We start from the raw sequence: 57,671 nt of genomic DNA, 5'->3' as shown, positions 1-57,671 counted from the left end.
CGAGCGGTTGACGCTGGAGGTGACCGAATCCGTGCTGCTCGACGATGTCGACGCCTCGCTGGCCGCGCTGGAGGCGCTGAACCGGATCAAGGTCTGCACGACGCTGGACGATTTCGGTACCGGCTATTCCTCGCTCAGCTACCTGACCCAGTTCCCGTTCCAGACGCTGAAGATCGACCGGTCGTTCATCACCGACCTGGAACGCAGCCCCGCGTCGATCGCGATCGTGCAGACCGTGGTCGATCTGGCGGCCAAGCTGGGCATGCGCACCATCGCCGAGGGGGTGGAGACGCAGGCGCAGATGGATCAGCTGCGCCGCACCCGTTGCGATGCGGTACAGGGTTTCCTACTGGCGGAGCCGATGCCGGCGAACATGGTGGAGGCCATGTTCGCCGGTGACAACCCGAGCTAGTCGGGAGGCCGAGCTAGTGAATTGGCCGGATCAGCCGGCCTTCTCCAGCAGGCGGGTCTGTGCGCCGATCAGGCGGCGCATCAGTTTCAGGTCGCCTTCGCTCAGGCGCAGGGCGGCATCGGCCCACAGGTCGACCACCGCCTCAAGCTCGGCCAGGGTCAGCGGATTGACCGCGCGCGACGCTTCATAGATCGCGCAGTGCGCGCTGTGGCGCCGGCGATTGTGGCGGATATAGTCCTCCACCACGCGCCGCCCTTCGCCGGGCTCCGCAAGGCCGTGGACGAGGCCCATGTCGTACAGCTCCTCCGCGCTGTAGGTGCGACCGCTCAGGATCATCTGTTCGGCACGTGCCGCACCCAGCCGACGCGACAGGAAGCAGTGCGCCCCCATGCCGGGGAACAGCCCGAACAGCGTTTCGGGCAGGCCGAAGCTGGCGCCGCGCTCGGCGATGACGACGTTGAACGACAGCAGCGCCTCGAACCCGCCGCCCAGCGCATCGCCCTGGACCAGCCCGATGGTGACGATGGGGCGTTCTAGCCCCAGCATGTTGCGGTGGAGGATCGCGACGCAGGCCCGGCCATAGCGGACCAGTGCCGCCCGGTCGCCGGCCCGGATATGCTGCGAAAACAGGTCCAAGTCGCCGCCCAGCGAGAATATGCCGGGAAAGCTGGAGCCGAGCACCAGATAGCGGATCCGCATCGCCCCGGTGATGCTGGCCCGGACGATGTCGTCCTGCCAGCGGGCGAATTCCCCGAGCAGGTCGGGATTGAAGCTGGGCCGGGTGCGCGGGCGCATATAGGTCCACAGCGTGTCCAGATCGGGATCATGGCTAACGTCCAGTTGCGCGAGGCGGAACAGCGGCGCGGGGTCGGCCGCGGGGCGGGTGTGCAGGCCGGCCGCGACGGAGGGATCGTGGATGGTCATGGGTTTTCCTCTGGAAGCGCAGCGTGATGCTGCCGCCTGAGGATAGATCGGCGATGCACTGCGCGGGAATTCGCCTGAACCGCACCAAAGGGGCAAATTGTCCGGGTGACACAGGGGGTTGATACCGGTAGGCGGCGCATGTGCAGGTCGTCCGGCATCTTCTGGCGCAACGCCGTCTGGCCGTGCTGATCTGCGCGGCGGCGTTGCTGATGAAGCTGCTGATCCCGGCCGGATATATGATCGGCAGCGATCACGGCCGCCTGTCCATCATCCTGTGTCCCGGTATCGCCGCGCCGGCAGGGGATCCGGTCGCCGCCATGCCGATGCCGGCCATGCACGGCGAGATGGCCGATCACCGCGCGCCGGAAAATCACGGAAAGGCGCGCGATCACGGCAGGGCGGAGATGCCCTGCGCCTTTTCCGGCTTGTCGACCGCCAGCCTGGGCGCGGTCGATCCCGTGCAACTCGCCGCGCTCATCGCCTTCGTCATGGCGATCGGGTTGGCGGGGGTGTTGCTGCCCATGCCGTCGGGGCCCGCCTATCTTCGGCCGCCCTTGCGAGGACCACCGCTCCACCTTTGACCGCTCGCGTTTCGGCCTGGCCGCTGCGCGTGTTTGTTCTGCGGCCCGGCGGCGTGAGCGTCGGGCCGGTCAAAGGCATCGATCATGACCAGACCAGTTTTCGGGGCGGCGCTTGCCGTGCCTTGCCTCCTGCTGACGACCATGGCGGGCGCGCAGGCGCGCGATCCTTCGACATCGGCTGTGCGGGGCGATGCGACGCCGGCGTCGACCATCGTCGTGACCGGGCAGCGCGACCCGCTGAAGCTGGACGACCGCGCGCAGGCGGGAAGCCGTCTGGGCCTGTCGATCCGCGAGACGCCGGCCAGCATCGAGATACTGACCCAGGACGAATTGCAGATCCGCGGCCTGCGCACCGCGCGCGAGGCGTTCAACGACGTGGTGGGGGCGATTGCGGGCAATGTGCCAGGCAATCCCGCGGTGGTGACCTTGCGCGGCTTTGCCGGCAACACGGTGTCGATCCTGCAGGACGGGGTGCGCGTATCGGCCTCCACCGTCGTCCAGCGCGACACCAATATCTGGCATTACGACCGGGTGGAGGTGCTGAAAGGCCCGGCCTCCGTTCTGTATGGCGAAGGGGCGCTGGCCGGCGTCATCAACAAGGTGACGCGCAAGCCCGTGGCGGGGGAGCGGCATGTCGACATGCTGGTAAGTGCGGGCAGCTTCGGCACCGTGTTCGCCGCCGGTGGCGTCAACCTGCCGGTGTCGCCCGAGCTCGCGGTGCGGGCGGATGCCAGCTATCAGCGGTCGGACAGCCTGTACGATGTCGACAATAACGACAGTTTTTCGGCCGGGCTGACCGCCAGTGCGCTGTGGCGCCCCGGTGATCGCCTGTCGCTCCTGGTCGCGGTGGAGCATTTCGAGGACCGCTACGACGCCACCTATCAGGGATTGCCGCTGATCCCGGCGGCCTTTGCGCTGCGGCCGACCGATGCGGTGCACTCGAACCGCGGACTGGTTGCCGACCGGGCCCTGCGCCGGCGCAACTACAACCCGCTAGGCGCCTATTCGGGCAGCGACGAGACGACGCTGCGCACCCGGCTGGACTGGCAGGTGGCAGGCGGCTGGACGCTGGCGATCGATTTGACCGGCTATACCGCCGAGCGCGCGTTCCTGCTGGCGGACAATCAGGTGTTCCGGGCGCCGAGCGCCGGCTTTCCGAACGGCAGCTTCATCCAGAGCTATCAGGATTTCCGACACGACCACCGCTTCTGGAACGCGCGCGGGGTGATCGGCCATGACGGGCCGGTTGGGGGCTTGCGCAATCGCTTCAGCCTGGGGGTAGAGCATAACGACACCGATTTCAGCAGCCTGCGCCGGCAGGCGCCGGCGAGCGCGCTGCCCGCGTTCGATGTCCGCCGCCCGGCGGTGGTGCCGCGCCCGACCTCGCCCGCGATCTTCACCAGCGGCGACGTCACGTTCGACTCGCGGCTGAAACAGACCTCCGTCTTTGCGGAGGATGCGCTGAACCTGACGAACACATGGCTGCTGGTGGGCGGCGTGCGCTGGGATCACATGGCGCTCGACCGCGCGACGATCCAGAATGTCGGCGGGGCGGTGGACCGCAACAGCCCGACCTTCGACCCGGTATCCTGGCGCGCGGGCACGACCTGGGACGTGGTGCCGGGGGTCACGCTCTACGGGCAATATACCACCGCGGTGTCGCCCGTATCCTCGATCCTGCTGACGTCGGTGGGGAATAGCCGGTTTCGGTTGACCAGGGGGCGCGCGTATGAGGCGGGGTTCAAGGCGAGCGGGTGGAGCGGCCGGGCGAGCGTGACCGGGGCGGCGTACCGTATCGAGCAGCGGGACATATTGACGCGCGATCCGAGCGATCCGGCGCGGTCCGTGCAAGGCGGTCGCCAGTCGTCGCAAGGCGTGGAGTTGAGCGCGGTGGTGATGCCGGCCAGGGGGATGCGGCTGGCGGGGGGAGCGTCTTATGTCGAGGCGCGGTACGATGCGCTGTCCGAAGTGGTGGGCGGGGTGCGCGTCGACCGGAGCGGCAACCGGCCGGTCAACGTGCCTGCCACCACCCTCAACGCCTCCGCGCTCTATACCACCCGGGGCGGGGTGACGCTGGGCGGGTTCGTGCGCCATGCCGGGGCGTTCTTCGCCGATACCGCGAACACCATCCAGGTGGCGGGGCATGCGGTGGTCGATGCCAGCCTGTCCCTGCCCGTCACGGCGCAGGCGACGCTTACGCTGCGCGGACGCAACCTGACCGATGCGTTCTACGGCGAATATTCCGGCTACCCCAGCACCAACGTCTATATCGGCGCACCGCGATCGTTCGAGGTCGCGCTGGCGGCGCGGTTCTGATGCGCCTGTTCGCACGGCGCCTGCACCTGTGGCTGGGTCTAACGCTGGGCGGGCTGTTTGCGCTGCTCGGTCTGACGGGGTCGGCGCTGGTCTTCTACACAGGGATCGACGCCGCGCTGCACCCGGCAGTGCAGGTGGAGCGCGGCGCGCCCGCGCCCGGTGGGCGGTCGCCGGTATGGGACGTCGCACTGGCGACGGGGATGCAGAGCCGGCATCATCCCGGCGGCAAATGGACGTTCGAGGTGACGGGCGAGGGCGGGCCGATCGCGGCGCGCTATTATCCCGCCCCCGGCCATCACGGCGACCGCGAGATGATCTGGTTTTCCGCCGACGGCAAACGGATCGTGCGCGCCGAGCCCTGGGGCGGTTACCTGATGAGCTGGCTGTACCAGCTTCACATGCAGTTGCTGGCCGGCGAATTCGGGCACCAACTGGTCGGCTGGTCCGGCGTGGCGATGCTGGCACTGCTGGTCACCGGCATCTGGGCATGGTGGCCGCGGGGCGAATGGCGCAAGGCACTGGCGTTCAAGCGCCAAGCCGCGCCGATCCGCCGGTTGCGCGACCTGCACAAGCTGGCGGGCCTGTGGAGCATGGCGTTGCTGTTCGTGCTGGTCGCGACCGGGGTGCTGCTCGCCCTGCCCGGCGTTGCCCAGGCGGTGTTCGCGCCCGCCGACATTCCCGCGCCCCATGGCGCCGCCACCGGGGCGCAGCGGATCCCGGTCGTCCGTGCGCTGGCGGTGGCGCAGCGGGCGCTGCCCGACGGACGGCTGACCTTCTTCGACGTGCCGATGACGCCCGAGGCCCCGCTGCGGATGCGCTTCCAGGTGCCGGGCGATCCGCATCCGCGCTTTCCCGGCAGCTATGTGTTCGTCGATCAGGGAACCGGCGCGGTGCTGGCGGTCCATGACGTGCGGCGGGGCGGGCGGGGCACGAGGCTGGCGGCCTGGATCCGAACCCTGCATGACGGCACAGTCGGAGGGGTGGCGACGCGTATCCTGGCGGTGGTGCTGGGGCTGGTGCCGGCCATGCTGTTCGCCACCGGAGTCCTTCACTGGCTGCGTCGGCGCCGGGCGCATACAAGGCCTTGATGTCGATCAACTGTTTTCAGCGCCCCGGCTTTGCGCTAGATCGGCGCCGCTTTGTCGGACCATCGCACCATAGTACCGGAATCGAGCGTCGCCGAGCGTAACCGGCCGGGTTTCCTGACAGGCGGAGGCGCGTGTGCGCGGCTGATCGAGCAACGGGACTGGTCGCGCACGCCGCTCGGGCCGATCGAGAACTGGGACCAGGCGCTGCGCACCGCGACGGCGATCCTGCTGCGCTCGCCGGTGCCGATCGTGATGCTGTGGGGCGCCGCCGGGGTGATGCTCTACAACGATGCCTATTCGGTCTTCGCCGGGGCACGCCATCCCGAGCTGCTCGGCTCCAACGTGCGCGAGGGATGGGCCGAGGTCGCCGACTTCAACGACCATGTGATGAAGGTCGGGCTGGCCGGGGGCACGCTGCATTATCACGACCAGGAACTGACGCTGTACCGCCATGGCCGCCCCGAGCAGGTGTGGATGGACCTGGATTATTCCCCCGTCCTCGACAGCGAAGGCGTGCCGGCCGGGGTGATCTGCTTCCTGGCGGAGACGACGGCGCGCGTGGAGGGGGAGCGGCGCACCGCCTTCCTGCTGGCGCTGTCCGATGCGCTTCGCCCGCTCGACACACGCGCCGCGATCACCAGCATGGCCTCGAAACGGCTGGGGGAATGGCTGGGCGCCAGCCGGGTGTTCTATGCCGAGATCGCCGACGGGCACATGACGGTGGAGCGCGACTATTTCCGCGACGTGCCCACCATTGTCGGCCATCATTCGCTGGAGGCGTTCGGGCCGGACCTGCTCGGCGCATACCGGGCAGGGGTGCCGGTCGTCTCCTACGACGTGCCGGGCGATCCGCGGCTGAACGACGAGGCGCGCGGCGGGCTCGCCGATCGGCGGGTGGGCGCGTTCATCGACGTCATCCTGTTCAACGAAAGCCGGTGGGTCGGCATCCTGGCGGTGCAGTCCGCCACCCCGCGCAACTGGACCGCGGCGGAGGAAAGCCTGGTCCAGGAGGTCGGCGAGCGGGTGAAGTCCGCGGTCGAGCGGGCGCGTGCCGCCGAAGACTTGCGCACGCTCAACGAAACGCTGGAAGAACAGGTGACGGCGCGGTCGGCGGAGCGCGACCGGCTGTGGTACCTGTCGCAGGACATGCTGGCGCGCGCCGATTATGCGGGCATGATGTCCGCGGTCAGCCCGGCCTGGTCGCGGATGCTCGGCTGGAGCGAGGCGGAGCTGCTGGATCGCGGCTATGCCAGCTTCATGCATCCCGAGGATGCGCCCCCGACGCTGGCGGCGATCGCGCACATGGCCGAGACGCGGCAGCCGACCCGGTTCGAAAACCGGATCGCGACGCGCGGTGGCGGCTGGAAACATATCGAATGGACGGTTTCGCCCGAGACGGACGGGGTGAACTTCGTCGCGGTCGGCCGCGACCTGAGCGATGCCAAGGCGCGGGAGGCCGCGCTGGCGGCGGCGCAGGAAGCCCTGCGGCAGAGCCAGAAGATGGAGGCGATGGGCAGCCTGACCGGGGGCGTCGCGCATGATTTCAACAATCTGCTGACCCCGATCATCGGCTCGCTCGACATGCTGATGCGCAAAGGGGTGGGCAGCGAGCGCGAACGCCGCCTGATCGAGGGCGCGCTGCAATCGGCCGAGCGTGCCAAGACCCTGGTCCAGCGCCTGCTGGCGTTCGCCCGCCGCCAGCCGCTGCAGCCGGTGGCGGTCGACGTGGCCCGGATCGTGGACAGCATGGCCGGGCTGATCGGATCGACGCTGGGGCCGACCATCGCCGTCGAGACCGCGCTGGCACCCGACCTGCCGCCAGCGCGCGCCGACCTGAACCAGCTTGAGATGGCGCTCCTGAACCTGGCGGTGAACGCGCGCGATGCGATGCCCGATGGCGGACGGCTGACCATCGCCGCTGCCCGCGAGAGCGTGCGCAAGGGCGACGGGCGCGACGTTCCGCCGGGCCATTATGTCCGGTTGGGCGTCGCCGATACCGGTTCCGGCATGGATGCCGAAACGGTGAAGCGCGCGATCGAGCCGTTCTTTTCCACCAAGGGGATCGGCAAGGGCACCGGCCTTGGCCTGTCGATGGTGCATGGCCTGACCGCGCAGCTGGGCGGCGGGCTGACGATCGACAGTGCGGTCGGCGCGGGTACGACGATCAGCCTGTGGCTGCCGATCAGCGCCACCGCGGTCAGCGACGACGAGCCGCTGCCCGAGGCCGCGCCGGCCTTGCAGGCGGTGGGCACAGCACTGCTGGTCGACGACGAGGATCTGGTGCGGATGAGCACCGCCGCGATGCTCGCCGATTTCAGCTATGCGGTGGTGGAGGCGACGTCGGCGGAAGAGGCGCTGCGGCTGCTGTCCGCCGGGCTGGAGCCCGATATCCTGGTCACCGACCATCTGATGCAGGGGATGAGCGGGGCCGAGCTGGCCCGCCTGTTGAAGACGACGCATCCGGAGCTGCCGGTGCTGATCGTATCGGGCTATGCCGAGGAAGACGGCATCGATGCCGATATGCCGCGGCTGACCAAGCCGTTCCGCCATGCGGATCTGGCCGCCAGCCTGGCGGCGCTGTCGGTGCCTGCCCGGATCGGGTGAGGCGACCGGCGCCGCGATGCGCCGATCGATGACGACGGTGTGTTTTCGCCGATCCCGGTTGCCGTAGAACAAGGCCGGGCAGGGTAGCAAAGCGCGTGGCATGCATGGGCGTGCGGGCGCGGCTGTCTCTTTTCACCGATCGAACCGCGTGATTGACGGGGGCGACAGGGTTGTCGTGATTCGATTGTCAGGCCGCCAAGGAATTGCCGCGGGCAAAGCCATTGGGCCGGTGCGCGACATCTTTCCGGCGCCTTTCATGTACGTAATCGTACATTGCGAGAAAAGTTGTGCGAAGATGCGTCGATTTACCCCTCACCTGCGTATCTGCTCTGTCGGAAGGCCACAGGGAAGGCGCTACTTCGACGATCCGGTCTGCCATAGTTGATATCGAAGTTCGGCTCCGCCCGTCGCAAGCATCGAAGATTATCTTTAACGTACATGTTGAGTATAGGGTTGTCTGGAACAGTTCACGCTCTGCGGGAAAGCCGCGGAGCTATTGCTGTTTGGCAAACCTGCGATTTGTAAGTTTTTGTAAATCTGGGTTAGATGCTCTTGCAAAGTTGAAATTTGCCATGTTACGCACGTGATCACAAGGATAAGTGACTAGGAGATGCGTAATGGGCAATCAGATCGATCCGATAATTGATGCGCTCGAATCGCGTGCTGAAAGGCGCAATGACCGTCGCGCTTTCTTCACGGCTGCATTGGGCGCGGCGGCGGTAGGCACGGCCTTCGCCTATTCCGATCCGGCAAAAGCGCAGGCGGCGGTCACCGATGCCGACATATTGAACTTCGCGCTGAACCTCGAATATCTGGAAGCGCAATTCTACCTCTACGCGGTAAACGGCACAGGTCTTCCGGCGGCGTTGACCGCGGCCGGGTCGGGCACGGCGGGGGGAACGGTCACGGGCGGTGCCCGCGTCGATTTCACCAGCGACCCGAATGTTGGTGCCTATGCGCGCGAGATCGCCGCGGACGAGCAGGCCCATGTCCAGTTCCTGCGCACCGCATTGGGAAGTGCGGCGGTGGCGATGCCCAACATCAACATTTCCGGTGCCGCCAATGGTCCGTTCACCGCGGCGGCCCGGGCCGCAGGCGTCGTGGGCGCCACCGAAACCTTCGACCCCTATGCCAATCCGAACAACTTCCTGTTGGGCGCCTTCATCTTCGAGGATGTCGGAGTGACCGCCTACAAGGGCGCGGCACCGCTCATCACCAACAAGACGTTTCTGGAGGCCGCGGCCGGTATCCTTGCGGTCGAGGCGTATCATGCGGCGATCGTGCGCACGACGCTCTACGCCAAGGGCATTCCGGCGCTGATCGATGCGACCGAGCGGATCTCGAACGCCCGCGACGCGCTGGACGGCAGCCCGGCCGAAGACCGGATCCGTGGCATCGGTCCGGACAGCGATCAGGGCATCGCACCGTCGGGCAGCGGCAACACGCTGACCTCCAACATCGCGCCGCTGAACGTCAACGGGCTGGCATATAGCCGGACGCCCGGTCAGGTCCTGAACATCGTCTATCTGAACGCGGCCACCACCACCATGGGCGGGTTCTTCCCCAATGGCGTGACCGGCAGCATCCGATCGACCACGTGAGCGTCCCGCCACGTCCAGATGCCCTGACCTATCCTTTCATCCGGGATGACTCTCATGATTGATCATCGCAAAGCGCTCGATATCCTCGCCGCAGCCGACGCGCGTCGCGCCGCCCGGCGACAGTTCCTCAAGGTTGCCGGCGGCAGCACCCTTGCCCTTGGCGGCGCGACCCTCTTGTCCGGCTGCTTCGATTCCGAGGGCGACGATGCCCCGATGCCGACGCCCACCCCCACCCCGGCGCCGCCCGCGGTTACCGACAGCGACATCCTGAACCTGGCGCTGAACCTCGAATATCTGGAAGCGCAATATTATCTGTTCGCGGTCAACGGCACCGGCCTTCCCGCCAGCCAGACCGCCAGCGGCACGGGCGCGGCGGGTGGCACCGTCACCGGCGGCGCGCAGGTGAACTTCACCGGCGACCCGCTGATCGGCGCCTATGCCCGCGAAATCGCGGCGGACGAGGCGGCGCACGTCGCCTTTCTGCGCACCGCGCTCGGGTCGGCGGCGATCGCCATGCCCAACATCAACATATCGGGCGATGCCAGCGGCGCCTTCACTGCGGCCGCGCGGGCGGCGGGCGTGGTCGGGGCTACCGAAACGTTCAACCCTTATGCCAACCCCAACAACTTCCTGCTGGGTGCCTATCTGTTCGAGGATGTCGGGGTCACCGCCTACAAGGGTGCGGCGCCGCTGTTGACGAGCAAGGTGTTCCTGGAGGCGGCGGCCGGCATCCTGGCGGCAGAGGCCTATCATGCCGGTCTGGTGCGGACCGTGCTGTACGCGCGCGGCGTCGGCACCGCGGCGCTGCTGACGGCGAGCAGCCGCATCTCGGACGCGCGCGACGCGCTCGACCAGGGTGGCGATACCGATCAGGGGCTCACCACCGCGGCCGGGGCCGCCAACATCGTTCCGGCCGACGAGAACGCGATCGCCTATAGCCGCAACAGCCGTCAGGTGCACAACATCGTCTATCTGAACACCAACGGCGCGAACCTGAACGGGGGCGGCTTCTTCCCCAACGGGACCAACAACCCCAATCCGACGCTTCGCGTGGGACTGCCCTGATCCTCACGGCCAAGCGATGATCGGGAGGGGGCCCATGTGCCCCCTCCCATGCAGCGATTGAAGGGAGTAGATGATGAAACTGACGGGTTTTCTTGGCGCCGCGACGGCGCTCGTGATCGCCGCGCCGGCGATGGCGCAGGATGCGGACCGGGGGTTCAACGGCATCTATGTCGGCGCCGCCGGTGGCTATGACGTGCAGCCGAACGATGTCGGCTCCGGCGTTTTGTTCGACCGGAACCTGGACGGGCAATATGGCGACGTGGTCCGCACCGGATCGGGCGCCAATGCCTTCTCGCCGGGCTTCTGCAATGGCCAGGCGCGCAACCAGCTTAGCCCAGCCGCGGGCGGCAGCTGCGCCAACGACAAGGACGACTGGGCCTATTATGGGCGGATCGGTGCCGATGCGCAGCGCGGGCGCATCGTGGTCGGCATCGTCGGTGAGTTCGGCACGACCAACATCACCGACGGCGTTTCGGCCTTTTCCAGCACCCCGGCGAGCTATGTGTTCAACCGCGGCATCGACTGGGAGGCCGGCATCCGGGGGCGCGTCGGCTTCACCCCCAACGACACCACGCTGTTCTACGGCACCTTCGGTCCCGGTTACGCCCGGATCGACCGCGCCTTCGGATCGACCAACACGACCAACACCTTCACCGGCAGCGGCAAGCGCAACCAGTTCGGTATCCAGGGTGGCGGCGGCATCGAGCAGCGCATCGGCCAGCACCTGTCGATCGGGCTGGAATATGTCTACCACCAGTATCAGGACAATGATTACGTCGTCCGCGCGACCGGCGCGGCCGGGACGCCGTTCACCAATGCGGCCAATGGCGGCAGCACGTCGGGAACCGACTTCATCCGCACCGACGACAAGTTCCGGTGGCACTCGATGCGGGCCACGGTGGGCTTCCGCTTCTGACGGACGATCTGGGCCCGCCTCGGGTGGGCCCAGATCGCGCCTATCCCTTCACGCTGCCGCCGAGCAGCCCGGTCATGTAGTGACGTTGCAACGCCAGGAAGATCGCCAGCACGGGCAGCGTCGTCACCACCGCGGCGGCCATCATCAGCTCCCCCTCCGCGGCATGTTCGCGCCCGATCGCGGCGACCGCGACGGGCAGCGTGTATTTATGTTGGTCCGACAGGACGATCAGCGGCCATAGAAAATCGTTCCAACTTGCCAGGAACAGGAACATCGCCAGCGTGACCACGATCGGCGACAGGAGCGGCAGCACGATCGAGGCGAAGATGCGCGCCTCGCTCGCGCCGTCCAGCCGCGCGGCGTCGATCATCTCGTCGGGAATGCCGAGCGCCGCCTGCCGGACGAACAGGATGGCGAAGACGCCGGCCAGGCTGGGCAGGATCACGCCGGCATAGCTGTTGACCAGCCCCACCTCCTTCAGGATCAGGAACAGCGGCAGCATCGCCACCTGCCCCGGCACGATCAGGCTGATCACCAGCAGGCGGAGCAACCGGGCGCGACCGGCAAAGCGCAGCTTCGCAAAGGCATAGCCCGCCGGCACGGTCAGCAGCAGCGCCAGCAGCGTGGCGAGCGCGGCGATGCCCAGACTGTTCCACAAGGCCGGCAGCACCCGGTAGTCGAACCACGCGCCGTCGATCAGCCGGCGGACGAGCAGCTCGTGATAATTCTCCCACGACCAGCGGCTTGGCCAGAAGGGCGGGGGCGACCGGCTCGCCTCCCCACGCGGCATGAAGGATACGGTGACCATCCAGCCGAGCGGGAGCAGGGTGAGCGCGGCCAGCACCGCGACCAGCGCATTGGCGACGAGGCCGCGCAGCATCCGGGGGCGCATCACAGCCACTCGTAACGCCGGCCAATGCGCGCCTGCACCGCGGTGAGGGCCAAGATCAGCACGAACAGGATCAGCGCCACCGCGCTTGCCTGCCCCAGATTCCACCATTTGAAGCCTTCGTCGAACATGAAGTAGAGTACCGTGACCGTGCTTTGCGATGGCCCCCCTTGCGTCATCACATAGGGCTCGGCGAAAAGTTGCAGGAACCCCGCCACGCTCATCACCGCGGCGAGCAGCAGCGTCGGGCCGATCGCGGGCAGGGTGACGTGGCGGAAGCGCGCCCAGCGCGAGGCTCCGTCGAGCCGTGCCGCCTCCATCAGTTCGTGGGGCACCGCGGACAAGGCGGCGGTGAACACGATCATGTTGTAGCCAAAGATCTTCCACGTCACGAACAACAGGATCGCCGGGATCGACAGGCTTGGGTTCCCCAACCAGTCGACTGGCGCGATGCCGAGCAGGGCAAGACCCCGGTTGAGCAGGCCGAAGCGGGTGTTCAGCAGGAACTGCCACACCGTGGCGGTCGCGACCACGCTGGTCACATAGGGCGCGAACAAGGCGACGCGCCACAACGGCTTCCACCGTACCGTGGCATCGTTCAGCAGCAGCGCGGCGAGAAGCGAGGTGCCGATCGCCATCGGCACGCCGATCGCGGCGAACAGCGCGGTATTGCCCAGCGCGCGCCAGAAAAGCGGCGTGGACAGAAGCGTCGAGAAGTTGCCCCATCCGACGAACCGCAGATTGGCCCAGTCGGCAAGCGCATAGACGCTGTAGTCCGTGACGCTGAGCGCCAGGGCCAGCGCGGTCGGCACCACCAGCACCAGCAGGATGATCGCCAGCACGGGCGCGACGAACGCCCAGGCGGTGCGCGACTGGCGCGTCATGCGATCCGCCCCGCCGCGACCAGTTGCCGGCGCTTGGCAAGGATCGCATCGGCGCGCGCATTCATCGTCGCGGTCGCCTCGCGCATGGTCAACTGGCCGCGTATCAGTCGCTCGGCGACCAGTTGCACCTCGATGCGGATGCGTTCCCATTCGACGATGTCGGGGGCATGGGCGGGATACTGCATCTGGTCGCGAAAGGGGGCGAGGACCGGCGCCTGCATCTGCGGCGCGGCCCAGGCCGCCATTCGCGCGGGCAGGCTGCCGATCAGGCGCTGGAACTCCAGCTCGGCGGGAATGCCGGTCATGTGGCGGACCAGTGCCCAGGCATCGGCCGCGCGCGTCGTCTCGGCGGAGACCGCCAGACTGGCGCTGATCCCGCTTGCCGCACCCGCGCCGTGGGGGCCGGGCATGCGCGCGACGCCCCAGCGATCCTCCGCCATTTCGCTGCGCCGGCGCCGCAGGTCGAGCAGCATCGCGGGCGAGCGCGGATAGACGGCGAAGCGCCCTTGCGCGAATGCGGCAAAGGGGTCCTGCAACTCGGTGGAGAGCATGGTGGGGGCCAGCCGGTCGTCATACAGCGATTTGTAGAAGGACAGGGCCTCGACGAACGCGGGTGCGGCGAAATCGCCGCGGGTGTTTTGGTCGCGCAAGGCCCTGGCACCGGTCTGCCCGGCAAAGGTGAACAGCGCGTCCCACCAATTGAGCGGCATCAGGAACACCCACTCGTCCGGCCGACGCCGTTTCAGCGCCATTCCCATCGCGCGCCATCCCGCCCAGTCGGGCGGCGGCGCGGCATAGCCCGCGCCCGCCAGCAGATCGCGGGCAAAGAATTGCGCTTGCGGCGCGACCGACCATGGCACTGCATAGTCATCCCCCCGGTAGCGACCCGCCGCGCGCGTCGAGGGGAAGACGCCGGCCAGCAACGCCGGGTCCGGCACAGCCGCAAGCGCGCCGACCAACGCGAACTCACCCACCCAGCCGGCGGGCAGCATCAGCACGTCGGGCATCGCCATGCCCGCCTGCGCGGTGAGCAGCTTTTCGTGCGCGGCGGTCCAGGGCAGCGACTGCACCTCCACCGGGATGCCGGTCGCGCGGGTGAAGGCGGGCATCAGGTGCGGTGCATAATCGCCCTCATAGCTCATCGCCCAGAAGCGCAGCGCCCGCGGGTCCCGGCCGGGCGCGCAGGCGGCCAGCGCGGTGGCGCCGGCGAGCATCGTGCGCCGGGTTATGCCCGCGGCCTGCCCGGCCGGGCGCACGATGAAGGGGTTACCCATGTTATTTTAGTGGCACGTCCAAAGCGCCGGGGCCAGCGTGCAACCAATTGGCCGGTCGCTATTTATCATGGAACAAAACAGAACAAATCGTTCAGGGTGCGATTGAGGGGGACATATACCGATGCCGATGCCGATGCCGACATTCTCGCGCCACGCCCTTCTTGCGGGTGTGGCTGTTTTCGTGGCCGTGCCCGCCGCTGCACAGCAGCAGGCCGATCCGGCTACGCCGGACAGCGCGGCCGAGGCGCCTGCCGCCGATATCGTCGTCACCGGATCGCGCATCCAGCGCCCCGATTACGAGGCGCCCAACCCGATCGTGTCGTTCGATGCCGCGCGTATCCAACAATCGGGCAACACCAACGTCACCAGCTTCCTGCAACGCGTGCCGGCGCTCACCAATTCGCTGGACAGCACGCGCACCGCCGGCAACGCGCAGGCGGACGGCGCGCTGGGTCAGGTCGGGCTCAACCTGCTCGACCTGCGCGGGCTGGGGCCGGAGCGGACGCTGGTGCTGGTCAACGGCCGCCGCCATGTCGCGGGCCAGCCCGATACCGCCGCGGTGGACATCAACGCGATCCCCACCGACCTGATCGAGCGGGTCGACGTGCTGACCGGTGCGGCCTCGGCCATCTACGGCGCGGACGGGGTGTCGGGGGTGGTCAACTTCATCCTGCGCCGCGATTTCGACGGGGTCGCCGCGCGCGGGCAGGTGGGGATTTCGGAACGCGGCGACGCGGGCAACCGGTTTGCGTCGGTGATCGTCGGGCGCAACTTCGCGGACAATCGGGCGAACCTGACCGCGGCCTACGAATATTATGGCGAGGACCCGCTCGCCAATGACGATCGCGATTTCCTGAGGGGGGCGAACCGCGCGAACTTCGTCAATCTGAACGGCTATGACCCGACCCGGCCGGGCAGCTACCAGTCGGGGCCGGTGCGCGACCTGCGCTACCCGGACAGTTCCACCTATGGCATCGTCGATATCGGCGGCGTCCGCTACCGCGGCGACGGCGCGATCTATACGCCGGGCGTGCGGCTGGACAATGACGGCTATTCGACGGGTGGGGACGACACGCCGGTCGCGGGCTATATCGGCGACATCTTTCCCCGGACGGAGCGCCATGCCTTCAACCTGCTCGGCCGGTTCGATGCGTCGGACGCGTTCAAGCTGAGCGTGGAGGGCAAGTTCGTCCAGACCGAGGTGACGACCTTTGCCGGCTATGGCGGCAACTATCCCGCCACCATCGCGCTCGACAATCCGTTCGTTCCGGCCACGATCCTCGCGGCCGCCAATGCCGCCGGGCTGGGCTCGATCGACATCAGCCGCAACAATTTCGATATTCCCCGCCGCGGCGAGCGGGACCGGCGCCGCACCTGGCGCGGGGTGGTGGATGCGGCCGGCGCGATCAGCGAGCATGCCGCCTACGACATATCCTATACCTATGGCCGCACCGACCTGCGCGCGACGAAGCTGAACGACCGGCTGGCAACGCAGTTCACCCAGGCGCTGGACGCCGTTCGCGATCCCGCCACGGGGGCGATCGTCTGCCGCTCCGCCGCGGCGCGGGCGGCGGGCTGCGTGCCCGTCAACACCTTTGGCGCGAACACGGTGAACCCGGCGTCGTTCGATTACTACCTGTTCGATCCGGTCAGCGATGCGCGGATCGAACAGCATGTGGTGAACGCAGCCCTGACCGGTGATTTCGGGCAGTTCTTCACCCTGCCCGGCGGGCCGGTGCAGTTTGCGGTGGGCGGCGAATACCGCCGTGAATCCAGCCGCTTCCGCCCTGCGCAGGAACTGGTCGACAACATCTTCTACCAATATGACGAATATGTCATCCCGACGCCGTCCAGCGGCCGGTTCGACGTGTGGGAGGCGTTTGGCGAGCTGAACGTGCCGCTGTTGAAGGACATGCCCTTTGCCCATCTGTTGTCGGTGGGCGCGGCCGGGCGCTATTCAGACTATTCGACGGTGGGCAACACGCGCGCCTATCAGTTCAACGGCATCTGGGCACCGGTCGAGGATATCAGTATCCGCGGATCCTATGGCCGGTCGGTACGCGCGCCCAATATCGCTGAGATATTCCGTCCGCGCACCGGCGCCAGCGACTTCGTCAGCGATCCCTGTTATGTCGGCAATCGCGATCAGGGTACGCAGTTCCGCGATGCGAATTGCCGTGCGTTGGTCGCCGCGGCGGGGGGCGACCCGGCGACCTTCATCGCCGCCAACAATCCCGACGCCAACGTCAACATTCCGGGCGTCCGGCAGGGCAATGCGGACCTGCGCGCGGAGGTGGCCCGCACCTGGACGGCGGGCGTCGTGCTGCGCCCGCGCTTCGTGCCGCGCCTGCAGGTCGGGCTGGACTGGTACGATATCCGCCTGCGCGACGCGATCAACACGGCGAGCGCGACCACCGTCGCACAACTGTGCGTCGACCAGCCGACGACCGACAACCCGTTCTGCGAAACGATCAGCCGGGCGAGCGGCAGCGGCTATATCGACGGCTATGTCGTGCAGCCCGAGAATGTCGCCGCCTTCCGCACCGCCGGGCTGGAGTTGAACGTCGCCTATCAGGTGCCGGCCGGTCGCTATGGTGCGTTCGACCTGCGGCTGGTCGGGGGCTATCTCCACCGGCTGGAACAGATCGCGACGCCGGGTGCGGCGATCGAGGATAATCGCGACCGGCCGTTCCGTCCGAAATACAACCTCACCTTCTCGCCCACCTGGACGATCGACGCGCTGACGCTCAGCTACAATCTGCGCTGGCAGAACGGGGTGCGCCGCTTCGCGCGGGTCGTCACCGACGACAATCCCTCCTTCGTCGATCCGCGCTATTTCCGCTTCAAGGAACTGTGGCAGCATGACGTGCAGGTGCAGGTCCGGGCCAATGACGGGCTGGCCTTTTATGCGGGCGTCAACAACCTCGCCGACCAGAAGCCGGATATCGGGTTCGAGACCAATGTGCCGATCTCGCCCGTCGGGCGGTTCCTGTATGCCGGCGCGCGGCTAAATTTCGGGCGCTGAGGGGGCGCGGGCCTTGATCGGTGATGCCGTGCCGCACATACATGGATCATGCACAGCATCGCCGACCTGTTCGCAGTGGACCTGCCACTGCCCGCCTATGACGTCGTCATTCCCTGTTTCAACCGCGCGCATGTTGTCGCCGATGCGGTCGCCAGCGTGTTGGCGCAGGATCATGCCCCGGCGCGCGTGATCGTGGTCGATGACGGATCGAGTGACACCAGCGCGGCGGTGATCCGGGCGCTGGAGGTGGCGCACCGGCCGCGCGTCGTCGCCGCCATCCTGCCGCGCAACGGGGGCGCCTCCAACGCCCGCAACGTCGGCGCCGCGTTGTGCCGGTCGCCGTGGATCGCCTTTCTCGACAGCGACGATGTGTGGCTGCCCGGTGCGGCCGAGGCGCTGATCGCCGGGGGCGCGGAGGCGGACGTGGTGTGCGGGCATTTCTCGCGGGTCGAAGGGGACGGCGAACCCGGTCCCGCCGAATGCGGCTGGTGGGGCGACGACATCCGGGTGGCGCTGCGCCATGGCGGGGTGATCGGGCCGTCCTGGGCGATCGTGCGCCGGGCGACGGTGGAGGCGGTGGGCGGCTTCGATCCGTCCTTCCACAATTGCAACGACTGGGATTTCTATACCCGTGCCGCGGCCGCGGGGGCCCGCTTCGCCCGGATCGATGCGGTGGTGGCCCGGTATCGCACTGTCGCGGGCAGCCGGCTGGTCAACGACACCGCGATCGCCGCCACCAATGCCCGCCGCGTCTTGGCCCACCCCTATCTGTCGACGCTGGAAGACGCCTGAGGCGGGGGCGGGGTCACGCCCCTTCTGCGAAGGGCGCCGCCGACACCGGAATGGCGATGGTGCAATGCACGCCGTACCGGCCCAGCACATAGGTCGTTCGCGCGCGTAGCTGATAGGGCAGGGCGCGTTCGATCAGTTCGCGGCCCTGCCCCGTGCCGGTCGGGGCGGAGGCGGGATCGGGCATGGCGACCCCGCTTTCGCGCCAGTCGATATGCAGCCACGGCTCGCCCGCATCGCCCTCCACGCCCAGCCACCAGCGGATCGCCAGATGGCCGCCCGGCTGATGCAGCGCGCCATATTTGGCGGCATTGGTCGCCAGCTCGTGCAGCGCCATCGTCAGCATCTGCACCGTGCTGGATCGCAGGCGCACGCCCGCCGGCCCGTCCAGCGTCACCCGCTGCGTGCATCCCTCGCCCAGCACGCCCATCGCGCGCAGATCGGCGCGGATCAGCGCGTCGAACGTCACCCGGTCATGCTCGTCCAGCCGGGAGAGCAGGCCCTGCACCCGCGCCAGCGCACCCAGCCGGTCGCCGAACCGCTCGCGGAAATCGGCAAGGTTGGCCGCGCGGCGCATCGTCTTTTCGGCGGTGGAGCGGACCACCGCGATCAGGTTGCGGGTGCGGTGCTGCAACTCGGCGACCAGCACCTGCTGGCGCGCATGCATCGTGCGCAGATCGTCGATGTCGGTGGATGTGCCGAGCCATTCGATGATCGCGCCCGCCTCGTCCCGCACCGGCGCGGCGCGCGTCTGGAACCAGCGATACTCGCCGTCGCGTTGCCGCCTGATGCGATATTCCACCTCGAACCCGCCCTGCAGCAGCGCCTGACTCCATGCCGCGCGTGCCGCGGCCCGGTCCTCCGCATGGACGGCGTCCAGCCAGCCCCAGTCGCAATAGGCATCCGGGCGCTGGCCGCTATATGCGGTCCATTGCGGGCTGGCCCAGGTCCATTCGCCCCCGTCCACCGCGCGCCACACCAGCTGGGGGATACCCTCGACCAGCGTCTTCAGGCGCAACTCCGCTTCCCGCGCTTCGGTGAAGTCGTGGCCGACCCCGCCGATCAGCATCACCGCGCCGCTGTCGTCCAGGATCGGGAAATCGGTATCGCGCAGCCAGCGGATCGCGCCGTCGCCGGGTCGGCAGATGCGATATTCGAACGTTACCGGCACGCCGCGCCGAACCCGCTCGATCGCATCGATGGCGCGGGCCCGGTCCGCAGGGAGGATCAGGTCCAGCCAGCCGCGATAATTGTCCCCCGCCATCGCCGCCTCGCGCGGGAGGCCGTAGATCGTCTCGAACGCCGGCGTCAGATAGCGCCATTGCAGCCCCTGCGCCTCGCGGATCCACAATATGTCGCGCGAGGCGTGGCCGAACTGGCGGAACTGTTCCTCGCTGGCGCGCCGCGCCTCTTCGGCACGCTTGCGCTCCGTGATGTTGCTGAACAGCACCGCGACCCGGTTTTCCTGCCCCTTGAGCGCAAAGATGTTGAGGTCGAAGGTGCGGCCCAACGTCACCTCGGCCTCCTCGACACGCAGCGGCGTGCCGGTGTCCAGCACCTGTCCGTAAAGCTGCGTCCAGCGCGGATTGGGATTGCCGAGCAGCTCGGTGGCGGTCCGGCCGACTGGATAGGGGATCGAGGTGTGGCTCATGAACGCCGGATTGACCTCGATGAAGCGGAAGTCCACCCAGGCGCCCTCGGCGTCCTTCAGCACCTCGACCACGGCATAGGCCTCGTCCATCGACTCGAACAGCGTGCGGTAACGCTCCTCACTCTTGCGCCGGGCCGCATCGATCCGGACGCGCTCGATCGCCCAGTGGACGCGCTCGCCGACCTCGCGGATCATGCCCTCCTCGGCGGGTGTCCACGCGCGCGGGTGGTCGTGCTGCACCGCCAGGATGCCGACGCGCCGGTCGTCGCGGAACAGCGTGAGGTCGACGAACGCCGCGACCTGTCGCGCACGCAGCTGGTCGCGGGCGGCCGCGTTCAGCCGAGGGTCGGCCGCGACATCGCTGACGCTCACCAGTGCGCCCGGCCGATATTCGCCCATGAAGGCGTAGTCGAACGCCGCCATGCTGTGTTCGCCGACGATCGATGGCACGCCGCTGGCATGGTCGCACGTCACCGTCAGCCGGTCGTCGCAGACATCGCCGTAAAACACCCGCGCCACGCCCAGCCGCTCGCCCAGCCGGGCCGTGGCCAGTTGCGCGATCTCGGCAGCGTCGGTCAGCGGGCGCAACGCGTCGGACAGGTTCAGCAGGAAGCTCTGCCGCTGTTCGCGCTCCCGCAGCGCCTGCGAGCGTTCCTCCACCTCGCGTTCCAGCTCCGCCCGGCCGAACGTGGCGGAGGCCAGCGCATGGTTCATCCGGTGTGCGGCGGAGGCGAACCGGCCCAGCCGCTTGAGGATGCGCACATCCTCGCCGTCGAACATGCGCGCCGGGTCGTGCGTGATGATCCACAGCGTGCCGATCGGCCGCTCGCCCGCATGAAAGGGGACAAGCAGCACCTCATGGATCCGCGGCTCCGCCCACGCGGCGGGAAAGGCGCGTTCGGGACGTTCGAACAGCAGCATGGTGTCACGCTGGATCACCACCCCGCACGGGCTGGCATCGACGGGCATGGTGCCGCCACGGAACTGTTCCCACCTGCCGGCCAGCGCCACCCAGCGGAAGCGCCCGGCATTGCCATCCTCGATCAGGCTGATGCCCGCCGAATCCGCCACGCCAAGATCGACCAGCGTTTCGCACAGCTTCTGCAACAGGTTGCCGGGCCGCTCGGTCAGCTCCTCGACCAGGGTGGCAAGGGCCGCCGCCTCCATGGCGTGGTCCGGCGCACGCGTGCCCCGGTGCGCCAGATCATCCGTGATGATGACGTCATCGACGCACAGGGGGAGCGGTTCGCGTGTCATCACAACAGCTTAACGCAGGTCACCGTGCTTTGATGCGTTATTCGCAGGCTATGCTATCAGAGGTATCGTCATATCCGGAGGCAAGAGGGCAGGTTCGTGCATCATCATCACCGTGCCCGACCCGCCAGACCGCGCGCGCTGCCCCCCAGCCGGATGGCGGCGCCCGCCGCGGTGATGGCGGTCCGCCCGCGCTTCTACCGCGCCGGTCGCCTGAGCCCGCTGACCACGCTGGCGATCCGCGGTGCGGCGGTCCTGCTGCTCGTCGGCATCGCGCTGGGCGGGCACTGGCTCGACCGTGCCGGGCTTCGCGACAATATCGACGGCAGCGTCAGCTTCCTCGACATCGTCTATTTCACCGTCATCACGGTCACGACCGTCGGCTATGGCGACATCGTGCCGGTCAGCAATTCGGCGCGGATGTTCGATACCTTCGTCGTCACGCCGATCCGCATCTTCGTGTTCCTCATTTTCCTCGGCAGCGCCTACAGCTTCATGCTCAGGCAAGGATGGGAGCGGTGGCGAATGGGCCTCGTCAGGCGGGAATTGCGCGATCACGTCATCGTGTGCGGCTATGGCCGGTCGGGATCGGCCGCGGTCGGCGAGCTGCTGGAACGCGGTCATGCGCCCGAGCGCATCGTGGTGGTCGATACCGATACCGAACGGCTGCGCATCGCGCAGGAATGGGGCGTCGCCACGGTGGAGGGCGATGCGACGCACAACAAGGTGCTGGAAATCGCCAAGGTGGAGGCGGCGCGCAACGTGATCGTCTGTCCGGGGCGCGACGACACCGCGGTGCTGATCATCCTGACCTGCCGGCGCCTGGCCCCCGATGCCGGGGTCGCGGTGTCGATCGCGGCGATCGAGAACGAGTTGCTGGCGCGCGATGCCGGTGCCAGCATCATCGTCAACCCCGTCAGCTTCGGCGGGCAGCTGCTCGCGCAGTGTACCGCCGGCCCGCACATCGCCGATTATGTCGCCGATCTCGTCACCCGCGGCGGCAAGATCGAACTGCGCGAACGTGCGGTACGGGCAGAGGAAATCGGCCGCTCGCCGCGCGATATGGCGGGCGGCCAGATCGTCCGCATCTATCGCGGCGACCGGGCGATCGGGGTGCTGGAACCCGACGCCGCCCGGCTGGAGGCCGGTGACATGGTGATCGAACTGGTCGAACAACCCGATCCCTCCCCCCGCCGGGCAGAGGGAGGGGAGAGAGACACATAGCCTTACGCCACCGGCACCGGGCCCACGGCGCTCGGCCGCTGTTCGGCAACCTCCGGCTCGCTGGATGCGGGTGCCCCCGAATCGACCCGCGTGATGCGCACCGGCACCGATTTCGCCGCGGGCGTGTTGCTCCGCTTGTCGCGGTGGTCGAGCGGCAGCAACGCGTTGGTTTCCGGATAATAAGCGGCGCAGCATCCGCGGGGCAGGTCATAGGCGACCGCCTTGAACCCGGCCACGCGCCGCTCGATCCCGTCGACCGCAACCGTTTCGAACTGGACCCAGTCGCCCTCCGTCACGCCCAGATCGACCATGTCGTCCTGGTTCAGGAACGCCACCATCCGCTGGCCCGACACCCCGCGATAGCGGTCGTTGTAGGAATAGATGGTCGTGTTGAACTGGTCGTGGCTGCGGATCGTCATCAATTGCAGATGCGGCGCTTCCGGCACGTCGTCATCCTCGTCCATCATGCCGGGAACGAACAGGAAATTGGCCTTGCCCGTGTCCGTTTCCCATACCCGCTCGCGCGCCGGGATCGGCAGGTGGAAGCCGCCCGGCTCCTGGATGCGGGCGTTGTAATCCTCGAAGCCGGGGATCACCTGTGCGATCTTGTCGCGGATCAGGCTGTAATCGGCGATCATCGCGTCCCAGTCCACCGTGCCGCGCCCTGCCACGCTTGCCTTGGCCAGCTCGGCGATAATCCAGGGTTCGGACCGGCATAGCGGGCTGGCGGGCGTCAACTGCCCGGTCGATCCGTGCACCATGGCGAAGCTGTCCTCCACCGTCACCGTCTGCTGCCCACCCGCCTGCATATCGGTTTCCGTCCGGCCGAGCGCCGGCAGGATGTAGGATCGCCGGCCATAAGTCAGGTGGCTGCGGTTCAGCTTGGTCGCGACATAGACGGTCAGGCCGATCGACGGCACCGCCGCGCCGATCCGGTCGGTATCGGGGATCGCGCGAAAGAAATTGCCGCCCATCGCCAGAAACGCATCGACGTCGCCGCGCAGGATCGCCTCGCAGCATTCGGCGGTGTCGTGCCCCCAGGCGCGCGGCGCGGTGAAGTGGAACGCCTCGTCCATCCGCTTCAGGAACGGCTCGGCGGGCGTCTTGTTGATCCCGACGGTGCGGTCGCCCTGCACGTTGGAATGGCCGCGAATGGGGCAGGCGCCGGCGCCCAGCCGGCCCATATTCCCGCGAAGCAGCAACAGGTTGATGATCTGCTGCATGGCATCGCCGCCGCGCCGGTGCTGGGTGATGCCCATGCCCCAGCAGGCGATCACCCGATCCGCCTTCATATACACGTCGGCCGCCTGTTGCAGATGGTCGCGGGTCAGGGCGGTGAACCGCTCGATCGTCGGCCAGTCCAGCCCGCGGACATAATCGGCGAAAGCGTCGAAGCCGTGGGTATGCTCGGCAATGAAGTCCACGTCCAGGATCCGGGGCTCGCCCGCGGCCCGGGCGGCGTCGTCCGCCTCGATCACCAGCTTGGCGATCGCCTGCATCGCGACGATGTCGCCGCCGGTGCGAAGCTGGAAATAGTTGGAACTGATCGTCTGGCCGCGCCCGGTCAGCATCTCGACCGGGCTTTGCGGGTCGGTGAACTTGACGAGCGCGCGTTCCTTGAACGGGTTGAAGGTCAGGATCGGCACGCCGCGCTTGGCCATGTCGTGCAGATAGCCCAGCATTCGCGGCGAATTGGTGCCCGGATTCTGGCCGATGATGAACAATGCGTCGCAGGCGTCCCAATCGTCCAGCGTCACCGTGCCCTTGCCGACGCCGATGCTCTCAGGGAGCGCCATCGTCGTCGTCGCGTGGCACATGTCCGAACAGTCGGGGAAGTTGTTGGTGCCGAGCAGCCGGCCATAGGTCTGCCACAGGAACGCCGCCTCGTTCGAGGTGCGGCCGGAGGTGTAGAGTTCGACGCGGGTGGGGTCGAGCCCGCGGACATGCTCGCCGATCTCGCTGATCGCGGTGCGCCAGTCGACCGCCTCGTACCGGTCGGTATCCGCATTGTAGCGCAGCGGGTGGGTCAGGCGGCCGTGATCCTCCAGCTCATGGTCGCTCCATCCACGCAGCTCGGTCACGCTGTGGGCGGCGAACACGTCCGGGCCGGTGCGCTTGGCAGTCGCCTCCCACGCCACCGCCTTGGCGCCATTCTCGCAATATTCGGCGGTATGCGGCTTTTTGGGATCGGGCCACGCACAGCTCGGGCAGTCGAACCCGCCCGGCTTGTTCATGTTCAGCAGCGCGCGATTGCCCTTCACCAGCACCTTTTGCCGCGCCAGTTGCCGTTCGGTGGCGTTCAGCGCGCCCCATCCGCCGGCGGGCGGCTGTTCGGGGGCGTTCTTGCGGGCATCGACCATCGCGTCACTCCTTCATGAACGATGGGCGGTGGGCGCACCGATCCGCCCACGCCATTACCCAGATCAGGCCCGCCGGATGGCGCGACGAAACGGTCGCTACATCCGCTCGCGCGCGATCTTCTCCAGCACGGTCAGCGGCATGGCCCCCATGGTCAGGATGCGGTGAAACGTCTTGGGGTCCCAGCGCGCACCCGCCTTGCGCTTCGCCTCGTCGCGCAGGCGGGTCCAGACGGTATGCCCGATCTTGTAGCTGCACGCCTGACCGGGCCAGACGGTGTAGCGATCGATCTCCGCCTGGCTGCGCCCGCGTGCGATGCCGGTGGTCGCGATCAGGTAATCGGTCGCCTTCTCGCGGCTCCACCGCTTGGCGTGCATGCCCGAATCGACCACCAGCCGCGTCGCGCGGAACAACAGCGATTGCAGATAGCCGACCTGGCCCAGCGGGTCGCCGTCATACATCCCCATCTCGTCGGCCAGCTGCTCCGCATAGAGCGCCCAACCCTCCGAATAGCCCGAATAGAAGCCGCGCCGGCGGATCAGGGGAATGTCCTCGCTCTCCAGTGCGGACATCACCTGCAGATGATGGCCCGGCACCGCCTCGTGATAGCTGAGCGTGGCGAGGCCGAATTTAGGCCGGTCGAACGTGTCGCGCAGGTTGATGAAGTAGATCGCCGGCCGCGTCCCGTCCAGCGACGCGGACTGGTAATAGCCGCCCGGCGCGCCGGCCTGGATCGCCTCCGGTACGCGGCGCACCTCGACGGGCGCGCGGGGCAGCACCGCGAACTGCTCGGGCAGCCGCCGGGTCATCGCCGCGATCTGGCCGCGCAACTGTTCCAGCAGCGCCTCGCGCCCCGGATCGGTGTTCGGATAGAGTTGATCCGGCCGCTTGTTCAGCGCGACCAGCCGCTCGCCCACGCTGCCCTGGGACATTCCCTGCGCGCGCAGGATGGCGTCGATCCGCGCGCCGATCTCCGCGACCTGGGCCAGCCCCAGCCGGTGGATCTCGTCGCCGGTCAGCTCCGTCGTCGTCGCGGCGCTCGCCGCCGCGGCGTAATAGGCCGCACCATCCGGCAGGCGCCATACACCCGCGTCATGCACCGCCCGCTCGCGCAATCCGGTCACCAGCGCACGCTGCCGGTCGAGGGCGGGGAAGACCCGCTCGCGCATCAGCGCCGCCACGGCGTCGGCGCGCTCGGGCGGCAGGTCGGCGGCCTTCAGCTTGGCCGCCAGATCGCTCACCGGCCCGGTTGCCTCGTGCGCCTTGTCGCGGACCGCGGCCAGTTGCTTCAGCGTCGTGTCCAATATGTAATCGGGGGCGAAGACGCCTTTGGCCGCGTCCTCGCGCTGGCGCTGCGTCTCGGCATCGATGGCGCCGGCAAAGGCCTCGACGCGCGCGACATAGGCGTCGGCATCCGCGGCGTTGTGCACCCGGTGCTGGTTCGCCAGAAAGTCCGGCACGTCGCGGTAAGCGCCGGTCAACTGGCTCAGCACATAGGGCGCATAGCGGCCCGCGTTCGATCCGAACGGGTATCGCTCGCCCGCGATCACCCGGTCCAGGCTATAGGCGACCACGTCGTAATCCAGCTTCGCCGCCTCGCCCAGGGCTGCACGCGGGATCGTGCGGAGCGCCGCCTGCTCGCTGCGCGCCCGCGCGAACGCCCGCGCCTCCCCGGCCCGCGACGCATCGGACAGCCGCGCCTTCAGCCCCGCCCGCGCCCCGGTATCCAGCCCCAGCGACGTCGCCTGCTCCGGACTGTCCTCCAACCGCTCGTAGAAGAACCGGTCCAGCATCTCCCGCAACCGGCCATCCGGACTGCCCCCCGCCCCACGCGCCATACCCGGCCACGCCCCCGCCACAGCGCCCAAACCAACGGATGCAAGAAACTGGCGACGCTGCATGGGCACTCCCGGCGCTGGCAAGGGTGGACCGGCCGCCAAGCGGCAAGTCGTTGGAAGAAGGTCCCTCCTCTATACGCTGGTGGCAGTGATCCGCGACAGCTTTGTGCACGCGGCGATCCGGGCTAAAGGCGCGCCCCTCTTTCCTGCCGGACTATATTTTCATGACCGCTCCCGCCGCCCCCCGCGCCATCGGCCTCGACTTCGGCACGACCAATACCGTTGCCGCACTTGCCGGACCGGACGGGGAAGCACCCTCGCTGGTCCGCCTGGACACGGTGGAAGGGGAGGTGTTCCGCAGCGCGCTCTGCTTCTGGCATGACGAGGATGTGCGCGGCGGGCTGGCGGTGGAGGCGGGGCCGGGGGCGATCCGCGAATATCTCGAATACCCCTCGGACAGCCGCTTCCTGCAATCGTTCAAGTCGACCGCCGCCAGCCGATCCTTCGACACGGCACCGGTGTTCGAGAAGCGGTTCCGGTTCGAGGAACTGGGCCGCCTGTTCCTGGACAAGCTCACGCGCCATGCGGGCGGCGCGCTCGACCGGCTCGATCGTGTCGTGGTCGGGCGGCCGGTGACCTATGCCGGCTCGCGGCCCGACGAGGCCCTTGCGCGGCAGCGTTATGACGCGATGTTCGCCGGCTTCGCGCGCGAGGTGCATTATGTCTATGAGCCTCTGGCCGCCGCGTTCGGCTATGCCGCGCACCTGACCGAGCCGACGACGCTGCTCGTGGCCGATTTCGGGGGCGGGACGAGCGACTTTTCCGTCGTGCGGATCGCGGAGCCCGGGGCGGCGCAACGTTGCGTGCCGCTGGGCCATGCCGGTGTCGGCATCGCCGGCGACCGTTTCGACGCACGCATCGTCGACAAGCTGGTCCTGCCCTTTCTTGGAAAAGGCGGAAAATATCGCTCGTTCGACAAGATCCTCGACATTCCGGGCGGCTATTTCGCCGATCTCGCCGACTGGTCGAAACTCGCCCTGATGCGGAACCGCCGCACACTGGCCGAACTGGAAACTCTGCGCCGCACCGCAATCGATCCGCAGCCGATCAGCCGGATGATCGCCCTCATCGAACACGAACTGGCCTTTCCGCTATATGACGCGGTCGGGCGTCTGAAACGTGCACTGACGCAAGGTCATTCGGCCCATTTTTCCTTTTCTAGTGAAGAGGTTGTGATTGAGGCGGGGGTTTTGCGGGCGGAGTTTGAGGGGTGGATCGCGGCGGATGTCGCGCGGATGGCCGGGGCGGTGGATCGGGCGCTGGCCGAGGCGGGGGTCACGGAAGGCGAGATCGACCGGGTGTTCCTGACCGGCGGCACGTCACTGGTGCCTGCGGTACGCGCGATCTTTACGAAGCGATTCGGGGCGGAGCGGATCGGCACCGGCGGAGAGTTGACCTCGATCGCCGACGGTCTGGCGCTGATCGCCCGGCAGGATGACGTCGCCGCCTGGACGGCATGACCGCAACCGTTTGCGAACGCTAAAATATCTATGCAAAATGCCCCGTTTTACTTACGCATGATAGGGGAACCCCGGATCAGGGAGGATGCGGGGGCTTAACAGGAGCGGGCGATGCTCTCCGCGCATTGCGTATCGACCACGAGCGGCGTGATTCTGGATGTCGATCGCGCTTTCTGCACGCTGGTGCAGCGGAACGAACGCAGCCTGATCGGCGCATCGTACAAGACGATCACGCTCCCCGACGATATCGCGAAAAGCAGCAAGATGCTGCGATCCATGACCGCGCGGGGGGCGCCCAGCACGCTGCAGAAGCGCTATCGGCGCCCGGACGGCACCGTCGCCCATGCCAGCCTGCTGGTGACCATGGCGCGGGAACGCGACCGTTTGCTGGCGACGGTGACGTGGGAGCGTTGCCCGGCCGAGGACGCGTCGCCGTTCGGATTGTGGCGTGCAGCCTTGCGGTTGCAGCGGCTGTACGAAACGCGTCGACAGGAATTCGGCGAGGAACTGTTCGGCGACCATCTCGGCGTCATCCTGCTGGAAGTCTATCTGGCCGAAGCGGAGGGTCGCATCGCGACGCAGGCCACCATTTCGAACGCGGCGAGCGTGAGCGCACCGATGGTGGGGCGCTGGATCAAGGTGTTGTGCCAATATGGCCTGTTGCAGGCCGATCGCGACCTGACCGACGTGATCCACCTGAGCCATGCCGGTCTGATGAAGATCGAGCGCACCCTGCGCGCCTTTGACGGCGAGCCGGCGCGGAACATGATCACGCTGCCGCGCGAAATGTGAGCCGCGACGACAATCCCCAAATTGGCGGAATTTATCCCCGAGTAGCAATGATTTAAGATTCGACCCATATCGAGTTGGCTTGATCTCGAAACGGTTTCCGACCGAGGATGAAGCCAAGCCTGTCATGTCGATGCTGCCGACCCGGTGGATCCGGTCCTTCTGCGCCGCCCCGCTGCGCAACGTTGCGGGCAATACGCTGGCGATCGTCGCGTTCGCGATGATCCCGCTGACCGGGATGATGGGGTCCGCGGTCGACATGGGACGCAGCTATACCGCCAAGGTACGCCTGCAACAGGCCTGCGACGCAGGCGCGCTGGCCGGGCGACGGATCATGGAAGGGGACGTGTTCAACGCCGGCGTCGAGGCGGAAGCGCGCAAGTTCTTCAACTTCAACTTTCCCGCCGCCAGCTTCCAGGTCGCAAGCTTCACCCCGACCGTCACCCATCCCGATGTCGGCGTGATCGGCATGGAGGCAAAGACCGCGGTGCCGACCACGATCATGAAGCTGTTCGGCTATGAGCGGCTGCCCATCTCGGTCAGCTGTACCGCGTCCCAGAATTTTGTGAACACGGACATCGTGCTGGTGCTGGACGTGACCGGATCGATGGCATGGCGGCCGAACGGCAGCGACTGCACGGGATCGTGCGCCTCGTCGGGCGGATCGCGCATCGCCGGGCTGCGCAAGGCGGTGCTGGCGCTGTATGACGAACTGAAGCCGATGCAGGATCAGCTTGAATCGGCGGGCATGCGGCTGCGCTACGGCGTGGTGCCGTTTTCCAGCACGGTGAACGTCGGCAAGTTGATCTATGCGCGCGATCCCAAATTCATCCGTGATCCGGCCAAGTACCGCTACGAGCGATGCGACAGCCGCGGGCAGAATTGCAGCTATCCCACGCACACCGAGAACCATTCGGACGCGTGGTTTCGCGCATGGGCGAGCGATGCGAACACGCAACTGGGGTGCATCGAGGAGCGCGACACCGCCTATATCGCGCCATCCGCGACCTATGCGCCGGATAACGCCTATGATCTCGACATCAACCGGGAACCGTTCTCGGAGGGAACCCGCTGGCCACCCTATGATCCGGATGAGCAGCGAGTTTCACGCAGCACCGCATGCCCGTATCCGGCCCGCCGCCTCGCCGACTGGACGCGCAATGACCTGAGCGACTATGTCGATGACCTGACTCCGGTCGGTGCGACCTATCACGATATCGGCATGATCTGGGGCGGACGGTTGATCTCGTCCGCGGGCATCTTCGGCGATAGCCCGACCACCTACAAGAACCTGCCGGTCAATCGCTATGTCATCTTCATGACCGATGGCCAGATGGACCCGTCGATGACCGCCTACAGCGCTTACGGCATCGAGCGGTACGATGCGCGCGTATCGGGCAGCACGGCCACCAGCGAGACCCGGTTGGGCAACCTGCACGACACACGCTTCTCCATCGCCTGCGACCGGGTGAAGGAGACAGGCGCCAGGATCATCGTCGTCGGCTTTGCCACGTCCCTCGACACCCGCCGCCAGAACTGCGCCAGCGATGGCATGGCGCAGAACGCGACCGACAATCAGGCGCTGATCGACGTGTTCAAGGATATCGGGAAGAAGATCGGCGCGCTGAGGCTTACGCAGTGACGTCGCGCAGGCTGGTTGGCGATGCGCGGGGGGCGACGATCGTGGAGTTCGCGCTGATCGTCATGCCGCTCATGATGATCCTGATGGCGGTGCTGGAGTTCGGGCATACGCTGTATGTGCAGGGGGTGTTGCAGGGCGCGGTGCAGGAGGCGGTGCGGTCGGCGAGCCTGGGGGAGGCGAGCGGGACGGCGGTGGATGCGATCGTCACGCGGCGCGTGAAGTCGCTGGTGCGCGCCACCGACCTGGATTTCGAGCAGAAGGCCTATGACCGTTTCTCCTCGGTCGGCCGGCCGGAAGTGCTGGTGACCGACAATAACAGCAATGGCCGTTACGATCCCGGCGATTGCTGGCTGGATGCGCGGCCCAACGGCATCTACGACCAAGACGCCGGCCGGATCGGGCTGGGTCGCGGAGACGACATACTGGTCTATACGGTGGTGGCCAGCGTGCCGCGGCTGGCCCCGCTGACCGGATCGTTCGGCATATCGCCGACCAAGCGGATCACCGCGCAGACGATGATGCGCAACCAGCCCTATTCCACGCAGGACCCGGTGGCGACCATATGCGGTTGAGTACGCTTTCCCGCGACACGCGCGGCCTGGCGCTGATCGAGTTCGCGCTGTCGCTGCCCGTGCTGCTGGCCCTGGCGCTGACGGGGGTGGAGACGGCCAATTACGTGCTGGCGGTGCAGCGCGTGTCGCAGGTCGCCTCCGTCGTGGCGGATACGGCAGGGCGCGGCGCCAACGCGATCGACGATGCGCAGGTGAACGAGATCATGACCGGTGCGCGAATGATCGGCCAGCGCATCGGACTGGGCGCGAACGGGCGCATCATACTGTCCGACCTGGAGCAGAGCACCAGCAATACGCAGCGCCAATGGATACGCTGGCAGCGCTGTTCGGGCGCCAAGCGGGTCGATTCCAGCTACGGCACGCCGGCCGCGATGACGAACAGCACGATGACGGCGATGGGGCCGGCGGGCAACCAGATCGCGGCGCAGCGCAACACGGCGGTGATGTTCGTCGAGGTGATGTACGACTATCAACCGATCATTGCAGGCGACCTGATCCCGGCAGGCAGCCGGATGATCCGGTCGGTCGCGGCCTATAACGTCCGCCAGCGAACCAGCTATGTGCTCGGCAGCGGAGGGTTGAGCGACAGCCAGAAGGCACTCTGTTCGGTTTACGGGTGATGATGCGTTTTTCCGCGTCGGTGAAGAAGGCGGCATAGACCGAACCACTTCGGGGCATTGCGCGTTGGGGGCCTTTCCGCCCATCCATTGCAGGACCTCCGACATGAGCCAGGCGACCAGCGATTTCTTCGTTCAGCGGCTGAAGGCCTGGGGCGTGACGCGCATCTATGGCTATCCCGGCGATGGTATCAACGGCGTGCTGGGCGCGCTCCAGCGGGTGGAGGGGACCGATAAGGGCATCGAGTTCATCCAGGTTCGCCACGAGGAAATGGCCGCGTTCATGGCAACGGCCCATGCCAAGTTCACCGGCGAACTGGGCGTCTGCCTGTCGACGGGCGGGCCGGGGGCGACACATCTGATCACCGGGCTGTACGATGCAAAGGCCGACCATGTGCCCGTTCTGGCGATCGCAGGACAGGCCGAGACGACGGTGCGGGGCGCCAGTTACCAGCAGGAGTTGAACCTGGACCGCATGTTCGCCGACGTTGCCGACTTCGTGCAGGAGGCGGTGGCGCCTGCGCAACTGCGCCATCTGGTCGACCGGGGCCTGCGCGTGGCGACCGCACGCAACGGCGTGACCGTGCTGATCCTGCCCAAGGACGTGCAGGACATGGCGTGGGAGGAACCGGCGCGCGCACACGGCTTCACCCGGTCCGGCCCCGGCTATACCCGGCCGCGCGTCGTGCCCCATCAGGCCGATCTGGCGCGCGCCGCCGCGGTGCTGAACGAGGGAAAGAAGGTCGCGGTGCTGATCGGCGCGGGCGCGCGCGATGCCGCAAACGAGGTGGTCGCGGTGGCCGAGACGCTGGGCGCGGGCATCGCCAAGGCGTTGCTGGGCAAGGACGTGGTGCCCGACGACATCCCCTTCGTCACCGGCGCGATCGGGCTGCTCGGGACGCAGCCGTCATCGGACATGATCGAGGGATGCGACACGCTGCTGATGATCGGCACGGGCTTTCCCTGGGCGGAGTTCCTGCCGCCCGACGGGCAGGCGCGTGCGGTGCAGATCGACATCGCGCCCGAGATGCTCGGCCTGCGCTACCCCGTCGAGGTCAACCTCCACGGCGACGCGGGGGAGACGTTGCGGGCGCTGATGCCGCTGCTGGAGCGCAAGACGGATCGGCAGTGGCAAAACGGCATCGTCGCCGCGATGGAGAACTGGCACCAGACGCTGAAGGGCCGGGCGATGGCCGATGCCAGCCCGGTCAATCCGCAGCGCGTGGTGTACGAAATGTCGCCGCGCCTGCCAGCGGATGCGATCGTGACGTCGGATTCGGGATCGTGCGCCAACTGGTATGCCCGCGACTGGCAGGTGAAGCGCGGGCAGCGCGGATCGCTGTCCGGCGGCCTCGCCTCGATGGGGGCCGCGGTGCCCTATGCGATCGCGGCCAAGTTCGCGCATCCGACCAAACCCGTGGTGGCGCTGGTCGGCGACGGCGCGATGCAGATGAACAACATGGCCGAACTGATCACCATCCAGAAATACTGGCAGCGCTGGGCCGATCCGCGGCTGATCGTGTGCGTGTTCAACAACGAGGACCTGAACGAGGTGACGTGGGAACAGCGGATTATGGAGGGCAATCCGCGCTTCCCGACGACGCAGAGCCTGCCGGACGTACCCTATGCCCGCTTTGCCGAGATGCTGGGGCTGACCGGCATCTTCGTCGATGATCCCGAACAGGTCGGCCCAGCTTGGGACCGGGCGCTTGCCGCGGATCGACCCGTCGTGCTGGAGGTGAAGACCGATCCCAGCGTCGCACCGCTGCCCCCGCACGTCACGCTGGAACAGGCCAAGGGCTTCCTGTCGTCGATGGTGAAGGGCGACCGCGGCACCGCCAGCGTGCTGGCCGATACCGCGCGACAGATCATCGGCGGGGTGCGCGAACGGCTTTGAGCCGGGCTTTACCGCTCGCCACGGCGGACAGGCTGGCCTAGCATCGGACGGAAAAATCCGTGGATGGGGAGTGGCTTGTGACGGGATCGATGATCCGAGCGACGATCATGGCGGGGGCGGTGACGATTGCCGGCGCCGGTTGGGGACAGACGCCGTCCGCCGACGTGCCGCCCGGCTACACGCTGCGCTGGGCCGACGAGTTCACGGGCGAAGGGCTGCCCGACCCGGCGAAATGGCGGTTCGACACCCATGCCAACCAGACGGGCTGGTACAATAACGAGCTGCAATATTATGCGGCCGACCGCATGGAAAATGCGCGGGTGACGAATGGCCGGCTGATCATCACCGCGCGTGCCGAAACACTGGCGGCGCCCGATCATGGCGGGCAACGCTACACCTCGGCCCGGTTGATCACGCAGGGGCGGGCGGCGTGGCGCTACGGCTTTTTCGAGATCCGGGCGAAGCTGCCGTGCGGCGCGGGAAGCTGGCCGGCGATCTGGATGCTGGGCGAGCAGGGCGAATGGCCGGATGGTGGCGAGATCGACATCATGGAGCATGTCGGCAACGACCGCCATGTCGTGCACAGCACGGTGCACAACCGCGCGACCGCGGGTACCAGCGGCGACGGGGCGAGCATCACCCTGCCGAGCGCATGCGATGCGTTTCACCGCTACCAGTTGCACTGGACCAGGGATGCACTCGACTTCGCCGTCGATGGCCGCCCGGTTCACCGTTACGCCAGGGCAGGCAAGGGCGCGGCCGGCTGGCCCTATGACGCGCCCCAATATCTGTTGCTGAACCTGGCGATCGGCGGGGACATGGGCGGCCGGGTCGATGACGCGATCTTTCCGGCGCGGTTCGAGATCGATTATGTGCGGGTGTACCAGAAGGGTGCCGCTACCGGACCGGAAGCAGCGACGACACCGTCCGCTCCACCTCATGCGCCATGATGACCAGCAATGCCCGGTCGAACTCCATGGTCAGCGGCTTCGTGTCGGCGACACAGACCGCGCCGAGCGCCAGCCCGGCATCGTCCGCGATCGGCACGCCGGCATAGAAGCGGATAAAGGGGTCGCCCTGCACGCTGCCGAAATCGACGAAACGGGCATCGGCGCGCGCATCCGGCACGATCAGCGGCTCGCCATCCTGCTGGATCGTCGTCGCGCAAAAGGCGGTGCTGCGCGGCGTTTCTTCGACGCCGAGTCCACGCTCGGCCAAAAGGATCTGCGAGCGCCGGTCGATGATCGAGATCGCCGCATAGGCAGTCTGGTAATGATCGCGCACGATGTCGACGATGCGGTCAAGCTCCTTGCTGCCGCGCATCGCCAGAACACCACTATGATCCACGGCCAGCTGACGCCTTTTCTCGGCCGAGAAGGCGTTCAACCATGAACTGACGTACGGGTCCGACACGTCCACTCCTACCCTGTTCTATCATCCACCGCCGCCACGGGAGAAAGGGAGCAGCCAAAGTTTTTTACGCGGATCATCGCGTCAAAACAATATGTTCGGCGCGATGAATAAGAACCGTTTCCAATGATGTTCGCCCGCATTCTGCCCCGGAATCATCGTTAATGCAGGCGCGTCAGAAGGAGATCACCACGCTGACATCGTCGCTATAGCTGCCGGGCGGGCGTGCCGGCTGGTCGGGATTGATCCGGGCGACGAAGGCATGGGCCTGAACCGGGGTCTGGCTGCCGGTCCCCAGGCGCTCGGCCGGCTGGGGATTGCTTTCGTCCCATATGGTGACGCCGTCAGGGCGGTAGAGATTATATTGCAAGGCCGCACCGCCCGGGCCGCTCATCGCCCGCCACGGACGCGCGCTTTGCGCGTTTCCAGAGGTGAAGGCGAGCTTGTAGGCAGTGCCCTTGGTACAGTCGGTCATCACCGCGGCGGTTTGCGGTGCGAATTGCTCGACCAGGGCGGCGGTGCCGAATTGGATGTCGGGCGCGGTGATGCGGCAATCACGGCCGACGACCAGTTTAACCGCGACGGTAACCGTCACCTTGCGCGTTTCCCAGCCCAGGCAAAGAAGGCTGAGCAGTTGCACGCCGTTGCAGACCTCGTAATCCCAATTGATCGTCAGCGTGTCGGCATAATCGCCGGCCGCGACATTGGCGGCGGCGACGGGCCGGGCGTAGAGCGGCGTGGTGAAGCTGGTCGCACCAACCAGACCGAGCAGCGACAACAAGGTGTCGCTGGCATAGTCGATCGTCGGCGTCTGGTTGAAGCTGAGGGTCTGGGCGGCATCGGGGGACAGGCGGTACTGGATCGCGTCGCCCGTTGGCCCGACCAGCGTGAAGCCGTTCAGGCTGGTGACGGTGGCCTGCGCCCGCGTCCGGCTGAGCAGGCCCAGCGCCGCACCCGTACAGGCCAGCCCCGCCGAACCCGATACGGTTGCCACCGCGGTGGCGCGCACATCATAGGACGAGGCGGGGGTGAAGGTCAGCAGGCCCGAAGAGGGCGTGCACCCGGCCCGCGCAGGCGTGGCGAAAAGCAGGGCGGCGAGCGCGGCGATGAGCCATGCGAGCGTCCTTACCGGCATGGCACCGCCCCGAGATCGGGCATCGCCGTGGCCGTGGCGGGAAGATCGGCGTTCGCGCGGCAGGCGATGCCGTCGCGCCGCAGCACATCGAGCGCGATATGGGCACCGACATCCTCCAGATAGACCACGCCGTCCCATCCGGTCACCGCATCGGGCATGCCCGCGCGGGTGACGCGACCGCCGGGGGCAAGCGCGCGGCCGGCGGGGTCGACCAGCTTCAGCGTGACGTTGCGCGATCGCCGGACCGGCAGGCGGACGACCGCCCCGCTGGCGCGGCGAACCGCGATGCGCGTCTCCACCTGCGGCGCCACATGATCGACCGACAGTGCCAGCGGATCGATCGAGAAGCGGCTGGGCAGCCACGACACGATGTTGGCGACGAACAGATAGCCGCGCGCATCGGTGACGCCGATCGTCTGGTTCTCATACGCGACCTTCACCCCGCGCGTGCCGGTCGCGACGACGGCAAAGGCGTCGCTGACCTGATTGGCGGCAAAGACGCCGTGATCCATCGCGACAAGGGCACCCGACACGCTGCCCCATGCCGAACGCGCGCTGCCCACCACCGCGCCGCCCGCCTGCACGGTGACCGGCCGGGCACGCCAGGTCGCGGTGGCCTGGCCATAGGCGGTGCCCGATGCGTCGGTCGCGATATTGGCGTCGACGCCCAGGCCGCCGCTTGCCGGCATCGCGCGGGCATAGCCGATCTGGTAAAGATTGCGGCCACCGGTGCGGCTGATCCCGGCATTGGCGGCATTGCGGCCGAACGGCACGAACAGGCGCAGTTGCGCGCTGGTGCGCCCGGTCGAGACATCCCGATCGGCGCTGACGAACAGGCTGGCATGGCCGAACAGCGGCCGGCTGTAGGACAGGCTGGCGATGCGCGCCCGCGCACCGTCCAGCGCGCGGCCGTCGAGATAGGCGGCGCCCAGGCTGCCGTGGCGGCCGAGCGTGACGCTGGCGATGACGCGATCGGCGCGGCGGTTGCGCAGGGTGCTGCGCAGGTCGAAATCGCCCAGGTCGCGAAAACGCCGATCCCGCTCCTCGTGCAGCGCGGCGATGCTGAACCCCCGCGCGGCGTAGCTGTAGCCGAGCGAATAGCGCATGGCACCGTTCGAGCGGGCGGCCGACATTGACAGCGTGCCGATCCGCCAGGGGGCGACAACGGCGCCGATCCCGGCGAGCGCGACCCCGCCCCCCATCTCGCCATGCACCTCCAGCGTCAGGCGCTCGGTCGTGCCGCGGCGCCACGTGCCGCTGGCGACGAGCGGGCCATAGCCGAAGGAGCGCAGGCCATAACCGCGGCGGACGAAGCCGATCTCCGCACCGCCATCGCTCAGGCCGGGACGCAACAGGCTGGCCGAGACGTAGAAGGGGATGGTGGTCGCGATCTGGCGGCCGACCGCGTCGGTAGTGACGATCGTCGCCTCGCCCGCGCCGTTCACGACCGGGATGTTGTCGAGCAGGAAGCGGCCGGGCTCCACGGTGGCGCTTTGCCGGCGATAGCCGTCGACGAACAGGTCCACCGCCGATGGCACCGCCGCCTGGCCGGCAAACCGCGGCAACGGCATGGTGACGAGATCGGGCCGGACGCCGAAGTCGCGCGCCACCTGTATCCCGCCCATGCGGATCGCGGTGGTCCAGGGCAGGGCGCGGGTGATGAGGTCGCCCGCCGCCCAGCCGAGCGCGCGGTCCTCGTCGATGCGGCGGACGCTGGTATCATAGCGCAGATAGCCCGCGCCGCTGCGCCACGTGCCGGTGTTGGACAGGGTGCCGACAGGGCCGAACAGCCGCTGTTCGGTCCACAGCGCCGCGCTGCTCCGTCCGGCCGCGGTCTGGCCGTAGAGTTCGTAGTTGAGCATCGCGCCCCAGTCCGCGACGCTGGCCATGCGCTGCGCGCCCGTAGCGGCGATGCGCGCGACGGGCAGGCGATCGGGCGCGATGGTGAGGTGCAGTTGCTGAAGGGCCGCGTCATAGCGCGCGCCGAGATCGGGGCGGCGGGCGACATCGATCTCGCCCTCGTCCCCCGGCTCCAGCGGCACGCCGTTGCGGCGCAGCGCCTCGACCGGGACGATCATCGCCTCGCCCGCCAGTGCCAGTTCGACGACATCGCCGGTCGAGCGGCCGTTCACCACCAGTTCCACGAACAGCTGCTGGCGCGGATCAGCGGCGTGCGCGGGCATCGCCAGCATCATGGCCCCGAGAAGGAGCAGAAGAAGCGCCCGGCGCATGATCGCAGGTCCGGCCCGGCATCGCCGTCAGGCAGTGATCGGCAGCACCGTGTCGGTGCCGTTCACGTTGACGGTCAGCTTGCCGAGATCGGCCGCGGCATCGGGCAGGGGCCAGCGCATCGTCTGACCCGGCAGGACATAGCCGATCAGCCCCGGCAGCAGGGGCGTGCGCCCCCCGCGCAGATCGACCAGCCGGGCATGGCGCGCGCCGCTGTTGGTGACGACCAGAAAACGACGCCCCTCGCTCAGCAGGATCCGTGCGGCAAGGACCGGCTGTGCACTGGCGCTCGCCCCGGCATGGACGAACAGCGGGATCGAATACCGCATCTGTACCGCCAGTTGCGCACGCGGGCCGGCCTCGGCGCCCTTGGTATCGATCGCGGGCGGCAGCTCGTCGATCAGCAGACGGTAGCTTTGCTCGCCGCTGCCCGTATCGGCCACGTCGCGGCGCAGGATGCGGACGAGCTGACGCTGGCCCGGGGCGACCGTGGCGATCGGCGGGCTGGCGACGATCCTGTCCTGGTCGACGTGCCGGTCCTCGCCGTTTTCCTGGGTCCAGTGGAGGGTGCGCACCTGCAGAGTGACGGGGGCGTTGCCCTTGTTCTCGATCCACAGGGCGGTGGCGCGTTCGCCTGCGGCGATCACGGGATCGATCGGCCAGATGACGACCGTCGCGGCGGAGCAGGGGGCGGCGAGGGCGAGCAGGAGGAAGGCGCACAGGCGGAACAGCCGCAGGGTCATGGCAGGCGACTCGGCAAGGGGTGAGGGGTTACCAGCGGACGGTGATCCGCACGACATCGGCGTAGCGGCCGGCGCGGGCGGGGCGGGGCACGGTGGCGCGGGCGCGGACGGGCAGGCTGAGGCGGGAGGTGCCCGGCGGGAAGGTCAGGGCGATCGACTGCCCCTCCCACGGCGTCGTGCCGCCGTTCACGAACAGGTGATAGGGGATCAGGCTGGCGCTGTCCGCGGCATGGGCCAGTTGCGGCACGCCGGCGCGGGCATGTTCGCCGGCATCCGCGCTGACCGTGGCGACGGTGCCGGGGGTGCAGGCCAGTTGCACGCCGTTCGTCACCCCCGCCTCCAGCGTGCCGCCGGTCGCGCCGTTCGCCGTGCCGAGGTCGATCCGCCCCCAGGCGCCGGTGCCGTCGACCGTGACCGCGCAGCCGCTGGCGATGGAGGCGGAGACCTTGAACGTCCGGGCGGTCTCCGCCGGGGCGGCGCCGGGCAGCAGCACCGCGCCGACGGCCAGCACCGCGATCCCGGCGCGGCGGGTCACCAAGTCAGCGTCACCTGCACGGTATCGGTATAGGCGCCCGCCGCCAGCACCTTGCCGCCGCTGTTCACCCGCGCGAAGATCGGCAGCGAGATGGCGTCGGTCGTGGCGGTGCCCAGTGCGACCGGCTGGCCGATCATGATCTCGTTGCTGTGGTTGGCGTCGCTGTAAAGACGATAGGGCACCATGTTCTGCCCGAACGCCATGCGCCGCACGCTGCTGTCGGCATGGGCGCCCGCACCGATCGCCATGGCAGGGGCTAGTCCGGGCGAGCACAGGATGGTGATGGCACCCCCGCCGGTCCGGGTCGAGACGACGGTGGCATCGATATCGCCGAAGATACCCGGCTGCGGCGCGAAGGTGATCGTGCCCAGCTCGCCCAACGTGCCGGCGGTCACGGTGCCGCCGTTGACCGCACAGGCGCCGGAAACATCGAGTGATATGCCGATCGTGCCATTGGAATCGCCCGCCATGGCGGGCTGCGCTGCAAGCAATGCGACGAGGGCAAGCGATGCCGCCGCCGCCCCGCGCGTGATGGATGAATGCGTGAACATGACCAAACCCCGTTTAGACCGAGGTATATTGATGTTCAGGCCGTTAACGACAGGTTTAACAACCTTTATCGTCGCGATCATCTGCTGATACTGTGCAATCTGCATCTATAACAGAACAGCTTCGATGGCCATGAACAACTATAACGGTTCGATAGTCGCCCGAGCTTTTACACGCATAGCCTAATCGACAACTTGCCCGATGGTTCCCGTCGCCATGGGAACGATCGCGGTGCGCCATGCGTCATCCCCGCTTCCAGCGAAGGGACCGTGCGATGTCGATCAGGTTGAAGCCACTTGCCGAGCAGGTGATCGTGGTGACGGGTGCCAGCAGCGGAAATGGGCTGGCCATCGTCGAGCAGGCGGCACGGCAGGGTGCGGCGGTGGTCGCGGTCGCACGCGGCGAGCCGGCGCTGGACGCGCTGCGCACGCGGCTGGCGGCCGGGGGCGCGAAGATCGCGACCTGCGTTGCCGATGTCGCCGATGCCGACGCGGTCGAGCGGGTCGCGGCGGTGGCGGTCGCCACGTTCGGCAGGATCGATTCTTGGGTCAACAATGCCGGCACCGGAACCTATGGCACGCTGGAACAGGTGCCGCTGGACGATCACCGGCGTGTGTTCGACGTCAATTATTTCGGCGTGCTGCACGGATCGTTGGTCGCGGCACGCTATCTGCGCGGGCAGGGCGGCGCGATCGTCAATGTCGGCTCGATCCTGGGCGACCGAGCGATCCTGCAACAGGGGCCATATTGCGCGACGAAGCATGCGGTACAGGCACTGACCGATACGCTGCGCATGGAACTGGAAGCGGCAGGCGCGAACATCTCGGTCACGCTGGTCAAGCCGGGCGCGATCGACACGCCCTTTCCCGAACATGCCCGCAACTTCATGGACAAGCCGCCGCGGCTGCCCCCGCCGCTCTACACGCCCGAGGTGGTCGCCGACGCGGTGCTGCACGCCTGCGCGCATCCGCAACGCACCCTCTATGCCGGCGGCGGCGGGCTGCTGTCGTCTTTGCTGCCCCAGCTTGCCCCGCGCATCGCCGATGCGATCATGGAAGTGGTCGGTACGCCCGCACAGCAAAAGCCGGCCGATCCCGGTGACCCCGAGCGCCGCGACAATCTGTACGAACCCCGCAAGGGTGCGCGGCGCGGCAGCCAGCATGTGCTAGCCCGTCATTCCAGCCTGACGCTACAGATACAGAAGCTGCCTAGGGCCTTGCTAGTCCTGGGCGTTGCGGGACTGGGCACCACCCTCGCGATCGGCCGGCGCCTGTCACGACGATGATAGCGTCCTTAACATAACTGGTATTATCGATCTTATGTGTGGGGCTTCCCGGTCGTCTTCCCATACGCTTAGCGTTGGACTTCGCGGCGTCGACTTAGCACAAAGGGACCATGCCCGAACGCGTGATGATCGTTGAGGACGACCGGGACATTGCCGACCTGTTGACCGCCTATGCCGAGCGTGCGGGCTTTCAGGTGCAATGGGCGGCCAGCGTCACCGATGCGGTGCAGATGCATGCGCGGTGGCGGCCCGACCTGATCATGCTCGACATAGGCCTGCCGGGCGGCGACGGCATCGACGTGCTGACCGCCGTCAGGCGGCGCGACGATACCCCGATCATCATGCTGACCGCGGTCGATGACGACGTGACCAAGCTGATGAGCTTTCGCATCGGTGCCGACGACTATGTGGTGAAGCCGTTCAATCCCTCCGAGGTGATCGAGCGGGTGCGCGCCGTGCTCCGCCGGGCGCGCGGGAGCAGCGCCGCGCGCGCGCTGACCGTCGGCGATCTGGCGATCGACCTGGAGGCGCGGCTCGCGGAGCGCCGCCCGGCGGACGGTGTGGCGGCCCCCCTGCCGTTGACCCCGACGGAATTCGCGCTGCTGGCGCATATGGCCCGCCAGCCGCGCCGGGCCTTTACCCGCACCGAGTTGCTCGACGCGGTGTCGCCCGACAGCGATGCGCTGGACCGGGTGATCGACTCCCATATCTCGAAGCTGCGCACGAAGCTGGCGGCCGCGGGCCTGCCCGCGCTGATCGAACCGGTCCGTGGGCTGGGCTATCGCCTGTCGTCATAGGGATGAACCGGCTGTCCACCCGGATGCTGCTGCTCGCGGCGTTCATGACCGTGCTGACGCTGGCGATCGGCATCGGCGCCTCGTTCCTGCTGACCTATTTCGACTTTTACGACCTGAGTGCGGAAATGCCGCGATCGGGCTGGCTGGAACTGGGTGCGATGCTGCGCGACGATCCGGCCGCACAGGCGCGGTTTCGACAATTGTTCGTCCGCTACAGCCGGACCGAGATCGGCGCACGCGACTGGTATTTCATTGCCCTCACCGCGGCGATCTCGACGCTGGCGGGCGGCGCGGTCGCATTCGTCTTCGCCCGGCGGCTCAGCCGCCCGATCACCGCGGTCGCCGATGCGGCGGCCAAGGTCGCGGCGGGGCGGCCAGACGTGCGGATCACTCCGGCCGCGGCGGCCGGCGAGGTAGCCGATCTGGTCGACAGCTTCAACGCGATGGCGGCATCGCTCGACGCCTATGCACGCGAGCGCACCATCCTGACCGCCGGGATCGCGCACGAGATGCGCACACCGCTGACCGTGCTGCGCGGTCGGTTGCACGGCGTGATCGACGGGGTCATCGCGGTGGATGCGGACGAGGCGCCGCGCCTGCTGCGCCATGTCGACAAGCTGTCGCGCATCGTCGAGGAGTTGCGCACCCTGGCCCATGCCGAGGTACAGCCGCTGGCGCTGGAACGGCGGACGGTGGATCTTGCCGAGGCGGCGCGGCTGGTCGCGTCCGACCTGGAGGCGATGGCGGCGGGAGGGGATGTGCGGATCAGGGTGACGGGCACGGCGCCCCCCATCGCGGTCGATCCACTGCGCATCAACCAGGCGCTGACCAACCTGATCGTCAACGCGGTACGCCATGCGCCCGCCGGCACGACTGTGTATGTCACGATCGGCGACATGCGCGATGGCGTGGCGATCGCGGTCGCGGACGAAGGACCCGGCTTCGCGGCCGATGACGCCGCGCAACTGTTCGTCCCCTTCTGGCGCGCCGACACCGCGGTGAACGCGCGCAAGCCGGGCAGCGGGCTGGGCCTGAGCCTGGCGCAGAAGATCGCGCAGGCGCATGGCGGCAGCATCATAGCGGAGAACCGGTCGGATGGCGCCGGGGCGCGCTTTACGCTGCGCCTGCCGCACCTTGCGACGCCGGTCATCTAAACCCGCACCGTTCCTCCATCAAACCTCCATGTCGGGCGTCTAGGGCGCTGCCCGTGTCGAGTGTTCCGCTTATTCTGCCAGGGGCAGCGGCGCTGGCGCGGCTGGCGCCCTCCCCCGTCCGGCCCGCCGCGCGCGTGATTTGTCCCCCTGCCCGGCCCGTTGGCGATGCGGCGCTGCGCGTCGCGTTGTTCTCCGGCAACTATAATTGCGTGCGTGACGGCGCCAACCGGGCGCTCAACCGCCTGATCGGGCATGTCCTGGCGCGTGGTCACGGCGCACGCGTCTATTCGCCCGCCATCGCCGAGCCGGCCTTTGCGCCGGCGGGCGACCTTGTGCCGGTCGCCTCGCTGGCCATTCCGGGGCGGCCGGAATATCGCCTCGCGCCGCGCCTGCCCGGTGCGACCGCCGCGGACGTGCGCGGCTTTGCGCCCGATATCGTGCATGTGTCGGCGCCCGACGGCCTCAATGCCGGCGCGATCCGACTGGCCCGGCGCATGGGCGTGCCGGTGGTGGCAAGCATGCACACCCGGTTCGAGACCTATTTCGAATATTACGGGCTGGGCCTGCTGCGCCGTCCGGCGGAGGCGTGGCTGCGCCGCTTCTACAATCGCTGCGACATGGTGCTGGTGCCCAATGCCGGCATCGCCGACGAGATGCGCGCGGGCGGGGTTACCAGCCCGATGCGCATCTGGAGCCGCGGGGTCGATCCGCGCCAGTTCAGCCCGGCATGGCGCGACGATGGCTGGCGCCGGCGCATGGGGATCGCGCCGCATGAGGTGGCGGTGCTGTTCTTCGGGCGGCTGGTCGCCGAAAAGGGGCTTGCCATGTACGAGGCGGTGATCGCCGGACTGCAGGCCCGCGGCCTGCGCGTTCGGCCGCTGGTGGTTGGCGACGGGCCGGAGCGCGACCGCTTCGCCCGCCGGCTGGAGGGTGCGGTGATGACCGGTCATCTGGGCGGCGAGGCGCTGGGCCGCGCGGTCGCGAGTGCGGACCTGTTCGTCAACCCCAGCCTGACCGAGGCGTTCGGCAACGTCACGCTGGAGGCGATGGCATCCGGCGTGCCGGTGGTCGCCGCCGATGTCGCGGCCACCCGTGCGCTAATCGACGACGGGCAATCCGGGCTGCTGGTGTCGCCCCGCGATACGGCCGCCTATGTCGAGGCGGCCGCCACGCTGATCGCCGATCGCGGGCGTGCGGCGGCACTGGCGGGCGCCGCGCTGGCCGCGACGCGCGGCTTCGACTGGCCGGCGACGCTGGATGCGGTAATCGCGGGGTACCGCAGTGCCGCCCTGTCGGCGAACCGGGCATGAGGTGGGCATCCTGGTCGGCCGCGGCCGTGGCCATGCTGACGATCGCGCCGGCACAGGCGCAGGAGGCGCCCGAGATCGCCGAGCCGATGGTGTTCGATCTCGTCCGGCCGCTCGGCGCCAGGCGCGGCGAGCTGGAGGTCAACACGCTGGCGCAGCACAACCTGTCCGGGCCCGACCGCAGCGTCGAATGGGCGCCGGAGATCGAGCTGGCGGTGGCCGACGGCTTTGCGGTGGAGCTGGAACTGCCGCTCACCAATCGCCGCGTCACCGATTTCAAGCTGGGGCTGCAGGGCACGTTCGGCACCATCAATGGCGGGCGTGGCATCCACGGCGTCCAGTATCTGGGCCTGTGGAACCGGGAGCGCGGGCAATGGGAAAGCTCGCTGCTCTACGTGATCGGCAACCGGTTCGGGCCGCGCTTCAGCACGCTCAGCATGATCGGCGTGGGCGAGGTCAGCGCGGCCGGTGCGGAGGCGCGCGGCCTGATCGTGAACCATACCAGCTTCTACGACATCAGCGATGCGACGACAGCGGGCGTCGAGGTGAATATCCGCGCCGGGCATGACCGCTCGACGCTCATCATGCCGCAACTGCAACAGGATGTGACCGACCGGTTCCAGATCCAGTTCGGCATGGGCGCGGTGCGCGAAACCGGCACCGCCTGGCACCCGCGCGTCGGCGCCCGCGTGGTGCGGCAATTATAGGGAATGGTTCGGGGGACGATGATGACGGTTCGGACGATCTGGATGGCGGCACTGGCGGGCGCGGCGATGCTGGCGGCACCCCTGCCCGCCGCCGCGCAGTTCTTTCTGAAAAGCTATGATTACAGCGGCGCGGCCGTGACGGGCGCAAATGCCGGCCTCGCCCAGCCGCTTCCCGGCGCCACCGACGCGGAGGGCAAGGCGGCCCTGGTCTGGACGATGCGCGCCGCCCTGAACGTCGCGGCGCTGCAATGCCAGTTCGAGCCGACGCTGCTGACGCAAGGCACCTACAACGCCATTCTGGCGGACCATGCCGAGGAACTGAAGGCGGCATGGGGCACGCTGAACGGCTATTTCACCCGCACCAGCAAGGCGGTGAAGGCCGGGCAGACCGCGCTCGACCAGTTCGGCACGCGGACCTATTCCAGCTTCGCCACGGTATCCTCGCAATATGGCTTCTGCCGTACCGCCGCCGCGGTGGGACGCGACACCCTGTTTGCCGCCCGCGGGGGACTGGCGGCCATCGCGGCGGACCGCATGCAGGAGCTGCGCAACAGTCTCGTCCCTTATGGCGAGCAGCATTTCCCCCGCTATATCGGCCGCGATGCGGCGACCCTGCCGCGGCTGGACGTCACCTGCTGGGACAAGAAGGCGCGGTGGCGTGCGCGTGCTTGCGGGGCGGAGATGTGGCCTCGCCTCGCCGATGCCCGATCCAGGACGCGGTCAGGCGAGGGTTGAGAGCGGGCCGGAGCATCGATCGTCAGCGGCTGCTACCAATCGCCCGCCCCTGACCGCCCGGCGCGATATTCCTCGATGCGGCGGCCGGTCGCCGGTGAGAGGGTGGCGGGCAGGGTATCCAGCGCAAACCATTCCGCCTGCTCGATCTCCATCGGATCGGCGCGCTTCAGGGTGCCGCCCGCGGCCGAGGCGATCCGCGCAACGAAGATGACGATGTGGTCGTCCTTGTGCTCACGCCGGCTGTGATACACGCCCAGAACACGCTCGATGACCGCATTCTCCACCGCGATCTCCTCGCGCAACTCGCGGAGCAGGGCGGCCTTCGTGCTTTCACCCTTCTTCACGCCACCGCCCGGCAGATACCATAGATCGGTGTAGCTATGGCGTACCAGCGCCACCCGATCCTGCTCGTCCAGCAACAGGACCCGCACGCCGATGGTGCGCGGCTTTGTCATTCGCCACGCCGCCCGCGCAACCCTGCCTATGACCCGGTGGTGCCATGCCATCGCGCTCTCCTGTCGGAACGAGGCTAGGCGCGATCAGGCATAGCGGCAATCGCGTGCGGCACATCGCGCTATTGCGGCAGCAGGCGGGGGAACTCGGCCGGCACCTCACGCGCGAGGAAGCCGATCGGGCCGCTGGTGGTGGCGACCCGCCGGCCGCTCTGGCCGTGCAGCCATACGCCCCATCCCGTCGCCTCCAGCGGCGGGGCGCCGCGCGACAACAGGCCGGCGATGGCGCCCGCCAGCACGTCGCCCGATCCACCCGTCGCCAGTCCGGTGCCGCCCCCGCCATAATGGAGCAGCGTCCCGTCCGGCCCGGCGATCACGGTGTCGCTGCCCTTCAGGGCGACGACCGCGCCATAATGCGCCGCGACCTCAGCGGCGATGCCGGCCGGGTCGTCGGCCACCGCATCTTCGTCACGCCCGGTCAGCACCGCCATCTCGCCGTGATGCGGGGTCAGCACCCATTGCCCTGCAAAGCCGGCCAGCTCGGCGCGCAGGGCCTTGATGCAGCCGATCGCCATCGCATCGACCACCAGCATCATGTCGTCGCGCCGCTGGCCGGCCACCATGCGCAGGATGCGCGACGACGCCTCCGGGCTGCCGATGCCAGGCCCGATGACCAGCGTGTCGCACCCGTTGATCGCCGCTTCCAGCGTGTCGACCGCATCGATATGGATTTCGCCGTCCGCGTCCTCGGGCAGGGCGATCGCGGCCGCCTCCGGCACCAGCAGGCCCAGCATCGTCGCGGCAGAGGCAATCGTCGCCATTTGCAACTTGCCCGCACCGACGCGCAGTGCCGCCTCCCCGGTCAGGCGCAACGCGCCCGGCACGCGTGCCGAACCCCCGATCGCCAGCACCTTGCCGCGGCTGTTCTTGGTCGTGCCCCGCCCGTGGACCGGGGCCGGGTTGGCGGAAATCCAGGCGCTGTCCAGCGGGGTCATCCGGTCGCTCATCCCCGCACCCCCGCCGTCCGCTCGGGCTCGGCCGTCACCGGCATCGCATCGTCGCGCACCACATCGTTATAGCGGACAAGCGTCAGTCCGCCGCCCGGATCGGCGCGATATTCGGTGACGGAACAGTTGGCGACATCACCCTGCCGGTCGATCGCCAATATCTCCTCCTCGGACATATTCTCAATCACGTAGCGCAGGCACAGCACGACCACCTGATGCGCGACGATCATCACCCGCCGCCCTGCATGGTGCAGCGCGATCGTATCCATCAGCGAGCGGAGGCGCAGCACCACGTCGCACCAGCTCTCCCCGCCGGGCGGCCGGTGGTAGAATTTGCCGAGCAACCGGCGAAACTCCGCCTGATCGGGATAGACGGCGGCGACGCCGCTGGTGGTCAGCCCGTCGAGGATGCCGAACTCCTTTTCGCGCAACCGCTCGTCGACGCAGATCGGCGCACCCTCGTCGGTGCCGCCATGATCGCGGAACAATTGCGCGGTATGGCAGGCGCGGACATAGGGCGAGGCAAGGATGATGTCCGGCCGGTCGTCGGGATCGGCCTGCGCAAACCATGTGCCGAGCGCCGCCGCCTGTTCCTCCCCGCGCGGCGACAGCATGATATCCACGTCCCGCGCCGCCAGCTCGATGCGGTCGGCGCCGCTGGCCTGCGCGGCATCGCGCGCGACGTTGCCGGCGCTCTCACCGTGCCGGACGATCCACAGCCGGCGGGGCCAATGCAGTGCATTCCGTGGTTCCAAGTCCTTCAACATCCACGCGTCTCCCTAAGGATGGGACAAGCGCGCGACGGGCGTCGGCGTTCCTTCGCGGTTCGCGCCCAGCGCCTGCATCAGCGTGTCGCTGTACCGGCGATGCGTGGGGTTCACCCGGTCGACACCCGCGGCGGCCGGCGCGATGCCGAGCGCCGCGGCCGGAGTAAAGGTCAGCTCGCCGAAATAGATGCCGTCGGCGCCGTCATACAGGTCGACCCGCACGAAATCGAAGGGCGCGGACAAGGCCCGCGCGGCATCGATCATCGCGGCGATCCGCTCCGGCGCGGCCAGCCGGAAACCGGCGGGTGCGACCAGCCCGTCCGCGTCATCCAGGGGGGCGAAGTCGGGCAGGCGCAACAGCCGGCTCCACGCCGCGCCGAAGCGGCCATGATCGACCTGGGCGAGCAGCGGCTCGCCGTGGACGCAGTGGAACTTGTAATCGTCGGGCGGGCCGCTCGTCCGCACCGGCACCATCGCCTCGACGATGATCGTCTTGGGCAGGCGCCAATATTGCATCTCGCGCAGGATCGTCGCGTAGTCGCGCCGGGCAAGGTCGTGAAGCGCGCGCACCTCGCGTTCGGAGGGAGCATGGCGCAAGAATGTCGCGGCGCCGCTGGCATGTCCGGGCTTGGCGATCGCGTCGCGGCCGACAAAGGGCTGCAACCGCGCCCACAGATGTTCGGGCGACGGCAGTTCGGCGACGGGGATCACCGCCAGCGTTTCGGCCGTGCGCAAGGCCGGGGCCAGCCGCTGCGCCTCGATCTTGGCGCTATCCTTGGCGACGAAGCGGCGGTGCAGCGCCGGCCAGTCGGGCTCGATCATGCGTGCGAAGATCACGTCGTTGATCGTCGCGGCGGCATCGCCGGGAGGCAGCGGCCACCGACCGAACCGCCGGGCGAAATGCGGGCCGGCGATCAGATGGTTGAACGCGCGCGTCATCGGCGCGTCCTGCCGGAACCTTTCCCATGCCGGCCCCGAAAGATCGTCGTCGGTGGCGGGAAACGGAAGCTGGCGCAATGCGGGGTCCTTCGGCGGGGGATGCCACAACGCCTTGTGCCCCCGATCGTCTCCCGATGCGTCAGCGCTCCGCCAGCATGACGAGGGCGACGCCCTGTCGCGGCAGATCGAAGGTGGCGATAGCCGCGCCGTTCGCCCTGGCCTTCAGCACGACCGGTTGCGGCTGCATCACCGATGCCGCCTCCAGCGCAGCATATTGCGTCGCATCGGGATTCAGCGGTGCGCCCATCCTCTTCCACGCGGCAAAGGCGTTGCCATGGGCGTCGTCCACCCGCAGGATCGTCGCCGTCCCGCCCTGCCGCCCGCGCACCGTCAGGCGGATCGCGGCCGGCGGTCCGGCGACATCGTCGTCATGATAATGCCACACCAGCACCGCGGTCCGCCCGTCCGCCAGCCGGGTCGCAATCGTGCCGATATCGGCCGCCCCGCGCACGCCCTCCGCGACGATGCGGTCGAGCGGCACCTGGGCATCGCTCACCGCATGCAGCCGCTCCGGCCCCAGCTGCGCGAACAGGCGGAAGACGTTCAGCACCGGCAGCGCGACGCCGTTGGAGGCGAGCTGGCGATAGCCGGCGAACCAGGGCTGGTCCTCGAACTCAAACGACCAGGACAATACGCCGTCCAGGTTCACCCGCCGCCGGACCGCCAGTTCCCAGATGCGGGCGAAGCTGGCCGCGGTGTAGCTGGAATACATGGTGCCGTTGCGATAGGCGTTTTCCGGCCCCGGACAGGCGGCGCACCCCTCGAGATCGCTTTCGCCGATCACCACCGGTTTCGCGGCGAGCGCCGGGATCGCGGTGACTTTCACGAACCCGCGATCGACCTCCTTCAGATGGGTGGAAATTCCCATGCGGACATGGCCGTCGACGAAGCTGGGCTGGCCCTTGGCGTGAAAGGCCAGGAAATCGGTCGGCGTGCCGATCCGGCCGGTGGCGTAGTTGGTGCCCGATGTCACATGGCGCAGGAAATCGTCCATGAACTGGCCGCCCGCCCCCGCCGAGTCCGGCCCACCGACCCGCGCCGTCGGCAAGGCGCGTCGCACCCCGTCCACCGCATAATCGTGCAGCTTGTAGAAGTCCTCGCGCGGCGCCTGCCAGTAATAGCCGTTCGCCTCGTTCCATACCTCGAAATACCAGCGCTCCACCTCGGCCCGGCCGTAGCGTGCGACATTGTGGCGGGTCCATTCATAGACCAGCGTGCGCCACTTGTCGTAGCTCTTGGGCGGGTAGGCCCAGCTCGAGATGATGTATTTGTAATCGAAGCCGGGGCGCCATGCATGCTGGTAGGGGGTGCCCGGCGGTGCCGAGGACATCGCCTCCGGCATGAAGCCGATCTGGAGATAGGGCCGCACCCCACGTGCCAGATAGGTGTCGATGATCCGGTCGACATGGGTCCAGTCATATACCGGCTTGCCGTCCCTGGTCTCGGTATAGACGTTGGTGCTGCCCCATTTGAACGATGCGGTGGCGTCGCCGGTGTTGAGCAGGTTGTGCGCGCGGAAGAACACGTCGCCGGTGCGCAGCTTGCCCAGTTCCACCAGCAGCTTGCGGCCATCCTTCATGGTCGCGTAATTCGGCTCGTCCGCCCCGAAGAAGCGCCACACCGGGGGCAAGGTGCCCTCCACCCGGTCGGCGTCCACCGTGATCGCCACCGGGCGGGGCCGGGCAGCGCTCTGTGCCGATGCCGGCGCCGTTGGCGCCAGCGACAGGCAGGCTGCCGCAACAGCCGCCACGCAACGGATCATCGACATGGACGCCCCTCCCTCTGCCCGGCACCTTTGATGCCGATTTCAGCCATCTATGACCCAAGCAACCGGGCGGTTCAACCGCGGGGGCGGCGGAAAACAGTGCAAAAGGAGAGGAGTAATTTCGGTATAGCAAAGGCTTACCTTAGCTGATATTGTGGTTCACCATATCACATAATGGAACAGCTCGAAGCGGTTCCGATCAGGAAGAGGAATGCGATGAAGCAGTTCCAGACGCGCGATTGGGTTCGCGTCGCCATGTCGCTGGGGGTTTCCACCTGGGCACTGACCGCCGCCGCGGCCGTCGCGCAGGTCGCCAACCCCGTACCGACCCCGGCCGGCAACGATACCGAACGGCCGGAGGAGGTGTCCGAACCCGACATCGTCGTCACCGGTTTCCGCGCCGCCCTGAACAGTGCGCTGAACCAGAAGCGGCGCGAAACCGCCGCGGTCGACAGCATCGTCGCCGACGACATCGGCAAGTTCCCCGATTCAAACCTCGCCGAATCGATGCAGCGTATTCCGGGCGTCGCCCTTGCCCGCGGCGATGGCGGCGAAGGGCGCAACATCTCGGTCCGCGGCCTTGGCGCTGCCTTCACCCGCGTGCGCATCAACGGCATGGAGGGTACCGCACAGACCGGTTCGTCCGACATCTACGGCGCCGGCAACAACGGCCGCAGCTTCGACTTCAACGTGTTTCCGACCGAAATCTTCTCGGCCCTGTCGGTGCGCAAAACGCCGTCCGCCGATGTGGAGGACGGCTCGCTGGGTGCCACCGTCGATCTGAACGCGCCCAAGCCGCTCGACAACAACGAGGATTTCGTGCTGACCGCCACGGCGCGCGGCATCTACAACGAATTGTCGAAAAAGGTCGATCCGCGCGCCTCGCTGCTCGTGTCCAAGAGCTTTGCCGATGGCACCTTCGGTGTCCTGGCCTCGGGCGCCTATCAGAAGCGGCATCTGCGCGAGGTCGGCTATTCCGCGGTCGACATCCTGTCGGCCAACACCAATGGCGGCTTCTGCTCGCCGGTCGGCTTCGCCCCCGTCAACCCCGCGGTCGGCAACAAGGGGGCGACCGCCACCCTGTGCAGCACCGGCAATCCCCGCACCAGCACGGTTGCCGCCTATCAGACGATCCAGAACCTGCGCCGCGCCGACCTGCCCAATACACCGGGCAGCGGCGCCTTCCTGCCGCGCCTGCCCCGCTATCTGAACTCGGAACAGGATCAGGAGCGCATCGGCGGCACCGTCACCTTCCAGTTCAAGCCCGACGATGCCACCGACATCTCGCTCGACCTGCTCTATTCGCGGTTCGAGGTCACGCGGCGCGACAACTATATCGCCGGCATCTCGTTCGGCCGGTCGATCGCCAATAACGGCCAGCCGATGGTCTCGGTCCGCGACATCGCGTTCGACGGCAACGGCTCGCTGGTCAACGCCACGTTCGACGGCGTCGACGTCCGCTCCGAAGGGCTGGTCGACAATTTCGTGTCGACCTTCAAGCAGGCGAACCTCAACTTCAAGCGCAGCCTGACCGATACGCTGGAGGTCAGCGGACTGGTCGGCCTCAACCAGTCGATCTGGGACGGGCGCAAGCGGCTTCAGACCTTCATGGACGTGATCGACAGCGACAATTTCACGCTGGATGCGCGCAACGGGTCGACGCCGGCGATCGGCTTCGGCTTCGACGTCGCCGATCCCAACAACTATTCCTATGCGCCGCCGCTGGCCGACGGCACCGTGCTGGGTGGCTTCAGCTATCAGGGCAAGCCGTCGAAGAACGACACCAAGAATCTGACCGGCGAAGTGAACGTCGCCTGGAAGGCGGGCGACGACCTGACGATCAAGGCGGGCGGCCAGTACCGTGAGAGCGATTTCCTTTCCACCTTCCTGCGCCCGTTCAACGCCGACACGGTGGTGCGCGCGCTGCCCGCGGGCACCACCCTTGCCAGCATCACCCGCCAGGTCACCGGCGTCGGCGGCCTGTGGGGCAATGGCGCGCCCGACAGTTGGGCGGCGATCGATCCCGACAAATGGGCGCAGACCTTCGGCTTCGACGCGGTGCGCTATTGCGGGGTCGAATGCGGCGGCGGGCGCTCGCGCGTGCGCGAGGAGATCAAGAGCGCCTATATCATGGGCACCTTCGACCTGGGCGACCGCTACGGCGTCGGCCTGCGCGGCGATGTCGGCGTGCGCTACGTCAAGACCGACATGCGCGCCTCGGGCATCATCGCAGTGGCACCGCCCGCGGGCGTGACCTCGCCGACCAATCTGGTCGGCCAATATGCCGTCGCCTACAACGCCTATGACGACTGGCTGCCATCGGTGAACTTCGTGGTGGAGCCGGTGCAGAACCTGCTGGTCCGCCTGTCCGCCGCCAAGGTGCTGGCACGGCCCGAACTGGGGCTGCTGACCCCGACCAGCGGCGTCAACCCGATCACCCGCGTCGGCAACATCAACAACCCGTTCCTGGACCCCATTCGCGCCGACACGTTCGATGCGGCGGTGGAATGGTATTTCCGTCCCGGATCGCTGCTGTCCGTCGCCTATTTCCGCAAGAACATCAAAAGCTTCATCCAGAACGTCAACAGCCAGATCCCGTTCAACCAGCTTGGCCTGCCCAACGCCCTGCTGGAAAATTCGAACACCGCGCCCGACGAGCTCTTCACCGTGTCGCAGCCGTTCAACACGCCCGGCGGCCCGCTGGAGGGCGTGGAGCTGAACGCGCAGGTGCCGCTTACCTTCCTGCCCGGCTTCCTGCGCAATTTCGGCTTCCTGGCCAACTATACCCGCGTCACCTCCACGATCCGCTACATCCTCGCCAGCGTGAACGGCGTGCCCACCGTCACCACCACCGCGGACCTGGTCGGCCTGTCCAAGAACACCGCCTCCGGCACCCTCTACTATGAGGACGACCGCTTCAGCATCCGCAGCACCGCCAACTACCGCGACCGCTTCATCCGCGGCATCCCCGCCTCGCCGGGCAGCGACCTTCAGGGCAACGCCCCGACCCTCTACGTCGACGCCTCCGCCTCCTACAACCTCACCGACCGCATCAAGCTGATCGTCGAGGCCCAGAACCTCACCGACGAACAGAACCGCCTCTATACCGACAGCGTGCGCCAGGACACATTGTTCGAGACGCGGATCGGCCGCACCGTGACGGTCGGCGTCACCTTCCGCCTGTGACGCGGCAGGCGCCTGCTGCCCGGCCGTCGCGACGCGCGACGCTGGGCCTGCTCGCGGCGGGCATGGCGCTGCCCGCGCGATTGCCCGCCGCCGCGCCCGCCACCGCACCCGCCGGTGGCGCCCGGCCCGGCGCCTATATGCTGGGCGCCGACATATCCTGGGTGCCGGAGGACGAGGCGGCGGGCGCGCGCTATTTCGATGGCCCCGCGCCGCGCGACCCGATCGCGATCCTGCGCGATGCCGGGTTCAACTATATCCGGCTGCGCATCTTCGTCGATCCGGCGCACGGCTATTCCGCGGCGGCACCGGACCGGGCCTGGGGTGGCCTTCGCCAGACGGTGGCGCTGGGCGCGCGCGTCAAGGCCGCGGGGATGGGGCTGGCGCTCAGCTTCCATTATTCGGACAGCTGGGCAGACCCGGAGCATCAGCGTCCACCCGCTGCCTGGGCACAGTTCGGTCCCGCCGCCCTTGCCCGTGCGGTGGAGGCGCATACGCGCGACACGCTGCGGGCGATGCGTGCAGGTGGCGCGCCCGTCGACATGGTCGTGATCGGGAACGAGATCACCTTCGGCATGCTCTGGCCGCAAGGCCGCGTCCGGCTGGCGGCAACCACGGGCAATCCCGTCACCGATGCCAATCACCGCGACGTCGGCGCGATCGGCGGTTTCGACGGGCTGGCCCAGTTCCTGCGCGCCGGGATCGCCGGCGCACGCGCGGCCGAGCCGGGGGCGTTCATCCAGCTGCACAACCACCTCGGTCGCCGCTGGCCGGTGGTGCGCGAATGGACCGATGCGCTGGTCGCACGCGGGGTGGACTTCGACGTCATCGGCTTCTCCTGCTACCAGCAACTGGCGCAGGGCGACTGGCAGCGCACCTTTGACGCGTTTCTGGACCGCTATCCCGACAAGGGGCTGTTGGTCGCGGAATATTCCAGCCGCAAACGATACCTGAACGATCTCGTCCATGCGCTGCCCGGCAATCGGGGCTGGGGCACCTTCATCTGGGAGCCGATCCGCCATCAGGAGGCGGTGTTCGATCGGAACGGCCGCAACGCCGGCGGCGGTCCGAAGCCCGATCTGCTGGCCCAGGGGCTGAACGGTGCGGAGGCGCCGGGCGGCCTGATCGCCACCGCACCGCCCGCCCCCGTCCCGCCGCACCCCATGATGGGCGAGGGCGGCGATTATCACGCCAACGCGCTGCTCGACACCTATCGGCGGATCGCGCACGACTATGGCCTTCGCTAGGCGGGTCCTGGCGATCGCGGCGCTGGCGGTGCTGCTGATCGCCGGCCCCGCATTCGCGCAGACGCTGGTCCGGTTCGCGGCAGGCGGCGACGGGCTGGCGCTTGCCGATGCGCGCGGTCTGGCGCGTATCGTCACCGATCCGCGCGACCATGCCGTGGTCGCCATCGCCGCGGCCGACCTTCGCCGCGATCTGGTCCGGGTGTCCGGCCGCACCGGCGCCAGCGGCGTGCAACTGTGGCTGGGAACGCTCGGGCGTCACCGCGGGATCGACCGGCTCGTCCGGCGCGGGCGACTGGACGTCACCCGCCTGCGCGGCGCGTGGGAAAGCTTCGTGATCGCCACCGTCGCCGATCCGGCCCCCGGCGTGGCGCAGGCGCTGGTCATCGCCGGCAGCGACCGGCGCGGCACCGCTTACGGCGCCTATGAACTGGCGCAGGCGATCGGCGTCTCGCCCTGGCACTGGTGGGCCGACGTGCCGCCCGAACATCATGCCGACATCCAGGTCGTGCCCGGCACCGTCCGCTTCGGCCCGCCGTCCGTCCGCTATCGCGGCATCTTCCTGAACGACGAGGATTGGGGGCTGGAACCCTGGGCCGCACGCACGCACGAGCCGGAGAACGGTACGATCGGCCCGCGAACCTATGCGCGGCTGTTCGAACTGATGCTGCGGCTGAAGGCCAATCTGGTCTGGCCGGCGATGCACAAGGTGACGCGACCCTTCAACGCCGATCCCCGCAACGCGGCGCTGGCCGACCGTTATGGGATCGTCATGGGGTCCAGCCATGCGGAGCCGATGCTGCGCAACAATGTCGGCGAATGGACCGGCCCCGCCGACGGCTATGATTATGCGCGCCACCCGGACGCCGTCGCCGATTACTGGCGGGCGCGCGTGCGCAGCCACCGCGATTACGAAAGCATCTGGACGCTGGGGATGCGCGGCATCCACGACAGCGGCATGATCGGCCCCGGCACCGATGGCGAGCGTCGCCGCCTGCTGGAGCGCATCATCACCGATCAGCGCACGTTGCTGCGCCGCGATGGCGGTCGCGATCCGTTACGCACGCCACAGGTCTTCACCCCCTACAAGGAGGTACTGGACCTGTATCGCGGCGGGCTGGCCGTGCCCGAGGATGTGACGCTGATCTGGCCGGACGACAATTTCGGCTATATCCGCCACTTCCCCGATGCCGCGGAGCGTCGCCGTCCTGGTGGCTCCGGCGTATACTACCACCTGTCCTATCTGGGTGCGCCCCTCTCCTATCTCTGGCTGTCCACCACGCCGCCGGCCCTGATCCGGGAGGAGATGGGCCGTGCCTGGGACCGGGGCGCGCGCACCATGTGGGTCGCCAATGTCGGCGACCTGAAGCCTGCCGAACTGGCCACCGACTATTTTCTGCGCCTCGCCTGGGACGTGGCCGGCACCCGCGCGCAGCCGATCGACGCGGTCGTCGCGGACTGGGCAGGGCGCAGCATCGGCACCGGCCTGGGCGCGGAGGCGGCCGCGATCCTGGCCGAGCATCACCGGCTGAACTTCATCCGCCGTCCCGAACATCTGCAATGGTGGCTACCCGGCGAGCTGTCCCGCCCCAGTCCGCTTGCGCCCGCCGAGGTGGAGGTGCGCCTCGCCGATTTCGCCCGGCTTGCCACCCGCGTCCGCGCGCTGGCCACCCGCGTCGCGCCCGATCGCCGCGATGCCTTCTTCGAACTGATCGACTATCCGGTCACCGCCGCGGCGCTTGCCAATGTCCGCGTGTTCGAGGCGGAGGCGCATGACCGGCTGCGCGATACGGCCCCCGCCACCGCCCTGGCCGCCGCGGCGCGCGCGGTTGCGGCCGACACCGCCATCGCCGCGCTCACCCGGCGCTACAATCACGATATCGCCGGCGGCAAATGGCGCCACATCATCGCGGCGGAGCCGGCCGACGGCCAGTGGCG

45 protein-coding genes (1 of these 45 running past the window's edge) are annotated in these 57,671 nt (G+C 68.0%); 27 read left to right on the top strand and 18 right to left on the bottom strand.

Annotation, left to right across the window (positions count from 1 at the left end):
* Nucleotides 1-412: the 3' portion of an EAL domain-containing protein gene (locus OXR08_RS07725; RefSeq protein ID WP_161555538.1), read on the top strand. Its footprint begins 1,523 nt before the window's first position; only the last 412 of its 1,935 coding nucleotides appear in the window; its start codon lies off the left edge, out of view; the stop codon is at nt 410-412.
* 30 nt (nt 413-442) lie between these two features.
* Here the strand turns inward: OXR08_RS07725 and OXR08_RS07720 are convergent, their stop codons facing one another.
* A complete protein-coding gene (locus tag OXR08_RS07720) occupies nt 443-1,336 on the bottom strand; it encodes a crotonase/enoyl-CoA hydratase family protein (protein WP_112383089.1) in 894 nt (297 codons plus the stop codon).
* Between the two features lie 140 nt (nt 1,337-1,476).
* Here OXR08_RS07720 and OXR08_RS07715 point away from each other — a divergent pair, with 140 nt between their 5' ends.
* From OXR08_RS07715 to OXR08_RS07685, 7 genes are all read left to right on the top strand, one after another.
* A complete protein-coding gene (locus tag OXR08_RS07715; protein WP_112383088.1) occupies nt 1,477-1,917 on the top strand; it encodes a hypothetical protein in 441 nt (146 codons plus the stop codon).
* A gap of 84 nt (nt 1,918-2,001) precedes the next feature.
* Nucleotides 2,002-4,233 (top strand): TonB-dependent siderophore receptor, encoded by a 2,232-nt coding sequence (locus OXR08_RS07710; RefSeq protein WP_267349170.1) that lies wholly within the window; start codon nt 2,002-2,004, stop codon nt 4,231-4,233.
* Entirely contained in the window at nt 4,233-5,321 is a 1,089-nt protein-coding gene (locus OXR08_RS07705) for a PepSY-associated TM helix domain-containing protein (protein WP_112383086.1), read from the top strand. The genes OXR08_RS07710 and OXR08_RS07705 overlap by 1 nt, the downstream gene beginning before the upstream one ends.
* 51 nt (nt 5,322-5,372) lie before the next feature.
* Nucleotides 5,373-7,925 (top strand): PAS domain S-box protein, encoded by a 2,553-nt coding sequence (locus OXR08_RS07700; RefSeq protein ID WP_267349167.1) that lies wholly within the window; start codon nt 5,373-5,375, stop codon nt 7,923-7,925.
* 617 nt (nt 7,926-8,542) lie between these two features.
* Nucleotides 8,543-9,526 (top strand): ferritin-like domain-containing protein, encoded by a 984-nt coding sequence (locus OXR08_RS07695; protein WP_112383085.1) that lies wholly within the window; start codon nt 8,543-8,545, stop codon nt 9,524-9,526.
* A 54-nt stretch (nt 9,527-9,580) separates the two neighbouring features.
* Nucleotides 9,581-10,591, top strand: coding sequence for a ferritin-like domain-containing protein (locus OXR08_RS07690; protein ID WP_112383084.1), 1,011 nt, complete (start codon nt 9,581-9,583; stop codon nt 10,589-10,591).
* Nucleotides 10,592-10,661: 70 nt separating this feature from the next.
* A complete protein-coding gene (locus OXR08_RS07685; RefSeq protein WP_267349164.1) occupies nt 10,662-11,507 on the top strand; it encodes a hypothetical protein in 846 nt (281 codons plus the stop codon).
* A 40-nt stretch (nt 11,508-11,547) separates the two neighbouring features.
* On the opposite strand, the gene OXR08_RS07680 is transcribed toward OXR08_RS07685, so the two are convergent.
* From OXR08_RS07680 to OXR08_RS07670, 3 genes are read right to left on the bottom strand one after another with little or no spacing between them, the layout of a single operon-like run.
* Nucleotides 11,548-12,399: a carbohydrate ABC transporter permease gene (locus OXR08_RS07680; protein ID WP_267349162.1), complete on the bottom strand. Its 852-nt coding sequence runs from the start codon at nt 12,397-12,399 to the stop codon at nt 11,548-11,550.
* Nucleotides 12,399-13,280, bottom strand: a complete 882-nt coding sequence (locus OXR08_RS07675) for a sugar ABC transporter permease (protein WP_112383082.1) — start codon at nt 13,278-13,280, stop codon at nt 12,399-12,401. The genes OXR08_RS07680 and OXR08_RS07675 overlap by 1 nt, the downstream gene beginning before the upstream one ends.
* A complete protein-coding gene (locus OXR08_RS07670; protein WP_112383081.1) occupies nt 13,277-14,554 on the bottom strand; it encodes an extracellular solute-binding protein in 1,278 nt (425 codons plus the stop codon). The genes OXR08_RS07675 and OXR08_RS07670 overlap by 4 nt, the downstream gene beginning before the upstream one ends.
* Nucleotides 14,555-14,723: 169 nt before the next feature.
* Between OXR08_RS07670 and OXR08_RS07665 the strand changes: the two genes are divergently transcribed.
* Both OXR08_RS07665 and OXR08_RS07660 read left to right on the top strand, forming a co-directional pair.
* Nucleotides 14,724-17,579 carry a TonB-dependent receptor gene (locus tag OXR08_RS07665; protein WP_267349158.1) on the top strand — a complete coding sequence of 952 codons (2,856 nt, stop codon included), beginning with the start codon at nt 14,724-14,726 and terminating at the stop codon, nt 17,577-17,579.
* A 48-nt stretch (nt 17,580-17,627) separates the two neighbouring features.
* Nucleotides 17,628-18,371: a glycosyltransferase family A protein gene (locus tag OXR08_RS07660; RefSeq protein ID WP_112383080.1), complete on the top strand. Its 744-nt coding sequence runs from the start codon at nt 17,628-17,630 to the stop codon at nt 18,369-18,371.
* Nucleotides 18,372-18,384: 13 nt separating this feature from the next.
* Here the strand turns inward: OXR08_RS07660 and OXR08_RS07655 are convergent, their stop codons facing one another.
* Nucleotides 18,385-21,276: a PAS domain-containing protein gene (locus OXR08_RS07655; protein WP_112383079.1), complete on the bottom strand. Its 2,892-nt coding sequence runs from the start codon at nt 21,274-21,276 to the stop codon at nt 18,385-18,387.
* Between the two features lie 153 nt (nt 21,277-21,429).
* Here OXR08_RS07655 and OXR08_RS07650 point away from each other — a divergent pair, with 153 nt between their 5' ends.
* Nucleotides 21,430-22,497: a potassium channel family protein gene (locus OXR08_RS07650; RefSeq protein ID WP_240313538.1), complete on the top strand. Its 1,068-nt coding sequence runs from the start codon at nt 21,430-21,432 to the stop codon at nt 22,495-22,497.
* 2 nt (nt 22,498-22,499) lie between these two features.
* Here the strand turns inward: OXR08_RS07650 and OXR08_RS07645 are convergent, their stop codons facing one another.
* Together OXR08_RS07645 and OXR08_RS07640 are read right to left on the bottom strand one after the other, a co-directional pair.
* Nucleotides 22,500-24,857 carry an FdhF/YdeP family oxidoreductase gene (locus tag OXR08_RS07645; RefSeq protein WP_267349154.1) on the bottom strand — a complete coding sequence of 786 codons (2,358 nt, stop codon included), beginning with the start codon at nt 24,855-24,857 and terminating at the stop codon, nt 22,500-22,502.
* A 96-nt stretch (nt 24,858-24,953) separates the two neighbouring features.
* Entirely contained in the window at nt 24,954-26,756 is a 1,803-nt protein-coding gene (locus tag OXR08_RS07640) for a DUF885 family protein (protein ID WP_267349152.1), read from the bottom strand.
* A 161-nt stretch (nt 26,757-26,917) separates the two neighbouring features.
* Here OXR08_RS07640 and OXR08_RS07635 point away from each other — a divergent pair, with 161 nt between their 5' ends.
* The 7 genes from OXR08_RS07635 (at nt 26,918) to OXR08_RS07605 (ending at nt 34,680) form a co-directional block, all read left to right on the top strand.
* Complete coding sequence (locus tag OXR08_RS07635) at nt 26,918-28,213, top strand: Hsp70 family protein (protein WP_112383075.1); 1,296 nt, start codon at nt 26,918-26,920, stop codon at nt 28,211-28,213.
* 111 nt (nt 28,214-28,324) lie between these two features.
* Entirely contained in the window at nt 28,325-29,005 is a 681-nt protein-coding gene (locus OXR08_RS07630) for a PAS domain-containing protein (protein WP_112383074.1), read from the top strand.
* A 124-nt stretch (nt 29,006-29,129) separates the two neighbouring features.
* Nucleotides 29,130-30,644: a TadE/TadG family type IV pilus assembly protein gene (locus tag OXR08_RS07625; RefSeq protein ID WP_150131796.1), complete on the top strand. Its 1,515-nt coding sequence runs from the start codon at nt 29,130-29,132 to the stop codon at nt 30,642-30,644.
* A complete protein-coding gene (locus OXR08_RS07620) occupies nt 30,641-31,216 on the top strand; it encodes a TadE/TadG family type IV pilus assembly protein (RefSeq protein WP_112383072.1) in 576 nt (191 codons plus the stop codon). The genes OXR08_RS07625 and OXR08_RS07620 overlap by 4 nt, the downstream gene beginning before the upstream one ends.
* Nucleotides 31,213-31,836, top strand: a complete 624-nt coding sequence (locus tag OXR08_RS07615) for a TadE/TadG family type IV pilus assembly protein (protein ID WP_240313537.1) — start codon at nt 31,213-31,215, stop codon at nt 31,834-31,836. The genes OXR08_RS07620 and OXR08_RS07615 overlap by 4 nt, the downstream gene beginning before the upstream one ends.
* A gap of 103 nt (nt 31,837-31,939) precedes the next feature.
* Nucleotides 31,940-33,730, top strand: a complete 1,791-nt coding sequence (locus tag OXR08_RS07610) for a thiamine pyrophosphate-requiring protein (protein ID WP_112383070.1) — start codon at nt 31,940-31,942, stop codon at nt 33,728-33,730.
* Between the two features lie 77 nt (nt 33,731-33,807).
* Nucleotides 33,808-34,680, top strand: coding sequence for a glycoside hydrolase family 16 protein (locus OXR08_RS07605; RefSeq protein WP_267349144.1), 873 nt, complete (start codon nt 33,808-33,810; stop codon nt 34,678-34,680).
* Here the strand turns inward: OXR08_RS07605 and OXR08_RS07600 are convergent.
* The 6 genes from OXR08_RS07600 to OXR08_RS07575 form a co-directional block, all read right to left on the bottom strand.
* Entirely contained in the window at nt 34,628-35,143 is a 516-nt protein-coding gene (locus OXR08_RS07600) for a GAF domain-containing protein (protein WP_267349142.1), read from the bottom strand. The genes OXR08_RS07605 and OXR08_RS07600 overlap by 53 nt on opposite strands.
* Before the next feature lie 172 nt (nt 35,144-35,315).
* Nucleotides 35,316-36,275, bottom strand: coding sequence for a spore coat protein U domain-containing protein (locus OXR08_RS07595; protein WP_267349140.1), 960 nt, complete (start codon nt 36,273-36,275; stop codon nt 35,316-35,318).
* A complete protein-coding gene (locus tag OXR08_RS07590) occupies nt 36,266-38,470 on the bottom strand; it encodes a fimbria/pilus outer membrane usher protein (protein ID WP_112383066.1) in 2,205 nt (734 codons plus the stop codon). The genes OXR08_RS07595 and OXR08_RS07590 overlap by 10 nt, the downstream gene beginning before the upstream one ends.
* Before the next feature lie 63 nt (nt 38,471-38,533).
* Nucleotides 38,534-39,247: a molecular chaperone gene (locus OXR08_RS07585; protein WP_161555535.1), complete on the bottom strand. Its 714-nt coding sequence runs from the start codon at nt 39,245-39,247 to the stop codon at nt 38,534-38,536.
* A 28-nt stretch (nt 39,248-39,275) separates the two neighbouring features.
* A complete protein-coding gene (locus OXR08_RS07580; protein WP_161555534.1) occupies nt 39,276-39,782 on the bottom strand; it encodes a spore coat protein U domain-containing protein in 507 nt (168 codons plus the stop codon).
* Nucleotides 39,779-40,333 (bottom strand): spore coat U domain-containing protein, encoded by a 555-nt coding sequence (locus OXR08_RS07575; RefSeq protein WP_161555533.1) that lies wholly within the window; start codon nt 40,331-40,333, stop codon nt 39,779-39,781. Before OXR08_RS07575 ends, OXR08_RS07580 begins: the two co-directional genes overlap by 4 nt.
* Nucleotides 40,334-40,605: 272 nt before the next feature.
* Between OXR08_RS07575 and OXR08_RS07570 the strand changes: the two genes are divergently transcribed.
* The 6 genes from OXR08_RS07570 to OXR08_RS07545 all read left to right on the top strand — a co-directional run bounded on the left by OXR08_RS07570 (nt 40,606) and on the right by OXR08_RS07545 (nt 46,316).
* Nucleotides 40,606-41,616, top strand: a complete 1,011-nt coding sequence (locus OXR08_RS07570) for an SDR family oxidoreductase (protein ID WP_161555532.1) — start codon at nt 40,606-40,608, stop codon at nt 41,614-41,616.
* A gap of 110 nt (nt 41,617-41,726) precedes the next feature.
* Nucleotides 41,727-42,413, top strand: coding sequence for a response regulator transcription factor (locus tag OXR08_RS07565; protein ID WP_112383061.1), 687 nt, complete (start codon nt 41,727-41,729; stop codon nt 42,411-42,413).
* A gap of 2 nt (nt 42,414-42,415) precedes the next feature.
* The gene (locus OXR08_RS07560) at nt 42,416-43,567 is read left to right on the top strand and encodes a HAMP domain-containing sensor histidine kinase (protein ID WP_267349131.1); all 1,152 of its coding nucleotides are present in this window, start codon (nt 42,416-42,418) and stop codon (nt 43,565-43,567) included.
* Between the two features lie 53 nt (nt 43,568-43,620).
* Nucleotides 43,621-44,877: a glycosyltransferase family 1 protein gene (locus tag OXR08_RS07555; RefSeq protein WP_240313536.1), complete on the top strand. Its 1,257-nt coding sequence runs from the start codon at nt 43,621-43,623 to the stop codon at nt 44,875-44,877.
* On the top strand, nt 44,874-45,581 hold the full coding sequence (locus OXR08_RS07550; protein WP_240313535.1) for a hypothetical protein: 708 nt from the start codon (nt 44,874-44,876) through the stop codon (nt 45,579-45,581). The genes OXR08_RS07555 and OXR08_RS07550 overlap by 4 nt, the downstream gene beginning before the upstream one ends.
* A gap of 18 nt (nt 45,582-45,599) precedes the next feature.
* Entirely contained in the window at nt 45,600-46,316 is a 717-nt protein-coding gene (locus tag OXR08_RS07545) for a hypothetical protein (RefSeq protein ID WP_240313534.1), read from the top strand.
* Between the two features lie 32 nt (nt 46,317-46,348).
* Here the strand turns inward: OXR08_RS07545 and OXR08_RS07540 are convergent, their stop codons facing one another.
* The 5 genes from OXR08_RS07540 to OXR08_RS07520 all read right to left on the bottom strand — a co-directional run bounded on the left by OXR08_RS07540 (nt 46,349) and on the right by OXR08_RS07520 (nt 51,309).
* Nucleotides 46,349-46,771, bottom strand: coding sequence for an NUDIX domain-containing protein (locus OXR08_RS07540; RefSeq protein WP_267349127.1), 423 nt, complete (start codon nt 46,769-46,771; stop codon nt 46,349-46,351).
* Nucleotides 46,772-46,890: 119 nt separating this feature from the next.
* On the bottom strand, nt 46,891-47,775 hold the full coding sequence (locus OXR08_RS07535; RefSeq protein ID WP_240313532.1) for an NAD(P)H-hydrate dehydratase: 885 nt from the start codon (nt 47,773-47,775) through the stop codon (nt 46,891-46,893).
* Nucleotides 47,772-48,542, bottom strand: a complete 771-nt coding sequence (locus OXR08_RS07530; RefSeq protein ID WP_112383056.1) for a histidine phosphatase family protein — start codon at nt 48,540-48,542, stop codon at nt 47,772-47,774. The genes OXR08_RS07535 and OXR08_RS07530 overlap by 4 nt, the downstream gene beginning before the upstream one ends.
* A gap of 12 nt (nt 48,543-48,554) precedes the next feature.
* On the bottom strand, nt 48,555-49,559 hold the full coding sequence (locus tag OXR08_RS07525) for an ATP-grasp fold amidoligase family protein (protein WP_112383055.1): 1,005 nt from the start codon (nt 49,557-49,559) through the stop codon (nt 48,555-48,557).
* A 61-nt stretch (nt 49,560-49,620) separates the two neighbouring features.
* The gene (locus tag OXR08_RS07520; RefSeq protein ID WP_267349123.1) at nt 49,621-51,309 is read right to left on the bottom strand and encodes a beta-xylosidase; all 1,689 of its coding nucleotides are present in this window, start codon (nt 51,307-51,309) and stop codon (nt 49,621-49,623) included.
* A 213-nt stretch (nt 51,310-51,522) separates the two neighbouring features.
* On the opposite strand from OXR08_RS07520, the gene OXR08_RS07515 reads away from it, so the two are divergent.
* The 3 genes from OXR08_RS07515 to OXR08_RS07505 form a co-directional block, all read left to right on the top strand.
* A complete protein-coding gene (locus OXR08_RS07515; protein WP_240313531.1) occupies nt 51,523-54,492 on the top strand; it encodes a TonB-dependent receptor in 2,970 nt (989 codons plus the stop codon).
* The gene (locus tag OXR08_RS07510) at nt 54,489-55,736 is read left to right on the top strand and encodes a glycosyl hydrolase 53 family protein (protein WP_240313530.1); all 1,248 of its coding nucleotides are present in this window, start codon (nt 54,489-54,491) and stop codon (nt 55,734-55,736) included. The genes OXR08_RS07515 and OXR08_RS07510 overlap by 4 nt, the downstream gene beginning before the upstream one ends.
* On the top strand, nt 55,723-57,671 hold a 1,949-nt coding region (locus OXR08_RS07505), incomplete at its 3' end, for a glycosyl hydrolase 115 family protein (RefSeq protein WP_267349119.1). The genes OXR08_RS07510 and OXR08_RS07505, both read left to right, overlap by 14 nt.

The organism is Sphingomonas sp. GM_Shp_2 (assembly GCF_026540875.1).
Taxonomy (GTDB): domain Bacteria; phylum Pseudomonadota; class Alphaproteobacteria; order Sphingomonadales; family Sphingomonadaceae; genus Sphingomonas; species Sphingomonas carotinifaciens.
The sequence above is the reverse complement of the archived record's forward strand: the minus strand, read 5'-3'. Positions and strand labels throughout refer to the sequence as shown.

Excerpts from the sequence above, each read along its gene's own strand:
- OXR08_RS07720 (WP_112383089.1), bottom strand. The coding sequence starts at position 1,336 with ATGACCATCCACGATCCCTCCGTCGCGGCCGGCCTGCACACCCGCCCC.
- OXR08_RS07710 (WP_267349170.1), top strand. The coding sequence starts at position 2,002 with ATGACCAGACCAGTTTTCGGGGCGGCGCTTGCCGTGCCTTGCCTCCTG.
- OXR08_RS07705 (WP_112383086.1), top strand. The coding sequence starts at position 4,233 with ATGCGCCTGTTCGCACGGCGCCTGCACCTGTGGCTGGGTCTAACGCTG.
- OXR08_RS07695 (WP_112383085.1), top strand. The coding sequence starts at position 8,543 with ATGGGCAATCAGATCGATCCGATAATTGATGCGCTCGAATCGCGTGCT.
- OXR08_RS07690 (WP_112383084.1), top strand. The coding sequence starts at position 9,581 with ATGATTGATCATCGCAAAGCGCTCGATATCCTCGCCGCAGCCGACGCG.
- OXR08_RS07685 (WP_267349164.1), top strand. The coding sequence starts at position 10,662 with ATGATGAAACTGACGGGTTTTCTTGGCGCCGCGACGGCGCTCGTGATC.
- OXR08_RS07680 (WP_267349162.1), bottom strand. The coding sequence starts at position 12,399 with ATGCGCCCCCGGATGCTGCGCGGCCTCGTCGCCAATGCGCTGGTCGCG.
- OXR08_RS07675 (WP_112383082.1), bottom strand. The coding sequence starts at position 13,280 with ATGACGCGCCAGTCGCGCACCGCCTGGGCGTTCGTCGCGCCCGTGCTG.
- OXR08_RS07670 (WP_112383081.1), bottom strand. The coding sequence starts at position 14,554 with ATGGGTAACCCCTTCATCGTGCGCCCGGCCGGGCAGGCCGCGGGCATA.
- OXR08_RS07660 (WP_112383080.1), top strand. The coding sequence starts at position 17,628 with ATGCACAGCATCGCCGACCTGTTCGCAGTGGACCTGCCACTGCCCGCC.
- OXR08_RS07655 (WP_112383079.1), bottom strand. The coding sequence starts at position 21,276 with ATGACACGCGAACCGCTCCCCCTGTGCGTCGATGACGTCATCATCACG.
- OXR08_RS07650 (WP_240313538.1), top strand. The coding sequence starts at position 21,430 with ATGGCGGCGCCCGCCGCGGTGATGGCGGTCCGCCCGCGCTTCTACCGC.
- OXR08_RS07645 (WP_267349154.1), bottom strand. The coding sequence starts at position 24,857 with ATGGTCGATGCCCGCAAGAACGCCCCCGAACAGCCGCCCGCCGGCGGA.
- OXR08_RS07640 (WP_267349152.1), bottom strand. The coding sequence starts at position 26,756 with ATGCAGCGTCGCCAGTTTCTTGCATCCGTTGGTTTGGGCGCTGTGGCG.
- OXR08_RS07635 (WP_112383075.1), top strand. The coding sequence starts at position 26,918 with ATGACCGCTCCCGCCGCCCCCCGCGCCATCGGCCTCGACTTCGGCACG.
- OXR08_RS07630 (WP_112383074.1), top strand. The coding sequence starts at position 28,325 with ATGCTCTCCGCGCATTGCGTATCGACCACGAGCGGCGTGATTCTGGAT.
- OXR08_RS07625 (WP_150131796.1), top strand. The coding sequence starts at position 29,130 with ATGTCGATGCTGCCGACCCGGTGGATCCGGTCCTTCTGCGCCGCCCCG.
- OXR08_RS07610 (WP_112383070.1), top strand. The coding sequence starts at position 31,940 with ATGAGCCAGGCGACCAGCGATTTCTTCGTTCAGCGGCTGAAGGCCTGG.
- OXR08_RS07595 (WP_267349140.1), bottom strand. The coding sequence starts at position 36,275 with ATGCCGGTAAGGACGCTCGCATGGCTCATCGCCGCGCTCGCCGCCCTG.
- OXR08_RS07590 (WP_112383066.1), bottom strand. The coding sequence starts at position 38,470 with ATGATGCTGGCGATGCCCGCGCACGCCGCTGATCCGCGCCAGCAGCTG.
- OXR08_RS07585 (WP_161555535.1), bottom strand. The coding sequence starts at position 39,247 with ATGACCCTGCGGCTGTTCCGCCTGTGCGCCTTCCTCCTGCTCGCCCTC.
- OXR08_RS07575 (WP_161555533.1), bottom strand. The coding sequence starts at position 40,333 with ATGTTCACGCATTCATCCATCACGCGCGGGGCGGCGGCGGCATCGCTT.
- OXR08_RS07570 (WP_161555532.1), top strand. The coding sequence starts at position 40,606 with ATGTCGATCAGGTTGAAGCCACTTGCCGAGCAGGTGATCGTGGTGACG.
- OXR08_RS07565 (WP_112383061.1), top strand. The coding sequence starts at position 41,727 with ATGCCCGAACGCGTGATGATCGTTGAGGACGACCGGGACATTGCCGAC.
- OXR08_RS07560 (WP_267349131.1), top strand. The coding sequence starts at position 42,416 with ATGAACCGGCTGTCCACCCGGATGCTGCTGCTCGCGGCGTTCATGACC.
- OXR08_RS07550 (WP_240313535.1), top strand. The coding sequence starts at position 44,874 with ATGAGGTGGGCATCCTGGTCGGCCGCGGCCGTGGCCATGCTGACGATC.
- OXR08_RS07545 (WP_240313534.1), top strand. The coding sequence starts at position 45,600 with ATGATGACGGTTCGGACGATCTGGATGGCGGCACTGGCGGGCGCGGCG.
- OXR08_RS07540 (WP_267349127.1), bottom strand. The coding sequence starts at position 46,771 with ATGACAAAGCCGCGCACCATCGGCGTGCGGGTCCTGTTGCTGGACGAG.
- OXR08_RS07535 (WP_240313532.1), bottom strand. The coding sequence starts at position 47,775 with ATGAGCGACCGGATGACCCCGCTGGACAGCGCCTGGATTTCCGCCAAC.
- OXR08_RS07530 (WP_112383056.1), bottom strand. The coding sequence starts at position 48,542 with ATGTTGAAGGACTTGGAACCACGGAATGCACTGCATTGGCCCCGCCGG.
- OXR08_RS07520 (WP_267349123.1), bottom strand. The coding sequence starts at position 51,309 with ATGTCGATGATCCGTTGCGTGGCGGCTGTTGCGGCAGCCTGCCTGTCG.
- OXR08_RS07515 (WP_240313531.1), top strand. The coding sequence starts at position 51,523 with ATGAAGCAGTTCCAGACGCGCGATTGGGTTCGCGTCGCCATGTCGCTG.